We start from the raw sequence: 56886 nt of genomic DNA, 5'->3' as shown, positions 1-56886 counted from the left end.
TTGGAATCCTGTCGTGGCCTCGATGATGCCGGTCACCGAGCGGCGGCGGCGCTTGTCGGTGATTTTCAGTGTGTCCCAGTCGACGACGACTCCCTCGTCCAACAGGCTCCGTCCGACGCCGGCGGCGAAGGAGCTCTCCACGGCGGGTGCGGGTCTGGCCGTGGTCGGCATTGGCGGGCGCTGGGGGCCGGAGTGCCTTCGTCCCGCGTGCCGTGGTCATCTCGATACGGGTGCGGAGCACCGTGGGGCGCGATCCGGGATCCCGGTCGGCCGGGGGGTGCGGCCGTGCTGCTGTCGGGGCAGGTGCCGCCGTTCCGGAGTGGGGCGGCCCGGGCCGCGTCAGCTGTGGTTCAGGGACCACTCGACCTGGTCCTGGTACCAGCGGGCGGCAGTGACACCGTGCCACGACGCCGCGGCCTCGACCTGGTCCTCGTACCAACGGGCCGCGCTGACACCGTGCCACGAGGTCGCAGCCTCGACCTGGTCCTCGTACCAACGAGCGGCACTGACACCCTGACGGCCTGCCTGCTCGCTGCCGGTCACGGAGGTGGCGGACACGTACTGCGTGTGCTGCACGGGCACCGATGCCGTGGCTGCCGATGCCGAGCCGCCGGCCCCGAGAAGCGCTCCGCCGGCCAGTGCCGTGGAGGCGAGTGCGATCGAGAGGCGCTTCGTCATGCTGCTCATGGTCATTTCCCTTACAAAACTGCCGCGGCTTCGCCGATCCGGCGGGCGCCGCTTCCATGTGAACCGAGATCCGGAAATCCCGGGTCGGTCGGCTGGCTTCAAGGTCATCCGGAGGGGTGCCTCACGTTCGACTCCGCCACCGTACCCGAGGGATGCCTCATGTTTGCAGTGAGCATCATCACAGCACGTCACAGGCATGAAATTGCGATCGGAAACATGAGAGCTCTCCAATTGGAGGGGTGCCTCATGTTAGTGTCGAGCCATGAGCCACCACCACGCCCCGTCCCTGGGCGAGTCACCGGCGAAACCCCTGCGCCGTGACGCGCAGCGCAACAGGGACGCGATCGTGGCCGCCGCCCGCACCGCCTTCTCCGAACAGGGCCTCGGGGCGTCCCTGGAGGGCGTCGCCCGCGAGGCCGGCGTCGCGATCGGCACGCTCTACCGCCACTTCCCCACCCGGCTCGACCTGGTCGAGACACTCTTCAACGCGAAGTACACGGAACTGCTCATCGCCGCGGAGGAAGCCGCGGCCATGGACGACGCCTGGGAAGGGTTCTGCCGCTACCTGGAGAAACTCTGCCAGCTGCAGGCCTGCGACCGCGCCTTCAACGACCTGGTCTCGGCACGGCTGCCCCTTCACGTGGCCGGCCGCGAGATGTACGAACGCGCCAAGGAAATCTGCGTCCAGATCATGCGCAACGCCCAGGAACAGGGTGTCCTGCGCGGCGACGTCACCGCGCAGGACATCGCCTTCGTGATCTGGTCCCAGGCCGGGATCATCCGGGCCACCCGCACCGTCGCCCCCCGGGCCTGGCGCCGCCACCTCCACCTGATGCTCGACGCCTTCCGCACCCAGGGCGCCCACGAACTGCCCGAACCCCCTCTGACCAGCGAGCAGGCCGACCAGACCCTCGCCACGCTCGAGTGCAACGAAGAGGACTGCCGCGAGCAGCGGGCCTGACCCACCGACACGGCCGCCGGGCCGCCCGCTCTCAACGCGCCCCAAGCTGCCAGGCCTGGGGTGTCCGGCGGGAGGCGGCGCGGCCGCCTGTCGCTGCCCCGCAGTCGGTCCCGAGTTCCTGCCTGCGCCGATTCCGAACAGGTCCGTACGCACGGTTTTGAGCCAGGGTGCACAAGTCACCTCCAGCCGGCGCGTCCGAGGTCCGCCGCGCCGCTTCCTCGCTGTGGCGAGGAGCGGGCGCGGCGGGCCTCCGATCAACCGTCGAAGGCGCAGGAAGACGTAGTTGCTCAGTTGGCGGTGAAGGCGGGGTAGTCGGTGTAGCCCTCGGCCTGACCGGCGTAGTAGGTGTCCCGGTCGGCGTCGGCCAGCGGGTGGCCCTGCGCGAAGCGCTCGACCAGGTCGGGGTTGGCGATGAAGGGCTCGGCGAAGGAGACCGCGTTGACGATCCCGTGGTCGAGGATCTCGTTGCCGAGGGCCTGGGTGAAGCCGAGGTTGGCCACGATGTTGCCCTGGTAGTGGGCGCGGTAGCGGGAGAAGACGGCGATGCGCTCCTCGATGGTGCCGGGGGTGCCCAGGAGGTGCAGGTAGGCCAGGTTGCTGTCGTTGAGCTTCTTGAGCAGCTGGTCGTAGTCGGCGAGTGTCTCCTCGTCCGCGGTGAACGTGCCTCCGTTGTCCCAGGTCGGGGACATCTTCACGCTGACGCGGTCGCTGCCCCACACGTCACTGACGGCGTCGAGGATGTCGAGGAGGAACTGGGCCCGCTTCTCGCTGCTGCCTCCGTAGGCGTCGGTGCGCTGGTTGAGACGGGGGTTGAGGAACTGCGGGATCAAGTGGGACTGCTGGGCGTGGATTTCCACGCCGTCGAAGCCGGCGCGGCGGGCGTTCTCGGCCGCTTGGCGGTAGTCGGCGATGGTGGCGGCGATCTCGGCGGCGGTGTAGGCGCGCGGGGTGACGGTGTCCTTCGGGCCGGAGGGGGTGAAGGACTTCTCGCCGGGGTTGATGGCCGAGGGTCCGGCGGGCAGGCGGCCGCCGAGGTGGTCGGGGTGGGAGGCCGCGCCGAGGTGGCCGAACTGGGAGACGATCCGCCCGCCGGCCTCGTGGACGGCTTCGGTGACCTTCGCCCAGCCGGCGGTCTGCGTGTCGGTGTAGATGCCGGGCACGTGGATGAGACCGACCCCGTCGGCGTTGACCCAGGTTCCCTCGGTGACGATCAGGCCGGCGCCGGCGCGCTGCGCGTAGTAGGTCGCGTGCAGGTCGGTGGGGGCCAGCTCGGCGTTCTGAGCGCGGGCGCGGGTCATGGGGGCCATGACGACGCTGTTGGCGAGCTCCAGGGCGCCGAGGCGGACGGGCTGCAGCAGGGGCTGAGTGGTCATGAGTAACTTCCTTGTGCTGGGGGGTGGATGAGGAGGAGAGCGGGGAATGGGCGAGGGCCCGGCTCAGTCCTGTTTGAGGGCGTGGAGGCCGGAGAGTGGGCCGCCGAGCTGCATGAGGCGTCCGCCCTCGCGCAAGGAGCCGAGGTCGACGGGGGCGAAGCCGAAGGCGGCGGTGAGGTCCTTGACGGTGGTCTTGGCGTCGGCGTCGTCACCGGCGAGGAACAGCACCTGGCGTCCGGCCCGGTGGCGCGGGTCGGCGGCGATGTACTGGCCGTAGAGGGTGTTGAACGCCTTGACGACGCGGGCTCCGGGCAGCAGTGAGGCGACGTGTTCGCTGCCGGTCAGCTCGCCCAGGTCGGCGATCTTCATGGGCGGGGGCGGGGAGGCGAACTGGTTGGTGGCGTCGATGACGATGCGCCCGTCGAAGGGTGGCAGGCCGGTTACCGCGTCCGGGATCTGGGGCCAGCCGACTGCGAGCACGACGAGTTCCGCCGCGGCGGCTTCCTGCGGGGTGCCGGCGTGGGCGAGCGGTCCGAGTTCGTCGGCGAGGCCGGCCAGGGAGGCGGGGCCGCGGCTGTTGCTCAGTACGACCTGGTGGCCGTGGGCCACGGCGTGGCGGGCGATGGCCTGGGCGACGGTTCCGGCGCCGAGGGTTCCGATCTTCATGGCGGTGCCCTTCGTGGGGTTCAGGGTGCGGGGCTGGTGAGCAGGACGGTTCCGTTCTTGCCGGGGCGGCGGACATGGTCGATGGCCTTCGCGAAGTCGGCGAGGTCGTAGCCGGCGGCGACCTCGAAGAGTTCCGGGGCGGTCGTGGCCAGACGGGTGGCGAAGGCGACGTCCTCGGCCCGTTCCTCGGGCGTGCGGGCGGCCATCCAGTGGAAGATGGACGTGCCCCGCACGGTCAGGGCCCGCGGGGTCAGCGCGAGCGACTCCAGCGGCGTGCTGCCGGAACCGAGTCCTCCGTAGGTGATCAGCGTGCCGCCGTCGGTGAGCAGTCCGGCCAGCTCACCGGTCATGGATCCGCCCACCGCGTCCAGTACGACCTGGGCACCCCGGCCGCCGGTCGCGTCCTGGACCTGAGTGCGCCAGTCCGCGTCGGCCGTCGAGATGGTCGGCAGTCCGGGGAAGCGTTGCCGCAAGGTCTGCGCCCCCGTGGCGCTGCGTACCAGGTTGACCAGCGGGATGCCGTGCTTGAGTGCTGCGGCGCTGACCAGCTTTCCCACCGACGAACCGGCGGCCGTCTGCACCACCGGACCGGCCTGGCCGTGCTGGGCGTCCTCGACCGCCCCCAGCAAGGAGAGCAGGGTCAGCGGGTTGACCAGCATCAAAGCCGCGGTCTCGTCGCTGAGGTCCTCGGGTACCGGCACCACACGATCGGTCGGCGCCGTGACGAGTTCGCTCCACGCGCCCGGCACGGGGAAGAACGCCACCCGCTGACCGGGCCGCAGGTCCTGCACACCCTCGCCGACGGTCTCGATGACGCCCATTCCCTCCACGCCGGGAATCCGTGGCGTGGCGAACCGCTGCCGCGGCCCACCCGCAAGGCCCTCCACTCCCGCCAGGTCGCCGGGGTGGATCGGCCGGGACAGCACCCGCACCTGCACCTGCCCGGCCGCGGGCGCAGCAGGGGCCGGCTGCTCGCTCAGGCGTAGTACCTGCCCGGCTTCGCCGTGCTGGTCGTAGGCGATGGCGCGCATGGCGCTCTCCTTCCACGAACTATTAATGATGAGCATCATTGAAACTCCTGCTATGATGAGAGGCATCATTAAAAAATGTCAAATCGAGAGCGACGCGAGAGGACGGCCATGCCGCGGATCACCAAGGAGGACAAGGCCCGCAACCGGCAGAACATCCTCGAAGCGGCGAGCCGCATGTTCCGCTCGCAGGGCATCGACGCGGTCGGCATCGCCGAGTTGATGAAGGAAGCCGGACTCACCCACGGCGGCTTCTACAACCACTTCGCCTCCAAGAACGACCTGGCCGTGGAGGTGTGCGGCGCCTCCTACGCCGCCTCGCTCGGGGTCCTGGCCCGGACGATCGAGGACGGTCCGGGCCAGGCCGGCTCTCCGCTGGAGCAGGTCGTGGCCGGGTATCTGTCCACCACGCACCGTGACGCCCCGGACGGCGGCTGTCCCTCCGCCTCCCTGGTCACCGACGCCGGACGGCACAGCGAAGCCGTGCAGAGCGCGTACGCCGAAGGCATCGAGGGTTACCTCACCGGCTTCACCACCGAGTTCCTGCGCGAAGCCGAGGAGGAGGGCCACGAGCTCGACCCGGCCGAGGCCCGCCACAGAGCCGTCCGCCTGCTCAGCGAAATGGTCGGCGCGCTGATGCTCGCCCGCGCCGTACGCCGCATCGAGCCCGAGCTCTCCGACGAGATCCTGCAGACCGGCCGCAGCCACGCCCTCGACTGATGCGATTCAGGGCCGCTGCGGGACGTGAAGCTGAGGCGTTCGCGCGGGACGTGGAGCTGAGGCGTTCGCGCGGGACGTGGAGCTGAGGCGTTCGCGCGGGACGTGGAGCTGAGGCGTTCGCGATGGACGGCCCGGCCGCGACAGGCGCAGGACTGGACACACTCGCTGCAAGGCTGATCGGCCTGACCAGCCTCCTGCGAGACCTCCACTTCGCCGAGGAAATCGGCCAGGCCCAGTGGGCGTGGCGGGCCGTGCCGGGCCACCGCCGCACGCGACGGTGCCCGGCCCCCGGCATGTCCGCCGCGCTTGCCCACTTCGACCCCCTGCGCACCGAACGCCTGCCCGCAGCCCTCATCCAGGGCCGCCGCGACCACTTCGGCGCCCGCACCTATCAGCGCACCGAACACCGCGCCCGATAGACGCCCTGACCTGCGCTCGCCAAGCGCGGCACCGTTGGCCGCGACGAGCGCCGCCGACCCGTCAGCGGGCCGACGGCGCTCGTCGGCGACGACCCGCCGCAGACCCCGGGCAGATGCCCACCACGCGCAGCGGAGGGTCGTGTTCGGTTCGGCCGAGGCGGAGCCCGATGCGTTCGATGCGCTGCTGTCCCGCCCGATGCACGGCGAGACGCACGGCTCGTACGCGCGTGCGGTCGACCGCTTGCAGATCGGCCTGTCGCGTGGACACCACCGGCATCGACCTGACCCACCTGCGCCGCGAACCATCGGCGACCGGACTTACCCGCGGGTGCATTTGAAACGAACGCCGGTCCCCCACCGCGCCTGCTGATCAGTTATGCACCAGGTGCACAAGGGAGTCTCCGGGACCGTAGCGCCGGGTCTGCCGCCGGCATCCCGCACAGGCCGATCCGACTGCCGGCGCAGTGCATCGTGCTGGGATCCGGAAGGGACGGCTGCCGACGTACGAGCCGGGGACATGACGGGCAAACTGCCGATCAGGCAAGCGGCCGAATCCCGTTGGCGAGTCGAGGCTAGGCGACCGTGAGCACGAGCTTGCCCTGGATGTGTCCTCGGGCGGCGCGTTCGTGTGCGGCTCGGGCGTCCGCGAGTGCGAACGTGCTGTCGATCGCGACGCGGACCGTGCCCGTGTCGAGCAGGCGTCCCAGTTCGGCGAGCTGCGCACTGTTCGAGCGGACCGTGGTACCCGTGACGGTGACGCCCAGCGTCGTGTTCTCTTCTTCGTCGAATTCGCCGAAGAACACGGGGAACTGGGAGCCGCCGCGCTTGAGCGTGTGCAAGAAGCGCTTGCTGTCGGGGCCCCCGACGGCGTCGAGAACGAGGTCGACGTCGTGCACGAGTTCTTCGGGGCGGCTCTTGGTGTAGTCGATGAACTCGTCGGCGCCGAGCTCGCGCAGGAACGATTCATGCGCGCCCGACGCCACCGCGATGACACGTGCACCCTTCCATTTCGCCAGTTGGAGCGCGAAGTGCCCCACGCCGCCCGCGGCGCCGTTGATGAGCACCGTCGTACGGGCGTCGAGCGGCACCGGACGATGCTGCGCCGCCTGGAAGGGCGACGGGTGATCGTGTCCGAGCTCGATCAGGTACTGCCACGCGGTGAGTCCGGACATGGGTGCCCCGGCGGCGTGCACGTGGTCGATGCCGGCGGGCTTGAGTGTGAGGTCCGACGCGGGCGCGGCCACGTACTCGGCATAGGTGCTGCCCTCGAAGCCGGGGAAGCGGAGGAGGCCGAAGACTTCGTCGCCGACGGAGAAGCCGTCCACATCCTCGGCGACAGCCTCGATGACGCCCGACAGGTCCGTCCCCGGGATCGTGGGCAGACTGAACTTCGGCCTCGTCTCCGGAGGCAGGTTGGACATCCCGTCGCGCAGGTACCAGTCAGGGGGGTTGATGCCGACCGCGTGCACGCGAACGAGCACCTCACCCGGCCCCGGCTCGGGAATCGGCACCTCGTCGTAACGCAGAACTTCAGGGCCGCCGTGCCCATGGAGCCGGATCGCCTTCATCGTGTGTATCGGCATCGTTCTCTCCTGTCCGCGCTGCGGATAGACTCATTCGGATCAGTGGTCCATATATCCGGACCACTGATCCGAATATATGGACCACTGATCCGGATAGTCAAGGGGGACAGATGCGCGCCGACGCCAGGAAGAACCGTGAGCACCTGCTCGCAGTAGCGGGCACCGCCATCAGCGAGCAGGGCGTCGACGTGTCACTGCGGGACATCGCGCGCAGGGCCGACGTCGGACTCGCGACACTGCTGCGGCACTTCCCGACGCGCGAGGCGCTGCTCGACGCCCTGCTCCACACGAGCTTCGACGAGCTGACCGCCAAGGCAAGCGCCCTCGAGACATCCGGCTCTCCCGACGATGCTCTCGTTTCATGGCTGCGCGACTGCGTCGCGTGGACAACCGAGTACCGGGGCGCGGTCGTGTTGATGGCAGCCGCGATCGAGGACACCGAGTCCGCACTCCACGCTTCGTGCGTCACCCTGCGTGCGGCCGGTGCACGCCTCCTCACCCGCGCCCAGTCCGCGGGCAAGGCGCGGACCGACATCGACGGCACCGACTTGTTCGCGCTGGTAGAAGCGCTCGCCTGGCTCGGCGATCAACGCTCGCTCGCACCACGCGCCGATCACCTCTTCGACGTTGTCGCAAGCGCGATCCTGATGCGCCCGAGCTGAAACCGTCGCGCACCCGGAGCGGCGAACTCGGCCGCCCGCGCGCTGTGCAGGAGCGGATAGACGCCGAGTTCGCCAGGGCGGTCAAGGTCACCGGCATCGAGCCCCTGCGCTCCCCGGAAGCGGACCACGACCGTTGGGAAGCGGCTGACGAAGCGGAGGCGCGCCAACTGATCACGCCCTGGTCGGCTCCCGCCGGTCAGCCCTGCCCCCGTCGTCGTCCTCGGCCGACCCGTCGAGTGCCCGCTGCGGTACGAACGGACCCGGGACGCGGCGGTGCCGGCCAGGGCCGGCACTTCGCCCGCCGCGACGAGCCAGGCGGCGACACGGAGCGAATACTGCATTGCGGCCGGGCCACGTGAATCCTGCACGGCGGCCTGTGAGGGGCGTGCGGTAGACCGTCCGGCATCAACCCTTTTCCCGGCGATCTTGGAACAGACGGTCGGACGGTCGCTCGGGGTTGCCCACAGAACCTGTCCGTCCCGCGGCGTCCAGGTCACCGATCCGGCTGGCGAGTGTCCGCAAGGCTTCGGAGGACGGGGAGCCGGGTTGAGCTGTACTCACGAACAGCCACTGGTCCGGATCACCGGGAAAGACAAGGGACTCATAGTCCAGGGTGACTTCGCCAATCAGAGGGTGCCGGTAGTGCCTGGTGCCGTGGGAGTATTCCTCCACATCCTGTGCGGCCCACCATCGGCGAAAGTCTTCGTCCACGGCCGACAGCTGATCAATCAGCTCGGTCAGTCGCGGATCGTTCGGATGCCGACCCGCATACAGGTGCAACCCTGTGACGACCATCCGCGCGGCCATGTCCCAGTCGACAAATAGCTCACGCGCCGCGGGGTCGAGAAATATATAACGCGCCAGATTGCGCTCGCGGGCCGGCACGGCATCGAAATCAACATACATCGCGCACGCCATTCGGTTCACGGCAAGGACGTCCATACGGCCGTCCAGAATCATGGCGGGAATGTCCCGAAGAACCTCAAGCAGCGCGTACACACCCGGACGCACTCGCCACGGAGCGGCGGGCCGACTCACTCTGGCCACGGACTGCGGCCTGGCCAGGGCGAACAGATGCGCACGCTCGACATCATCCAGCCGCAGAGCGCGGGCTACGGCCTCCAGCACCGCTTCCGAGGCGTTGGCGACCCGCCCGCGTTCCAGGCGGATGTAGTAGTCCGCGCTCAATCCGGCCAGGAGCGCGACCTCCTCACGGCGGAGTCCCGGAACACGGCGGCTCGCCCCCGGTGTGACACCGACCTGCCCAGGAGTCACGCGGGCGCGCCGCGAGCGCAGAAAATCGCTCAGCTCTTTGTTGTCATCTGAACCGGACGACGTCGTGCCCATATGTTGAGGCTAGCCCTCAACGCGCCGCTCCGGCAAACCCACAGTGGATTAATTCCGCCGCATAAGCCAATCCTTGTCATTGTAAAAGGGAAATTCCTGAAACAGTCGCTCTAAAAAAGTGAAGTGGAACCTTCCCGCTTCCCGTCGGACCGCTACCTGCCTATACCCGATCCGCGCGGGATGTGATCACGCTACCGGGACATGCGGAAATGCGTCGGCCGAGGCTGCGTGTACCGTCACGGCCGAACAGGCGACCGGCAGCTGCTGGCGCGGACTGCCGTAACGGCCAAGCCTGTTGGGCCCACAGACCATCTGCGCGCAGGACCCGAGCAGCGGGCGCGCATGACCTCGCCGGCGGGTCGGCGGTGGATCCGAATTCCTTGCTGTCGTCCAGGCATCGGCCCGTGGCCGCGTCGACGACCTTTCGCCGTTTCCGCCTTGCCGAGGATCAAGCTGCGTTGTGCATGGGCGGTCGCTCAGCGACAGGGAAAGGGGGCCTGCCAGTACCTGGACCAGCAGACCATGACCGAGATAGGCCTGTTTGACCGCCCACAGACGCCTTTCCGGCTGGTTCTCTGGATTGCAGGTCAGCACAGAGCCCGCAGGCTTCACCGACCTCGCCGACCAAGGCACGAAACCCCGTTCGCCACTCTGGTGACGCATGGGGAATATTCCACCGAAGTCAAGAAACAAGGACATCCCCATGGAACTGAAGCTCGAAATGATCGTGATGCCCGTCTCCGACATCGACCGGGCCAAGGCCTTCTACGAGAAGGTCGGATTCCGCCTGGACGTCGACTACACGGCCAGCGAGGACTTCCGAGCTGTGCACTTCACGCCGCCCGGCTCCGAGTGCTCGATCATCTTCGGCGAGGGGATGACACCCATCGCACCCGGCTCGTTCCAGGGCCTGTATCTCATCGTCTCCGACATCGAGGAAGCCCACGCGGAACTCGTCGGCCGCGGCATCGAAGTCAGCGAGATCTTCCACGACGCCAACCTCTTTTTCCACGGCCACGAGGACGGGGACGTCACCCACCGATCCCCCGGCCAGGAGCGGCTGGCCGGCCTGCACCCCGAGCGCGCCTCCTACGGCTCCTTCCTCACCTTCAGCGACCCGGACGGCAACGGCTGGGTGCTCCAGGAGATCACGCAGCGCCAGCCCGGCCGCTGACAACCCCAGAAGTTATCGTCCGAGAGCTGCCGTCCCCCAGCGGCTGTCGCAGTCCGGCCGAGCGCCGGCACCGGACCACCGGGCGAGCGCAGGGGTGCTGTCCGCCGCCCGGCCGTCCCGCTGCCACTGCGGATCAGCGGCCGGCGTGGGCGCCGGGAGACGGCTTTGCCGCCGGGGCCGTCCCATCCCGTGACCCCGCCCGCTCGACCCCGTGCGGTGCCGCGGCCCCTCACCGAGTGGATCGGCCGGACCCGCGGCGCAGACCTTCTCCACCTGCACAGCTTCTGCAACGGCCTTAAAAGCGACCGTGCTGCAGTCAACGCCGGCCTGACCCTGCCCTGGAGCAACGGCCGCACCGAAGGGGTCAACACCCACACCAAGCGGATCATGCGGCAGATGCACGGCCATGCCGGATTCGAACCCCTCCGGATTTACAGTCCGGGCTGAAGGGCTGTCCCGCAATCCCCGGGCGGGCGCAGGGCGGCAGCTACGGCACCTCGCCGCATTGCCGGATCGCCCGAATACGCCGGTATGAGGACGACCCTCCGCCTTGCGATGCACCCAGCCGACGCCGCGCGCCGATCCATCGGGGATTACGGCACAACTCTTGGGTCAATGGTTGCCATAGGCGCCCACACCCTTTTTATTTCCGGAAAACGCAAAGGCCTTACCGAACGTTACGATGGCAAACTTTACTTGCGTCAAAGGTATCTGCCGGGTACGTTTCCTGTGTGGGTTGAGCCCGACTGGATCGGCTGCCCCATCCGCCCGATCTGTTTGTCCGTTGCGACAGCCGGGCCGCACTCGCCGCTCCACAGCCTTCACACCAGATGAACTGGTTACGCACTGCGGCATTCGCAACATTAGGAATTCAAAACACCAAGGACATCCCCATGGATCTGAAGTTCGAAATGATCGTGCTGCCCGTCTCCGACGTTGACCGGGCCAAGGCTTTCTACGAGAAGGTCGGTTTCCGCCTCGACGTCGACTACACGGCCAGTGACAAATTCCGGGCGGTGCACTTCACCCCGCCCGGCTCTGAGTGCGCGATCATCTTCGGCGAGGGGATGACCAACATCCCCCCGGGTTCGTTCCAGGGCCTGTATCTCATCGTTTCTGACATCGACGAGGCTCACGGGGAGCTCGCCAACCGCGGCATCCCGGTGAGCGAGGTCTTCCACGACGAGGGAGGCCTTCTCCACCACGGCCACGAGGGCGGACGGTGTGTCCACGACGACAAGGGACAGCGGCGCATTACTGGTCGACACCCCGAGCGGGCCTCCTACGGCTCATACCTCACCTTCAGCGACCCGGACGGCAACGGCTGGGTGCTCCAGGAAGTGAAGAAGCGCCTCGCCGGCCGCTGAGACCGCACACCTCATCCCGCCTAAAGGCTGGACCCGCCAACGTCGCTAGCCAGTCCAGCGGCCCGGATCCCGCGTGGGCAGGCCACTGGGGCTGCCGTCCGCCGCCCCCTTGTGCGCTCCCCTAATTACTCCGTTGCGACAACCGTCGGGGCGGAGTGCACGGCGCACGAACCTCAGTAGACGACAGCATTCGGGCCGCCCGAAATCCTGGCCCAATCGGCCCGCCTAATCCCCCCACACCCAGTACGGAGTATTGATGAGCGAGACCACTCGCACTTACGACGTGATCGTCATCGGCGCAGGGCCGGTCGGTGAGAACGTAGCCGAACGGGCTCGCGCCGCAGGGCTGAGCACTGTGATCGTGGAGCGTGAACTGCTCGGCGGTGAGTGCTCGTTCTGGGCCTGTGACCCCAGCAAGGCGCTGCTGCGCCCGGTGGTGGCGCGCGCCGACGCGCGCCGAGTGCCCGGCCTTGGTCAAGCGGTCGCCGGGCCACTGGACGTCGAGGCGGTTCTCGCGCACCGCGACAAGATGTCCTCCTATTGGAAGGACGAGGACCAGGTCGACTGGCTGGACTCGGTCTCCGTCGATCTGATCCGTGGCCACGGCCGCCTTGACGGGCCCCGTAAGGTACATGTGCAGACGTCCGACGGTGAGACCGTCGCCCTCACGGCGCGGCACGCCGTGGCTGTCTCCACCGGCACCAGTGCGGCTCTGCCCAGCATCCCCGGCCTGGACACCGTTCGCCCCTGGACCAGCCGTGAGGCAACCAGCTCCGACAAGGTCCCCGGACGTCTGGCCGTGGTCGGCGGGGGAGTGGTGGCCGTGGAGATGGCCACCGCCTGGCAGGCGCTCGGCTCTCAGGTGACCATGCTGGTTCTCGACGACGGACTGCTGCAGCGCATGGAGCCGTTCGCGGGAGAACTGGTGACCGACGGACTGCGGGAAGCCGGCGTCGACATCCGATTCGGCACCTCTGTGGCCTCCCTGGCACGCGAGGGCGGCGAGGTCCAGATCACCCTGGCCGACGGCGGACATCTGGCGGCGGACGAGATCCTGCTGGCCACCGGCCGCACTCCGAACACCTGGAACCTGGGACTGGAGACGATCGGTCTCACCCCGGGTGACTGGCTGAAGGTGGACGACAGCTTCCTCGTGACCGACATCGCCGACGGCTGGTTCTACGCCGTCGGCGATGTCAACCACCGCGCCCTGATGACTCACCAGGGCAAGTACCAGGCCCGGATCGCAGGCACCGTCATCGCCGCCCGCGCGGGCGGCGAGCGGGTCGACGACACCCGGTGGGGTGCGCACGCGGCCACCGCTGACCACGCCGCCGTCCCCCAGGTGGTCTTTACCCACCCGGAAGTCGCCGCTGTCGGCCTGACCACCCGCGAGGCAGAGCAGAGCGGGCGGCGGATCAAGGTGGTGGACTACGACCTCGCACACGTCGCGGGCGCCCACCAGTACGCCGAGGGATACCGCGGGCAGGCCCGCATGCTCATCGATCTGGACCGTGGCACCGTGGCCGGAGTGACCTTCGCCGGCCCCGGTGTAGGAGAACTGCTGCACTCGGCCACCATCGCCGTCGCGGGCGAAGTCCCGATTGACCGGCTCTGGCACGCCGTACCCGCCTTCCCCACGCTCAGCGAGATCTGGCTCAGGCTGCTGGAGACCCACCGAGGCTGAAGGCAGGAGGCGCCTGGCACCGGACCGGTGGCACAGCCTTCCGGCGGTTCGCCGAACGGCCGCTGTCTCCCTCGATGCCGGCGGACCCGGCGGGGAAGCACTCCGGACGATTGCGTCCGTCTGCGTCTGAGGCGCATCCGCCGCAACCGGCTCTGGTGGACGACCACTTGCCGTAGAGCGGACAGCGCGAGTCCGCGTCGTCTGCGGCGTTGGCCGGCGCACGGACCAGGAGTACTGGATGGTCCCTGCGCCCTGCCGACGACGCGGCGAAGCGGAAACGCCGCACGGGCATGTCTCCCACGTCGAACGGAGGTTGGCCTCCCGCACCGGCCTTGAGGACGGCGTCGAAGTGAATGGGGTTCGGCTCCGTCACTCTCGAGTACGCGAGTTCCTACAGGACGAAGCAGGTGTCGGAAGTGAGCAGGGCCCCTTGGCGATGCGCCAGGGTCGGTTCGGTTCGGCGTGACCCGAAGAACGGCATGACGGAAGGATCACCTCGGGCTGTCATGGTCTACCGCATACATTTCACAGTTCAGGACCTGGCCCGCACACGCGTAGCGTGCGAGGCGATGCCACTGCATGAGCTGGAACTTGCAGCCAGAGCCCTGCAGAGCCGAAGCCGGCCCGTCCAACTCGGGGTCTGGCGGGATCGGGCGCGCACCAGGCTGTCAGCCCAGGCTCGCATGGCACTCAGTCTCATGCCTGCTGTGGGGTCTTCACCAGGTTTTCTCAGCCCCGCCAAAGCCGGCACTGTCGGAGAACTCTTGGAGCACGTGCGCAACACGCCTCGTGAACACATCAAGAGGGATCTGCTCCAAATGGCACGTCATCACCCTTCCCTCCCCGAGTGGTCCGGTCGCCTGGTGGACGATGCGGCCCTGTTTGCTGAACTCTGCACAGGGCTACGCCATCTCCACTCCTGTTTGCTTGCCCCGTACTGGGATCAGTTCACGCAACTACTGACGGCTGATCGAACTCTGCGCATGCAGCAACTTGTCGCCGGCGGCTTCGAGGAGCTGCTGGAGCAGGCCAACCCTCGATGGATGAGATGGAAGCCACCCGTCCTGGAGATTCAGATGATGAGCGACGTCGATCGCGACCTGTATCTGGAAGGACAGGGCCTCGTACTTGTTCCCTCAATGTTCTCCACGCGCGCCGTCGTCACTCAGGGGCACCATCCTGCTGTGAGCTACCCCGTCTTCCAGGATCAGCGCATCACTCTTGGGCCCGTCGTCAGCGAATCCACGGATGACAAGGCCGACTACGACCGTGTGTCACCACTGCTGGGGCGCACGCGCGCCCTGGTACTGGTCACTATCGCCGAGCATGAAGACTGCACGACAAAGGAACTGGCCACGCTTGCTGGTATTGCACCTGCGAGCGCGAGTGAGCACGCGACTGTTCTTCGTGGCGCGGGGCTGGTCCGTTCGCTCCGGCATCGGAATTTCGTACTGCACGGCCTCACTCCTCTTGGCCTGGCACTGCTCAACAACTCGGAGCGGGGATGAGGTCCTCGCGCGCGTGGCCGTTTCGTGCCGACTGTGACGTGAGGCCGTGGCGTTCTGCCGATGGAGGTGCCCGGGGTTCGTCGTCCGTCGGCGGCTGACCGGCGCCGTCGACGTTGCGGAGCGGCACGCGTACCCAGCCGCGGCCGCGCTCTGATCGATCGCCGCCTGCATCTGCCGGCCTCATCGACGAGGTCTCGGTTCCTGGACCGAGATGTGTCCACCCGTAAAGGGTTACTGGCTTGCGGTGACGCTCTCTGTCAGGTGCTCCAGGAGGGATTTAACCTGTCCGACCTCCGACGGGGTGAGGCCCGCAGCCTGCCCGATAGCGGCGGGGATGACGCGAGCACGCTCGCGCAGTTCAGCACCTTGCTCGGTCAGGCTGATCAGCACCGAACGCTCGTCGCTGGCCTGTCGTTCGTGCCGGACCAGTCCGTGGGTCTGCAGGCGCTTCAACAGCGGCGTCAAGGTGCCGTAGTCGAGTTGCAGGAGCTTGCCCAGGGTTCTGATGGGCAGCGCACTGTGTTCCCACAGCACCAGCATCACCAGGTACTGAGGGTAGGTCAGGTTGAACTCTTCCAGCAGGGGGCGATAGCGATTGGTGAGTGCCCGTTGCGCTGCGTACAGGGCGAAGCACATCTGGTCGTCCAGGAGCAGACTGACTTCGTCCTCTCCCGGTGTCGGATCCTTCGCGCCGGTCTCATTCATCGCAACTCCTCTCTGCATGCTGATCGCGCACTAGACATTACCTCCAAAATCTCCACGGGTAACATTATATTGCGCACACTTGAAATGCGCGCTTGTGATCTTTCGTAGGTCCAACACGGATGATCATCAGTGAACTCCTGCGCGTCGCGGCGGACAACGGGATGCAGGGCACCGTAGGAGGGTGCGGCACCGGCCTTGGCGGCAGCGACGTAGCTCCTCGAGTGTTGGACGACTCTCTGTATGAGTACGAAGGCGGGGGTTGGCGACACTCACGGTGGACATGAGTGTCGATCTTGTTGGGCAGTCTGATCTTGCTTCGTGCACGACGACACGGTGTGCACGAGGTGGAGGTGCGGAGTGCTCATCGTCGACGCCGATGTCGTACGCGTGGAACGCCAGCTGCGGGCGGGTGAGTTGGCCTGTCCGTTCTGCGGGGCGGTCCTCGCGCCGTGGGGGCATGGCCGGCCGCGGGAAGTACGCGGTGATCTCGGGGCCCGTTTCTTCGTACGTCCTCGCCGGTCGCGGTGTTCGGGCTGCCAGGTCACGCATGTGCTGCTGCCGGAGGCGATCTGGCCGCGTCGGGCGGATGCGGCAGAGGTGATCGGGGCCGGGCTGGAGATAGCGGCCCTGGGGATGGGGCACCGCCAGGTGGCCGCGCATCTGGGCCTGGCCGAGGGCACGGTCCGCGGCTGGATCCGCCGCTTCAGGGGCCGGGCCGAGGATGTTCGCCGGTACTTCACCGTTGCCCTGGTCGCGCTCGCCGATGACCCCGTGATGCCCGATCCGTCCGGGACTGCGCTGGCGGACGCCGTCTCGGCGGTCGCGGCCGCGCATCGGGCGGCCGCGATGAAGTGGTCTGAGATGCACACGGTGTCGCGGTGGGAGTTCGCCGGCCGGGCGATAACGGGACGCGTTCTGACCTGTCCTCTTCCTGCTAGTTGATCAACACGGGCCGCCCCTGGGCGGCGATCGGAGGTGCCGGAAGTCTTGATCGTGTCCGTCCGCGAGGAGACGGAGACGGTTCGAGATACGAGGTGAGGCCGCGCATGGCATCGAGTGAGGACGAGGACCGCCGTCGGGCGGAGAAGGCCCGGCAGGTCGGTCTGTTCCGCTATGCCCTGATCCAGGACCTGCTCGACCCTGCCCTGACGACCCGTGAACGCGGCCGTCTGGCACGGGAGTTGGCGCAGGAGGAACATACGGATCCGTTCGGCCGGCAGGTGAAGGTGTCCCGGGGCACGATCGACCGGTGGACGCGGGACTACCGGGGCGGCGGGTTCGCCGCGCTGGTTCCCGAGCCGCGCAAGGCGGTTCCCCGGACGCCGCCGGAGGTGCTGGAGTTGGCGGCCGCGCTGAAGCGGGAGAACCCTGGTCGGACGGCCGCGCAGATCCAGCGGATCCTGCGGACCACGCAGGGCTGGTCGCCGACCGAGCGCACGCTGCAGCGGCACTTCGTCAACGCCGGGCTGACCGGCACCGGCGGAGGCGAGAGGAGCGTGTTCGGCCGGTTCGAGGCGACCCGCGGCAACGAGTTGTGGACGGGGGACGCCCTGCACGGGCCGAAGATCGGCGGTCGCAACACGTACTTGTTCGCGTTCATCGACGACCATTCCCGGGCGATCGTGGGGCACCGGTTCGGGTTCGCCGAGGACACCGTCCGCCTCGCGGCCGCGCTGCGGCCGGCGCTGTCGGCCCGCGGCGTCCCCGAGTCGATCTATGTCGACAATGGGTCCGCGTTCGTGGACACGTGGCTGCTGCGGGCCTGCGCGTCCTTGGCGATCCGGCTGACGCACTCCCGCCCGGGACGGCCACAGGGCCGGGGCAAAATCGAACGGTTCTTCCGCACCGTCCGTGACCAGTTCCTCGTCGAGCTGGACGACAGGAGAGTCGGTGAGATCACGCATCTCACCGAGCTGAACAGGCTGTTCACCGCGTGGGTGGAGACGGTCTATCACCGCGCGGTGCACTCGGAGACCGGGCAGCCGCCGATCGAACGCTGGCTTTCTTCGATTCCCAAGCCGCTGCCCCTGCCGTCCACGGCGGACCTGCGGGAGGCGTTCTTGTGGTCGGAGTTCCGCACCGTGACGAAGACCGCGACGGTCAGCCTGCACGGCAACTCCTACGAGGTCGACCCGATGCTGAGCGGGGCGAGGGTCGAGCTGGTCTTCGACCCGTTCGACTTGACCGACATCGAGGTGAGGGCCTCCGGCAAGGCCCTGGGCAAGGCGGTCCCGCACCACGTCGGCCGCCATGCCCACCCCAAGGCGAGCCCGGAGACACCGGCCGAGCCAGCGCCGTCGACCGGGATCGACTACCTCAAGATCCTCGACGAGGCGCACACCGCGAACACCGCCAAGGGCATCAACTACTCGTCTCTGATGGACGATTCACGGGGCCGGCAGTGAAGCCGACCAGGGCTGCAGAGCTGTACTTCGACCCCGAACCCGACCTGTTCATGCTCACGCCCCGCGAGCTGGCCGACCGGGCCTTGACCCTGGCGGAGGTCTGCTGCCGCCGGGCCGAACAGGATGCCGACCCGCTCGACACTCCCGCCGTCCGCACCGCTTTCCGCGCGGTCCGTCTCGCCGTCCGGCTCGCCCATCGGGTCGCGGCCGACGAATCAGCCGAACCGGCCACCGCTCAGGCGGAGTTCTGCCCCTGCCCCAGGAGGATTCCTTGATCGACCGCGTCCAGGGCTACTACGGATTCACCCGCGTCCCCTTCGGCAGGGACCTGGCCCCCTCGATGCTCCACCAGCACAACTCCCACCGGGAAGCCGCGGCCCGCATCGCCTGGTGCATCAACAACAAGGCGATCGGCGTGGTCACCGGCGAGGTCGGTGCGGGCAAGACCGTCGCCCTCAAGGGCGCCGTCGCCTCACTGGATCCGGCCCGCTTCACCGTGATCTACCAGCCCAACCCGGAGGTCGGCATGCGCGGCCTCTACGACCGCATCGTCACCAGCCTGGGCGGCACCCCGAAATACCAGTCCGCCGCTCTCGCAGCCCAGGCGTCCGCCGCGCTGGCCGCCGAGGTCGACGAGCGCGGCCGCACCCCCGCAGTCGTGATCGACGAGTCCCACCTCCTGGACCACCATGAGCTGGACGCGATCCGCATGCTCACGAACTACGAGATGGACTCCACGACGCCGTTCGCGGTGTTGCTGATCGGCCAGCCCACACTGCGGAAGCGGATGAAACACGGCGTCCTGGCAGCTCTGGACCAGCGGATCTCGATCAGCTACCAGATGCCCACCATGAACAAGGAGGAGACCTCCAGCTACATCAAGCACCATCTGACGATCGCCGGCCGCTCGGACCCGCTGTTCTCCGACGACGCCGTCGACCTGATCCACCTCACCAGCCGCGGCCTGCCCCGCTCGGTCAACAACATCGCCCTGCAGTCCCTCATCGCCGCGTTCGCCGACGAGAAGAGCATCGTCGACGAGTCCTCCACCCGCCTCGCCATCACTGAGACACACGCGACAGAGTGACGACCAAGGCCGGGCAGGGTCGCACAAGGCGGCCCCGCCTACCAGTTCACATGCCTCGCGACGTCATAGTTCGCGATCCGCTCCGCCAGCTGTCGCGGACTGACTCCATGCGCGTTCGCCCGATCCGGGTCGGCGACCGCTTCTCGCAGCACATCGAGCACGGCCGGATCACCCTGGTAGTTGAACACCGCCCGCCACAGCGGCGTGTTTCCCTGCACGTCCACGGCATCCACAACGGCATGGCCGGCGAGCAGCTCGATGGCAATGTCAGCCCTCTGAGCCTGCGCGGCGAAGTGCAGTGGAGTCCACCCAGCCGAGTCACCAGCACATACGTCCGCCCCCGAGCCGATCGCAGCCCGAACACCAGCCAGATCACCCGACGCCGCGGCATAGTGCAACGCTGACCGGCCCAGCCGGTCCACCCCACCGCCCTCACGCTCACTCATGACCAACATGATCCCCCACCACGGGAACACCTCATCGAGCGGCGCATTCCAGCAGAGGCGCCCTTCCCGAGAGGGTTTTCCAGCAGCCACGTGATCACCGAGACGCCCGCGACACCGCGTGGATGAAGCCGACACCGTGTTCACGACGACCCCGGCGGCCTGACGGCCGCCGGGGTCGTTTCCTCTCGTCCCGTCGACAATCCCAACGTCACCTTGGTGCACATCTTCAGCGTCGCTCAACACTCGAGGCGTCACCAGAAGAAAAGGGTGGCGAGGCCGTGGCATCGAGATCGGTGATTTCGGCGCCCAGGAGCGTAGCTCGGAAGCCGAGATCCACAGTCACATTACCGATGCGTCGACACTGCCACCGGAGTTGGATCAGATGCAGCTTTTGTATGAAGCAGCGGCCTTGGGATCAACGGCGGACGCGGTTTGACGGCGTTCAATGCCCGAGTTCTCCCACGAGCCATCCCCCCACCAAGGAGTGTGTGATGCCTGACCGTGTCGCTTCTGACGAACCGGTTCTCGAACCGGTGGTCCGGGACTTCGCTGCGGCGACCGCTGTCACGCCGTTCCTGGCGATGGGCCGTAAGGCTCTGGAGGAGGTGCAGGCCGGAGAGATCCACAAGCCCGAGGTGGATGACAAGTGGGTCGCGGTCTCTGGTGGGCCGAAGGGCAGTGTGGCGGTGCGCATCGTGCGCCCGAAGGGGGTCGCCGGGCCGATGCCCGCGATCTTGTACGTCCATGGCGGCGGCTGGGTCTTCGGCAGTACGCACACGCACGACCGGCTGGTACGTGAGCTGGCGGTGGGCGCGCACGCCGCCGTGGTCTTCCCCGAATACACGCTGTCCCCGGAGGCGCGCTACCCCCTCGCACTGGAGGAGTGTCATGCCGTGGCCCGATGGGTGACGAACAGGGGCGCCGACCACGGCATCGACCAGACGCGGCTGGCCGTCGCCGGTGACTCGGTGGGCGGCAACATCAGTGCTGCCCTGACCTTGCTGGCCAAGGAGCGCGGGGACACCTCGTTCATCCAGCAGGTGCTGTTCTATCCCGTCACCGATGCGAGCTTCGACACCCGTTCCTACCATCAGTTCGCCGAAAGCGGCGCTCTGCGCCGCGATGTCATGCAGTGGTTCTGGGACCAGTACACGACCAGCGAAGGGCAACGCGCGGAGATTACGGCCAGTCCCCTGCGAGCCACCGCGCGGCAGCTTGCCGGCCTGCCTCCGGCGCTGGTCATCACCGCGGAGGCTGACGTTGTGAGGGACGAAGGTGAGGCCTACGCGGACAGGCTGCGCGCTGCCGGAGTGGTGGTGACCGTGACTCGCTATGGCGGGGCCACACACGACTTCGTCATGCTCGACGCGCTCTCGTCGACGCAGGCGGCCCGCGGGGCGATCGCCCAGGCCGTCGCCGCACTGCGGCAGGTGTTCGGCACCGACCCCGTCTGACCCTGCTGGTCCATGGCGTCCGCCACAGGCAGTCGCAACGTGCGGTGAAACAGGGATTGCCGCGGCCACTTCTGCGGATCAGCCCGCTTCGGGGCACCTGCTCGACTCGCGTGCACGAGGCCGGCGGAGGCGCGCTCGCGATGTCGCAAGAAGTGGCCTCGCAACCTGTACCGCGTGGCGGAGTACCGCTGGTCTGGCAGGTCCGCGTGTGATCGACATGCAGCCGGAGTCGCGCCAACCCGGGACCGGCCCGTCTGACTACGGCTCGAACTTCACGAGGCGGAGCCCCCAGGGGCCGGCCGGCTGAGAGCGGCCCGCTCAGCCGAAGCGTCCGGCCCGGCCGGGGGGCCTGCGGCGATGGTGCCGGCCGGACGGGCACGCCGCGTGCCGCGACGAGATGCCGCCGGAGACACGCGCGGCACACGGATTCGACCGTCAGCAGCGCGTGGACCTTGCCTCGAGCCTGCGGTGCTGCGCGTACGGCTCGTCTTGTCGGTGCGGGGGCTTGAAGCTCCCCTCCCTGTGTTCTGTTCGGCCGCGTGAAGCGTTCGCCAATTGTTGATCAAGGATAGATCCAGCCGAGTGCCATCAAGAGCTGATCCGGTCGCAAGGCATAATTCTCTTCGAAATTGCGTCAGCGTACCGTCCTTGACGGCTTATTCGGCGCTCGCCGAATTACCTGTCTCGCCGCGTCGCTGACCATGTACTGTTCTGGCGTAAACAAGATTATTTACCAGTACAAAGATTGGCCGTTCCCGCCATGCCCCCAGTTTCCGACGCGTAGGCAGTCGTCGACCGTGACGTCGCTGAGCGGGCGATCGGCCTGGACGTCCTGGCAGACCAGAGCGATCGCGGTCGTGATCCCTGCCCCGTGAGCCGCCAGGGAGCCTGCGATCACCGCTGTCATCGACCTCGACCTGGACGGGTCTCGGCCGGGATGTGCGCCGGCGGCCCGGTGACGACGCCGATGACCGCGCTCTTCCTCACGGACGGGCGTGCTCGCCGTGACACGTTTCCACGGAGCTCGTAGCCGCCGACAGCCCAACCCGTCGACCACGGTCCCGGCTGCCTCACGGGTCACCGTGGGGGCTCGCACATGCTCGTGCATCCGTGGGAGCCCGCGCGCGGAGGCGCCGGACGGCAGGACTGGCACCCACTCCGGCCGTTCGCCGTCGACAGCCTGGACCTCGAGCCGCCCTGCGCTCAGCGGCTGCACTCAGCCCGCGACACCGCATGGGATGAGGTCGGCGCCCCCACCTCCTCCGGCCTGTACACAGAAAAGGAAGTAAGTAGTGATCGGTAGTGACTCCTCCTGCGGTGCGGCCGGCGCTCTCATCGGCCGGGACCGCGACCTGCAGCGGATCCGTGGCCTTGTGGGCGTCGGAGCCGGCGGTGGAGCCCTGCTGGTGTCGGGAGAGGCGGGGGTAGGAAAGACGGCCGTGCTGGATGCCCTGGCTGAGGTGGCTCACGCGGAGGGAATTCGAGTTCTGCGCGCTGCCGGTGTGGAGTTCGAGGCGAACTGCAGCTACTCGGGACTCAACCAGGTCCTTTTTCCCTTCCAGCGTGAGCTGGGCGAGCTGGAAGCGCCCTTCCGGGACGCCCTGCGCGTCGCGCTCGGCTTCGAAAGCGGATCACCGCCGGAAAGGCTGATGGTCTCCAACGCAGTGCTGCTCCTGCTTCGGACGGTTGCGGCCGGTGCCCCGCTCCTGCTGGTCGTCGACGACCTTCCCTGGCTCGATCAGTCGAGCGCGGCGGTACTGGGCTTCGTCGCACGCCGGGCGGCCGGCATCGGCGTGAGCTTTCTCGCCGCATCGCGTTCTGGATCTCGAAGTCTGGACGAATGCGGTGCCCTTCCCGAGTTCCGGCTGCAGCCCCTGGACGAGGAGTCGGCGGCACACCTGGTCACCACCAGGTCCCCGGACCTCGTGCCCAGCGCTCGCCGGCGCCTGCTGACCGTGGCGTGCGGCAACCCCCTGGCTCTGCTGGAACTGCCGTCCGCACTGCCCACGGCACCGGGGCTGGCCCCGAATGAAGTACCCGGCGTACTGCCGCTCGGCCAGCGCCTGGAAACCGTCTTCGGCTCCCGGGTCACCGATTTGCCACACCCCTCACAGCGTCTCCTGCTGCTTGCCGCACTGGAAGGTGTCGGCGATCTCGGAGTGCTGCAGGCGGCCGCGCGGCAGGCCAACGACGGATACGACCTCGAGGACCTGGCGCCTGCCGAGCGTGACGAGCTGGTGTACATGGACGAAGGCACTCGGCGGCTGAGGTTCCGTCACCCCCTCATTCGCTCGGCGCTGGTGGAGAACTCCACCAGCGGCGAACGGCGTGCGGTGCACTCGGCCCTCGCCCAGGTTCTGGTGGATCAACCCGAACGCAGGGCGTGGCACCTGGGCGAGGCGACCCTGGAACCGGACGAGAACGTGGCCGTCCTGATGGAACACGCTGCGCGGATCACGCTGCGTCGCGGTGACGCCGTAGGAGGAATGCGGACGCTGATCCGGGCTGCCGACCTCACGCCGCCCGGCCCCGATCGCAGCCGCCGGCTCGCCAAGGCGGCCTACATCGGCGCCGAGTCCACCGGAGCGCTGCCCAGTGCCCGAAGACTCCTGGACGACGCCAGGCATACGGCCACGGAACCGATGAGCTCCCTGCATTCGGCAGCGGCCGCTGCCGTTCTCATCCTGAACGGCGACAGCGAGGTCGACACGGCCCACACTCTCCTGGTCGACGCGATCGAAGCCGGAACACACGGATACGATGCCGAGAACAAGGAGCTCGTCGACATTCTGCACACGCTTGCCCTCGTGTGTTTCTTCGGCGCCCGGCACGACCTGTGGCAGGCCTACTACCAGGCGCTGGAGAAGCTGACGCCCAAGGTGCCGTCAATCCTGTCTGTGCTGGGCAAGACGTTCTCCGATCCGGCCCGCACCGGGGTTGCAGCCTCGGAGGAACTCGACGGGCTCGTCGCGGAGCTGGCCGATATGGCCGATCCCGTCCAGATCCAGCGGACCGGTTCTGCGGTCCTCTACGTCGACCGGATAGGAGACGTCCGCGAAGCGCAGTGGCGGATGGTGCGTATGGGACGCGAGGGCGGCCCCGCCCGCCGATACCTCGCAGGGCTGATCCACCTCTGTCTGGACGACTACCTCACCGGGATGTGGGACGAAGCGTCCCAACTGGCCGCTGAGGGAATCGAGTTGTGCGAGACCCACGGCTACACCGCCTTCGCCTGGTACTTCCTGTACGCCCAGGCGCTCCTTGCCGCCGCACGTGGGGAAGCCGACCAAGCGGATGCGACGGCCGAGGAGATCATCCACTGGGCGACGCGCCGGAAGGCGTTCTGTGCTGTGCACTACGCCCATCATGCGGCGGCTGTGGCAGCCCTGGGCCGCGGTGACTTCGCAGACGCATACGAGCACGCCAACGCGATCAGCCCCGCCGGGAAGCTCGCCTCGCACGCTCCCCATGCCCTCTGGGTGACGATGGACATGGTCGAGGCTGCCGTCCGGACCAACCGGCATACGGAGGCCACCGCCCATGTACGCGCGATGCGGGAGGCGGGCGTGGACAGGATCTCCTCACGGCACGCCCTGCTGACGGAGGCCTCGGCTGCCCTCAGCGCTACCGACGACGACGAGGCTCTCGAACTGTTCGCGAGAGCCCTGGCAGTTCCAGGCGCTGAACGGTGGACCTTCGACTTTGCGCGCGTCCAGTTGGCCTATGGCGCACGGCTGAGGCGTGTCAGGGCAACTACGGAATCGAGGGGACCGCTTGGCGCCGCACTGTCCGCCTTCAAGCATCTCGGGGCCCGGCCATGGACGGAACGTGCCGAGACGGAACTGCGAGCCGCCGGCGGGAGCAAGCGACGTCCGGGCACACCGAAGGCGCACACGCTCACTCCCCAGGAACTGGAAATAGCCCGGCTGGCAGCCTCTGGCCTGACCAACAAACAGATAGCGGAGCGCCTGTTCCTCTCCCATCGAACCGTCGGCGCCCACCTCTACCAGATCTACCCGAAACTGGGCATAACCTCGCGCGCCATGCTGCGGGACTCCCTTGGAACCTGACCCCGGCAGAGAACCGACCGTAGGCGCGCGCTCGGGCCCGCCGTCCCGCGCAGGGCGTCGGACATGAGGTGCTGCATGGATCCGCGATGGTCACACACAAGCGCGTCCCCGCTCGGTGGGAGAGCTAGCGTGTCCCCGCGGGCCTTGGCCGGGCCGAAGGGCGCCACTGGCAGGCGTTCACTCGCGCTGTTTCTGTAGAGCCGCGCCGGCGCCTGCCGCCGGTGGAGCGGCCGTGCCGGCCGGGTCGAAACCGACTCCGAGCTACCGCGGCCACCTCCAGGAGCTGCAGCTCCTCAGCCTCCCCGGGCTATGAGTGCCGGGCCATCTGCCCGTACCGGTCGCCCCCTGTCATTTCCCCCATGCCGCCCGTCGTTCCCCTCCCTACGTAGGGCACGGTTTTGGTCAGGTTACTGATGCCCCGGAGGTGACTGAGAGACAAGATCGAAGAGTTCCCACAGTTCGAAAGGGCTCTCCATGCCTCACCAACAACCAGGTTTCTCAGCTCGTAGGCAACCTGCGTACCGCATGCGCTCGTTGCGCTTGCCTGTCGCCAGGATTCTTTGGCCATCGATCCGTGTTCCGCTCGAGGCCGAGTTCCACTACACCGAGGTGGATCCCCTCGTCGTGTCGGTGGAACTGCACATACCGGAGGGCCCCGTTGTCCGTTGGGCGGTCTCGCGCGACCTGCTCTTCGACGGCACCGAGGAACCAAGCGGTATGGGGGACGTGCGGCTGTGGCCTTCGGTCGTCCGCGGGCGCCGGGTGGTATTCATGAGGCTCGAGGTGCAGGGAACGGCATGTCTCTTCGAGATGGATCCGGGGCAACTGCAGGAATGGTTGGTGGAGACTTTCCAGCTGGTCCATCCAGGAACGGAGTTCGAACAGGTTGACTGGGACGCCACCGTGGCGGCCCTTATGGAAGAGGGCGAGCAACCCCGCAGCATCTGAGGGCTCGGGCCGGCCGCTTCCGGGCGAAGACCAGCCCCAGGGGACAGGCCATGCCCACACCGGGGGCACGCGGCCAGCTTCTTTCGTAGCGCACCCCGGGCCACGGCCGACGAGGCACCTCCCCGGGTGAAGGATGCGCTCACACGTGCGTTGTAAGGCGGGCACGGCCCCGCCTCCATGGCGAGGCGTCAGAAGACCGTCGGCCGGGTCGACGGGACCGCCGGCCGGAACCCGAGTTTGCCTCTCGGGTTCCGCCGCGCCTGCGGACACCCCCCGCCGCTGCTGGTCGACGAGCGTGACCGAGCGCACGCCGTGAGGGCGGAAGCGCTCCTGGTCGACTGGAGGGCCGCAAGGCCACGCGCCGCGATGCGACCGCCCTTGCCCACGCTATTACCCGTTGAAGTCAGTTATGAGGTTGAGCTTCATGTCGTATGAAATCGAAAAGACGGACGAGCAGTGGCGCGCCGAGCTGCTTCCCGCCGAGTACCAGGTCCTGCGCCGCGCTGCCACGGAGATGCCCTTCACAGGCGAGTACACCGACAGCAAGACGGGAGGCGTCTACTCCTGCCGTGCCTGTGGTGCTGAACTCTTCACCTCGGAAGAAAAGTTCGACTCCGGCTGTGGCTGGCCCTCCTTCTTTGACCCGAAGGACACCGCCGCAGTCGAACTGGTTGAAGACCGGTCGTATGGCGAGGCGCAGACCGAGGTCCGCTGTGCCCGCTGCGGATCGCATCTAGGACACGTATTTGAGGGTGAGGGATTTCCCACCCCGACCGATCAGCGATACTGCATCAACAGCATCTCACTGCATCTGAGGCCCGACGAGAACTGACATTGGACGGGCGCCTTCTCGCCGACCGGTCCGGATCACAGGGGCAGGCTTCTCACCCGCACACGCCGCGGCTCCGGCCTGTCTGCGAGCGGGCCGCGCGTCGCAATCCCGGTCGATCCAACTCGTGCTTCGGACGCGCCATCCCAGTGCGAGGCGCAGGCCCTGGCTTCGGGCCCTCAGACGGAAGACGACCGCCGGTCGCGTATCGAGAAGGCGAGTTCATCCCTGAGGACACGGGCCAGCTCCGCCGGCTGCGACAGGAAGGGAGAGTGTCCGGAGCGCAGTCTCACGGTCCGCTCGGCGCGCGCGGCCATGGCCTCCTGGAGCGGAAGCGGGATGGCCATGTCCTCCTCGCACAGGATGTAGGTGCTGGGCACCGTACGCCAAGCGGCCTGGGTGAGGGGCTGGGTGACGGAGGCCAGCGACTGGCGGCCGAGCCTGGCGACGGACTCCTGCGCCAGGTGCGGCTCCACATCGCCGTACAGGGCCTTCAAGGGCTCGGCCGCCTCGAAGTAGCCGCGGTCCGTACCCTCCTGGGGCTGCTCGTGCACGTCCCAGTAGGGCGGATGAACGCCACCCACCAAGGAGAGGACCGAATCACCGACGTCCTGCATCAGGGCACTGAGGTAGATGACACGGTGCACGGTGGCGACTGTTGCGGCGGCTTCGGTCACAGGGCATCCGCCATAGGAATGCCCGACCACCACGGTCGGTCTGCCGATGGCGGCAACGCGCTCGGCCACCGCGGCCGCATCGTCGTAGAGGTCACCCAGAACCGCCGGGTCCTGCCCGCTGCTGGGGAGGGCAACCGTCCGTACATCGAGATCGGGGAGATGGTCGATGAGAGGCTGCCAACACCAGGTGCCGTGCCAGGCACCGTGCACCAGTACAAGCGTCGGAAATGTGCTCACGTGATTCGTCTTTCTGGGGCTGAGCGGTGGTTTGGCGTGGGGTATCAGCGGTCCCTCGCCCCCTTGCGATCCGGAGATCGGCGTGCCAAGCCGCACGGCACACCATACGTCGCTCCTCGAGCCGTCATCGCATCGCATTCTGTCGCCCATTCGACGGCGGTTGATTGTCGGAGACGGTTGCTGCTGCTTCCACAGCACTGGCCTCGGCGTCGGCGAGGGAATGACTGCTGCTGGAATGAGATCCTTTCAGGTACGGAAGGGGCATCTGCGGGGCAGCGAGGCTTTGCTGAGCGGGACACCCCGGTTCCCCGCGTGGCCACAGGAACCGCCGATCATTACTGACGGTGAGATGTGGGCCGCGGTAACCGGGTCGAATTACTGAGGAGAATCCGCGTTTCTCTTTCGGGATCCAAGTCATCTGGCAGATGTCGGACGGTGCTGTGACCACATGGGTTCGATGGGCGGAAGACCGTCCCCGCCCGCTCAGGCCCTCACGCCGACGAGGTCGTCGTTCAGACGGCCGTCACCCGCCCGGCCAAGCCCGGCCAGTCCTTCACCCGCCGGTCGATCCGCAAACTCGCCACCCACCTGCGCCGCAGACATCGACGCCCCATCCGCAACAGCCATGACGCGTCACAACGGGCGTTGAGGAGTGATCACGCCTCGTGGGGTCGAGCCCCAAGCGGGAGACCGGAACGGGCCGTTGACGATCACGGACCCCACCCGTCTGTGATGTGGATCACGGGAACCCGGGGCGGGCGGTTCGACAGATAGAGAAGGTGAGCACCAACATGCGTACCCGGGCACGGGCCGGCGATCCGAGCGCGTTCGCCGAGCTGTACGACAGCCATGCCCGCGCGGTCTACAACCACGCCTTCCGCCTCGCGCCCGACTGGTCCGCCGCGGAGGACGTGATGGCCGAGACCTTCATGGAGGCCTGGCGGCTGCGCGACCGGATCGAGGCCGAGGGCGGCTCCCTGCGCCCGTGGCTACTGGGCGTGGCGACCAATGTCGCCCGCGGCCACTACCGCAGCAACCGGCGTTACCGGGCCGCGGCGAACGCCGCCGCGGAGGCCGAGACGGCCCTGCCCGACCACGCCGACGAAGTCACGGGCCGGCTCGACGACCGACGGCGCCTCGCCGCGGCGCTGCACGCGCTTGCCGCACTGCGCCGACCCGAACGTGAGGTCCTGACGCTGTGCCTGTGGGAGGGGCTGGAGTACACGGCCGCGGCCGAGGCACTTCGCATCCCCGTCGGAACGGTCCGCTCGCGCCTCTCCCGTGCCCGCACGAAGCTGCGCAAACTCACCGAGGCCGAACTCGCCGGCAGGCCCGCCACGACTCCGGTCCCGTACGCCGAAAGACACTCGGAAAAACTCGTGCGGCGAAACCGGGAACCCGGTCGGCCGGATCGACAGACAAGAGGAACACACACCACCTTGATCCGGTCCGTATCGGAGGGAAACCAGTGAAAGCGACCCGGTCCCGGCAAACCCCGGCCGAGTGGGAAGAGAGCGCCCCTCTCCTTCCCCAGACTGCGCGCGATCTCCCGACAGGCCGTCACCAATTCCACAAGGAACGCCTGATGGCCCACATTCAGCGGGCCGAAAGCACCACGACCACCGCCCCCGCCCGGCCGAAGACCCGCGGGTTGCGACTGCCGCGCCCGGCATTCGTACTGCCCGTGCTAGCGCTGGCCGTAGCCGGCACAGTCGTCGCCGGGACCGTACTCAACGGTGGCGGGTCGCGCTCCGGCGGCGTCGCCACCGGACCCGCCCTGACCACCCTCGTCGGCGCCACCACCACCAAGGGCCTGCCGCAACTGCTCGACCAGGCCTCGACGGCGGCCGGCAGGGAAACCCACCCCACGGTCAAGCCGGGCCAGTACGTCTACATCGAGTCCAAGACGGCCAACACCTTCGTGAGGACCGTCGACAACAAGAGCAGCCTGGCCAGCTACGCCCTGCACCAGCGCCAGATCTGGCAGTCCCCCGACGGCACCAAGGGCTGGCTGATCGACCCCACCGTCAACAGGGACTCGAAGGGCGAGACGCTGAGCTTGCCCGACGAGCAGGGCAACACTCCGAAGGCCGGCGTGGGTCACCCGTCATACGACTTCCTGGCCCGCCTGACCACCGACCCCGACAAACTGCTGAAGCTGATCTACAAGGAGACCAAGGGGCAGGGCAACACCCCCGACCAGCAGGCATTCACCACGATCGGCGACCTGCTCACCGAGAGTTACCCGCCCGCGGAGCTCTATTCGGCTCTGTTCAAGGCCGCCGCGAAGATCCCCGGCGTGGTCCTGGTGAACGACGCTCAGGACGCGGTCGGCCGTTCGGGAGTCGCGGTGGCGAGACTGGACGAGACCAGCGGTGCACGCGCGGAATGGATCTTCGACAAGAAGACCCACGTCTTCCTCGGTGACCGCACCGTGCAGGTGAAGAAGGTCTTCGAGTACGGGGTCGCGGTGAAGCCCGGCACCGTCCGCTACACCAGCGCAATCACCAAGCGCACGATTGTCGACGGCATGAAGCAGGCCCCCTCGCACAACAGCTGACCCCTGGCGCCGGGGGACCGGCTGCCCGACGCCGCCATGCCCGCCGAGACTGAGCGCTCACCCGAACACCGCTCAAAGCCCATAGGGACCTTGAACGCGAAGGTCCGGCCGCGGCCCGGCCCGGGCACCCTCACCCGCCGGTCACCGGCCCGCCCCCGGCGGGTGCAGCTCCCTGCTGCGCGGGGAGCCGGAGGCGTGGACGACGCGCGCCCGCGAGGCGGCCAGGACATGGTCGCGACGGTCCTGGAGGAGCGATGGCCGCCGGCACAACGAAAGTCCAGAAACGAGGAACCAGTGAGTGACGCTACCAATGCCATGCACGGCGGAGACCCGGTGCGGGAGCCGGCGATAGAAGCGAACGGGGTGGGCCGGAAATATCGCCGGGGCTGGGCCCTGCGGGACTGCTCGTTCCGACTGCCGGCCGGCCGAATCTGCGGCCTGGTGGGGCCCAACGGGGCGGGAAAGACAACGCTGATGGCGATCGCCGCCAATCTGCTGCAGCCGACGGACGGCGCCCTCAAGGTGTTCGGCGCAATGCCGGAATCCGTGGAGGCCGGACGGCGTACCGCGTTCCTCGCCCAGGAGAAGCCACTGTTCCGCCGCTTCACCGTGGCCGAGACACTGCGCATGGGCCGCGAGCTGAACCCCGGCTGGGACCAGCGCGCCGCCGAGAACATCGTCCGCGCGGGCAATGTGCCCATGGAAGCGAAGATCGGCACCCTCTCCGGCGGGCAGCGCACCCGGGTCGCCTTCGCCCTCGCCTTCGGCAAGAGCCCCGACCTGCTGATGCTCGACGAACCGATGTCCGACCTCGACCCGCTGGTACGCCACGAGCTCATGACCACGCTGATGGCCGAGGCTGCCCAACACGGCACCACCGTGCTGATGTCCTCCCACATGCTCAGCGAGCTGGAGAACGTCTGCGACTTCCTCCTCGTCATGTCCACGGGCGGACTGCGCCTGGCCGGTGACGTCGACGAACTCCGCAACGCCCACCTGCTGTTGCACGGCACCCGGAGCGACGAGGACAACAGCCAGGACCACGCCCACGGCCTCCCGGCGGAGCTCACCGCGCACACCCTCGTCGAATACCGCACCAGCGGACATCAGGCCACCGCCCTCATCCGCCCCAACGGCCCGGTCACCGGCCACTGGCAGGCCGACACCCCGAACCTGGAGGAACTCCTGCTCTCCTACCTGCGCCGCCCCGACGCGCCACCGCTGATCACCCCCCAAGCCCAGGCCCCAGGCCGGACCTACGGCCCCAACGGCTCGCGGACGGTGGCGGCATGAGCAACCTGACCAAAACCTCCACCACCAACAGGTCCGCCAGACCCAACGGGCCCACTACGTCCCCCGCGGCCACCCGCAGCCCCCGGCTCAGCGGCATGAACTGGCTCATCTGGCGCCAGCACCGGGCCGGCTTCTGGACCCTCCTCGCCCTCACGGCCCTCTCCGCGGCAGGGCTCATCTATCAGCGCACCGACCTGATGAACCAGCTCACCACCCACGGCTGGCCCGACTCGTCACCCGACAAGTGGCTCCCAGCCGTACACCCCCAGCGGTTCCAACTCGTGAGCTACGGCCTCGGCTTCGTCCCCATCGTGCTCGGCGTCTTCCTCGGCGCCCCGCTGCTCGCCGGCGACCTGGAGAACGGCACCGCAAAACTCGTCGCGTCGCAGTCCGTCACCCCAAGCCGCTGGCTGGCCACCAAACTCGGAATCAGCGCCCTGGTGGTCATCCTCTGCACGGCGGCGCTCTCCATCGCGTTCGGCCGGTGGTGGGGGCCGGTCAAGTACGAGCCCACAGTCCTGGGGTGGAGCGATGGCACCGCGTTCGACAACACCGGCCCCGTTCCCGTCGCGCTCGCACTCTTCACCGTCGTGGGCGGTGTGGCGATCGGCATGCTCCTGCGCCGAACCCTGATCTCGATGGTCGTCACCTTCGCCTTCGCCGTCGTCGTCCAGGTGGTCTGGCACTTTCAGCGCTTGAACCTCGGCCACGTCGTCACGATCACCACCCACAAGGGAATCGGCCCCACCACATCCCCGCAGCTACCGGAAGCCGCCCTGGAGATCGACACGTCGATGATCTCGGGCTCCGGGCAGACCTACGGCTGGGGCACCTGTGCACACGAGGCGTCGGAGAAGGTCTGTGCTGAGAAGTTCGACCTCGTGGGCTGGTCGGTGGACTACCTGCCGATCTCGCAGATGAGCGGCATGCAGTGGTTCGGCGCCTCGATCCTCTTCATCCTGACCGCAGCCATCACGGTGTTCATATTCATCCGGGGCCGCAAGCGCATCGTCTGACGCCCACGAGCCGCCCCCCCCGCTCGGGCCACTCCTTCTCCTGCGCGTACTCCCCGCCCTGGGAACCGAGCCCGGATCGCGACCAGGCACTGCCCTCTGACGGCCCTACGGATGCCACTCGCGTCGGTACGTCGGGGTGGTCGGCGTAGGACTGTGCGAGCACGTTCAACTTGTATGCCGCGAGGACGAAAGCGGGTGGGCGACCGCCGGCGCGACCTTGCCGCAGCCGGCGGCGGACCCGGTCGAAGGCATGTGGGATGACGGCCGGGATCCCGCGTCCACGGAGATGCCTGCGGATCCGCGCAGGACGAATACGCGCGGTCAGCCAGGACGGCATCTGGTCGGCTCCTCGGTCTTCCCGGTCCGCTTCGCGGAACACGAGGGCCTGACCACCACAATCGACCTCGCCCGCGACGGCCACGCACGGCCCCGGCCATCTTGCTGACACCCGGCCGACGCCACGACAGCATCTGCCGCTCGCCCCTCCTCGAACGCATCCGCGTCCCGCGCACCGGCCCCGGCGGTCCCCGCCGGGGCCCGACCGCGTCGTCGCCGACAAGACCCCCGACCGAGCGCGGTGTCAGGCCCGCGGCGGAGTGCAGGGTGCGCAACGCCCCGCGGGGTCCCGGCCGTGTGCGCGGGGAGTCATTCCAGGGCGCGCCAGAGGTTGTCGAAGGCGGCTTGCTCGATGGTGCGTCGCTGCCGTTCCGCCTGGAGTTCTCCGAGTGCGGTGGTGACGGCGGCCAGGACGGTCTGCACGGCGTAGTCGGTGATGGGGGACGGTTCTTCGGTCTGTTCGCCGCTGATGCCCAGGCTTACGGCGAGAGCACGCAGGACGGGCTCGGCCTGGCTCCAGCGCATGCCCGCCCGGAGACGGGCCGGCGAGTCGGTGAGGACTTTTTGGCCGTCGCGCAGGAGACGGCCCTTCTTTCGTGCGAGGACTCCCTGTGCTTCCAGCGCGGTCATATACGTGTTCGTCAGGCGGTCACCTCTGCGCCACAGCCAGTCGCTGACCGGCTCGTAGGGCTCCTCCATGACGAACGAGGCGGCGGCCTGCGTCAGGAGGGGGTCTGCCGGTCCCGGCAGGTGGCCGGGCACGATGCGGCCGCCGTCCAGCCGGATGGTGGGGGCCTTGAGGAGGTCGATCAGTTCGGCTCCCGCGAGCGCGAGCGACAGATCGCCCGGGGTGACAGTGCGGTGGGCCGCTGTGTCCAGGACGACGATCAGCAAGTCCTGCGGCGTGGTCATGGATGGTGCACGTTCCGTGTGTCGGCACTCACGTGTCAGTGCCACCGGCGGTGTGCTGTCGTGGTGAGTGGGCTGGCCGGGGCGGGCACTGCGGGCGAGGGGGTGCGTTGGAGGGCGCTTCATGCAACGTCGTCGTCCGAGGCGAGGGTGAGCAGGTTGAGGGTTTCTACGTAGATCCATACGAGGGTGACGGTGAGGCCGAAGGCGGCCAGCCAGGATTCCTGGCGGGGTGCGCCGGCGGCTATGCCGTCCTCGATCTGCCTGAAGTGCAGGGCGAGAAAACACGCTCCGAGGACGATGCCGATGACGCCGAAGAGGATGCCGAGTGCTCCGGTGCGCAGGCCGAATCCGTCTCCGCCCGCGAGGGCGGAGAAAACGAGGTTGGCGGCGCTCAGGATCAGAAAGCCCAGGGCGGCGGCCGTCACGAACCCGGAGAAGCGGCGGGTGACACGGATCCAGCGTTTCTTGTAGGCGACCAGAACAGCGGCGAAGACGGCCATGGTTCCGGCGACCGCCTGGATGACAACGCCGGGGGAGAGCTGACTGGATGTGGCGCTGGAGACGACGCCGAGGAAGACGCCCTCGAGTGCGGCATAGCCGACGATCAGAGCCGGCAGCGGCCGGCCTTTGAAGGACTGTATGAACGCGAGGGCCACGGCTGCCAGGCCGGCTGCGGCGGCGATGCCGTAGGAGGTGGAGAGGTGTGCGGGGTCGACGGGAAGAAGCAGCCATGACAGGACGGCGGCAAGGACGACCACGCCGAGGGTGAGGGCGGTGCGGGCCACGACGTCGTCGATCGTCATCACGCCGGTGTCCGCCTGGGACGCGGCGGCGTCTCGGCGGTGCGGCTCCGGTACAGGGTGGCCGGCTCTGGCCGGGTCCCGCGCGGCCCGGGTCTCGCCGGGTGCGGAGGCGGCCCGGTTTCGCTCCCACTGCCTGAGGACGGGATTGGTGCTTTTCGGAGAGCGTTTTTCGAAGTACGTCATGGCAGTTGCCTCTCGTGTGCGGTGATACCCGGGACGGCCGTGCCGCCTGTCAGGTGCTGCCCGGGGCACACCTGTGCGGTGGCCGTCAGGCTGGAGGCGGTGCTTTCGTCGGGCGGCCCTTTCCGGCGGTGGATACACGCGAGCCGGCCGGGTGCGCGGCGCTCGGCGTCCCTGGAATGCAGCGTGGATCGCCACATTGCCGGCCGCGGATGACTGGCCCGGTGCGGATGCCCGGCTACCAGGAACGGGGGCATGCCGTGCCGTGGTCTCCGGGGCCGCGTTGCGGTGACAAGGCCGGTCCGGCGGGAGGCGCAGCGGCGGCGGGTGTCTCAGGCCGTGAAAAATCTAGCGGGTCCGTATCCCCCCGTCACTGCTGTTCCGGCCCAGGACCAGATGGTCGAGGAGCTCGGCCATGGGCCGACAGCGACCGCGGCGTGGAGTGTCTGGCAGGAGCTGCCGGGCGCCGGGTGGATGCTGAACGGGTTGTCCTGGTCGGCCGGTTCGTGGGCAGCCGTCGTGCAGCGCATGCCTGTGGTCCCTTACGGCGTGGCGTCGTCCCGTACGAGGGGAGAGGCCTTGTCAGGAGGAAAGGCCGACCCGGAGGAGGCAGGCGAATCGCGTGCGTGCGACGCGGATCCCCTGGGTACAGCCAGGTCCGCGCCGCCTGCCCGGCTGGTGGCCTGGCCGGTGCGGGGGTCCCGCCGGGCGACGGATGAGGGTGGTGGACAGCCGGCCGGTCGGCGGTACCACCGCGCGTTCGGGCAGGTACCCGGTCGGGGTACGGCTGTCGGGTTGGTGGTCCGCGGGTCGGCCGTCGTGGATGCGGTGTGGCTCGGGGCGGCCGGGTGGCTGGGGGTTCAGTCACCCGGCCGGCCCCGTCAGGCCGGCCGGTGCTTCAGTTGTGCAGGCCGGGCCGGTGAGCGCAGCGAGCGCAGGCGGGTGTGGTCCTGGCTGCTGTGCGGGCCGCGTCTAGCGCAGGGAGCGCAGACCGGTGCGGACCTCGTTCACGAGAGTCTCGGGCTGCTCCCAGGCGGCGAAGTGGCCGCCCTTGGGCAGGCGGTTGTAGTGGACGAGGTTGGGGTAGGCCTGCTCGGCCCAGCTCTTGGGGGCCTGGTAGAGCTCGTCGGGGAAGACGCTGACGGCGACGGGGAGCTTGACATTGTTGACGCCGAAGAACGGGGTGGTGTTCTCGGCGTAGAGGCGGGCCGCGGAGACGCCCGTGTTCGTCAGCCAGAACAGGGTGATGTTGTCCAGGACGTCGTCGCGGGACAGGCCCTCGCTGACGCCGTCGAAGGCGCGGGTGATGAGGGCGAGGCTGGCGGCGTCGTGGTCGAGCATGAAGGCGGCCAGGCCGACCGGCGAGTCCGCGAGCGCGGTCAGGGACTGCGGGCGCGAGCCCATTATGTACGCGTAGTAGACGTGCCGGTAGACGAAGTCGAGCTGCTCGACCGCAGCCTGCTCCTCGTCGGACAGCGACAGACCCTCGGGCAGCGGGTCGCCCTTGGCGAGCGCGCCGTCGATGTTGGCCGGGATCACGCCGGGCATGTTGGTGTGGATGCCGACCAGGCCATCGGGCTCCTGCGCGCCCATGAGGTCGGTGACGATGGCGCCCCAGTCCCCGCCCTGCGCGGCGTACTTGGTGTAACCCAGGCGGCTCATGAGCTCGCCCCAGGCGCGGGCGATCCGCTTCGGGTCCCATCCCTTGGCGTCCGGCTTGCCGGAGAAGCCGTAGCCGGGCATCGACGGGATGATCACGTGGAAGGCGTCGGCGGCGTCACCGCCGTGGGCGGTGGGGTTGGTGAGCGGCTCGATGATCTTGAGCTGCTCGACGACCGAGCCCGGCCAGCCGTGCGTGACGATCAGCGGCAGCGCGTCCTCGTGCTTGGATCGGACGTGGAGGAAGTGGATGTCCAGCCCGTCGATCTCGGTGATGAACTGCGGGTAGGAGTTCAGCTTCGCCTCGACCTTGCGCCAGTCGTACTCCTCGGCCCAGTAGCGGGCGAGCTCCTGGATGGTGGCGAGCTGGGTGCCCTGCGACTGGTCGGTGACGGTCTCCTTCTCCGGGAAGCGCGTCGCCTCGATACGTGCACGCAGGTCGCTGAGATCCGCCTCAGAGAACTCGACGGTAAACGGGCGGATTTCGGGCGCGCTGGACACAGTGGTCTCCTAGTTGGTTGTCGAGAATGCAGGCAGGCCGGGAAAGGTGTTCTCGCTGCCAGGGAAAAATTTCCGCGAACGGGAAGAGGAACCGTTTCCGTTGCCGGACCTGGTTTTCCGGAGTTCCTGCTTCCCGGTGCCTTCTCATCATGGGATTACGAACGCATGCGGAGTATCAGGTGGATGACTCAGCTTCTGGAGAGGGCATGCACCGTGCCGTAGGTAACCTGACACGGCCGTCTGCGGAGCAGGTGTCCCGCAACCCCTGCCATGTGACGCCCGGCCGTTCCTGCAGCGGGTGACAGGGGTTACGGGTCGTCGGAAACCGTGACCAGTCTTCGACGCCCGGCAGCCCGTCGAACGCGGCACGGATGCCGGCGAAGCTGCTCCAGGACGTCCGCCGCGCGCGGGTCGGACGGGCCGGACGATGAACTGCTGACCTCCGCCCGCGACCGCCGCACCAACGGTGTCCTGGAGCCGTTCAAGGCATACCTCAAAGCCCGCCTCACCGAGACACAAGACCAGGTCAGCGGCACCCGCTTGTGCCAGGAGATCCACGAACGCGGCTACCGCGACAGCCGTCAGGCGGTCCACAAGCACCTCGCCGCTCTGCGGGCGGGCACCGCCGAACCTTCGGCCGTGACCACCGCGAACCGCTGCTGGACGCGATCGGCAACCCCCGCCGGGACACTGCCCTCGCTCGTCGGCGCCGAGCCGCCAGGGAAGAGCAAGGACGCCGCGAGGAGCGGGAAGCCGCGGCACGGGGAGGCGCAGCGTCCCGTGTGCAGGGACTGCGGGCAGAAGTTCACCGACGACCGATGGGCGGCGGTCGACTCGTGGAACTGGAGCCGGTCACGTGAGTCGCACCCGCACCTGTGCGAGCACTGTCAGCACCGGGTCGGTCGCAGCCGAGCGGCAGGCCGACGCCGACGAACGCGAGCACCAGGAGCAGCGTCTTCAGGAGCAGGAAGTCGAGCAGGCCGCGCAGAAAGCCGGCGGGCCCGTTTCCGCGCCTGACCTGCCCCGCCACGCCCGGTTCTGGGGGCGACAGGCCGTCAGGACCGGAAGATGGAGCGCCTGAGCCCGGGAGACGCCGTCCTGTTCACCGGCCTGAACCATGTACGGGGCATCGGCGAGATCGGCGCGCTCTTTCGCAACGCGGCCTTCGCGGACAGCATGCGGGGCGCCGACGAGGACGACGGCAGCCGGCACGACGTCTACAGCCTTCCGTCGTTCACCCCCGTCGAGATCCCCTACACGGAGATCTGGGCCCTTCCCGGATTCAACGCCGGCGTGGCTTCGTTCACGAGAATGGGCAGGAGATGTTCACCACTTCGGGAGGCACCACAGCACGCCGAGAAGTCGAACACCGAGTGAGTCGCTTGCCGTAGTCAGAGGCGGCGGCTGGCACTTGCCCGCGCTGCTTTGGTACTCCACGACGGTGGCAGGTGCCGTCCCCGCAACGGATGAGAAAACATGTTGGCTGGCTTTCGGCGAGCTGCGACAATGCTTCTCTTTCCCAGGCGGAGGACATTTGTTTGTTTTCGTGTGTGCGGGATGCGGCGCCGAGTTGACCACCCCTCTGTCCCAGGTCTCATTGCCAGTCCACGCTCGTCAGAAGTACGGGAACGGCGCCCAGCTTCCGGTGCTCATGGAGTCCGGGACATTTGCCGTGGACCCGGACCCCTGGGGAGGGCCGTGGCGGATGTGGGACGAGATCGATCCGGGCGAGGCGGAAGCGCGCGGCATCTACGCCCTGTCCGACAGCACGCCTGAGGCGAGTGTCATCGCGCCCGGCGATATCCGTGGAACCCGGCTGATTCCTGAGAAACGTGGCGGTGCCTGCTGCGGCCTCGACGGAGCCGACGGGCCCAACATGGCCTGCGAGACGTGCGACCTCCCCGTGGCGACCAGGGTCGACGACTGCTCGCTCTGGCAGGCAGTGCGGCTCAGCCCGGACGCCGTGCACCGCGTCCCCGTTGACGGTATCCACGCTGCGCCCCTCTCCTGGTCGGAGCTGGCAGAGAAGGGGGAAAAGACGCCCCCGTTCGAGCCGATTACCACGTGGGGAGGACGGTTGAGGTCGAACCACTACTGGTCGTGGAGCCCGCAGTGGGAGGCGGCAGCCGGCCAGGCGCTCGCCCACCTGCTGCTTGCCTCTCAAGGGCAGCCGGTGAAGGTCCCCGGCGGTCTGACCGAGGACGTGTTCCAACGCGCGCTCGACGCCCTGCTGCCCGCAGGCGCCCCGAAGCGGCGCGCCGTCCTGGCTGGACCGGGACAGCCCTCCGCGGACGCGGGCGTCGACATCCTCCTCGTACCGGTCCATCCCCAGACAGGTCAGACCTGGACCCCCGCCAGCCCCACTGCGTCGGCATACCTGGTGCCCCTGCCGCTGGGGGTGTGGCTGTGGCTGGCCTCTCCCCAGCCCTACTTGCCGGTTCCCGCGTCAGGCCGCATACCCCAAGACGTACTCCGCGACGACCCTCTCCCGCTGCTCCCCAACTACCTGTTCCGAGCCGACCGGGAAACGTTCCTGCACACCTTGGTCCGGCTGCCAGCCGTGCGCAGCCCGTGGCTGCGCACGATCGTCGAGAACCTTACGCATAGCACCTCGGCCGACTTTTTCTAGCCGTCTGGCAATCGAACAGCGCCAGACTCTCGTGCCTCCCAAAGTGGTCGACATCTGCTGTCCAATCTCGTGAACAAAGCCACCGGCGACAACTTCATGGGGCTTCGCATCCTCGACCCCGAGAAAGCCGCCACCATCCTGGACGGCCTGGGCATCGAGGCACAGACCGAGGTCCGCGACGACGACAGCCCGCAGGAACCCGTCGCCCGCATCCTGCGCACCCACACCCACACCGACATCGTCGACGGCGAGGCTCTGCGCACACCGAGCACCCGCAACCGGCTCGAGGAGCGCGAGCTGGTCGTCCACCGCACTGAGGCGTTCCTGGTCCAGGAGTACGTCGGCTTCCTGGGCGTCGACCGGCCCAAGCGACTGCGCACCCCCGCCGGGATCACCGCCCACGGCCACCCCGTCTGGACGGGCGGGCCATTACCCCAGGGCGCACGGATCAGGGAACCGTTGGAGAACTTTCCACGTGGTACCGCCTCGACCAAGAGAATGAGGGTGTTGCGCGATACAGGAATGGTGACCATGGACACGGTTCAGAACGAGGCCCCGGCAATCAGTCTCTCCAAGATGCAGACGCAGGCTCCGGATCTGGTGAGCCTCTACAAGGCGGCCGGGTCCAGCGTGCGCGCGCACGGTCTCGAGGGGTGCGTGCTGCTGTGTATCTCGTGCTGGACCGCTCTGGTTCGATGAGGCCCTACTACAAGGACGGCACCATGCAGCATCTCGGTGAGCAGGTCCTCTCCTTGTCCGCGCACCTCGATGACGACGGCACGGTGCCGGTGGTGTTCTTCTCCACCGACGTCGACGGATCCACCGATCTCAGGCTCGGAGGTCACCGTGGCCGTATCAACAAGCTGCACGAGAACCTCGGCCACATGGGGCGGACGAACTACCACTGGGCCATGGACGAGGTCATCGACCACTACCTGGCTTCCGACAGCGACGCCCCAGCCCTGGTGATCTTCCAGACCGATGGCGGACCCACCAGCAAGTCCGCCGCCGAGCGGTACCTGTGCAAAGCCGCCCGTCTGCCACTGTTCTGGCAATTCATCGGGTTCGGCGACCCCGACGACAACGAGTTCGCCTTTCTCCACCGTCTCGACGACCTGGCCGTACCCAGACACCGCATCGTCGACAATGCAGGCTTCTTCCACGCCGGCCGTGACCCGCGCACCGTACGCGACGATCTCCTCTACGACCGGCTCCTGCAGGAGTTCCCCAGCTGGCTCTCGTCGGCTCGTACCGCTCAGGTCCTGCACTGAACGCTCGAACCGAACCAGAGAACCGATCTCGCGGCAGGCGCCGCGAGCGGTGAACGTCCTCCCGATCCGCGATCCGGGCTCAGCCCGGATCACGCCGCACGGCCGCCGTGTTCCGTGGCATGTCCTGTGCTCCAGGGCGCGGGAGCCACCGGTGCGAAGGCCACCGCCTCCTCGGAAGAGGCCGTGGCCGAGGGATTTGAGCGGTGAGGCGAGACAAGGGATGCTGACCGGCATGAGCGGGGTGCCGGTTTCCGAAGATGTGTTCAACGCCGTGTCCGGTACCGGGTGGGCGGTCGTGGACGTGGAGACATCGGGCCTGAGGCCCTACGAGCACCGCGTTCTGTCGGTGGCTGTACTGACGCTGGACACGGCGGGGGAACTGGTGGAGGAGTTCTCCACGCTCCTGGACCCGGGCTGTGATCCCGGCCCGGTGCACATCCACGGCCTCACGACGGAGCGACTGCGTGGCGCGCCGGTGTTCGAGGAGGTCGCCGAGCACATCGGGACACTGCTGGCCGGTCGGGTGATGGTGGCGCACAACGCCCAGTTCGACTACGAGTTCCTCGCGCACGAGTTCGCCCGGGCCCGTTCCTGGCTGCCGGTCTCACAAAGGATGTGCACGCTCGCGCTGAACCGGCGGGTCGCTCCGCCCACCGACGATCTGAAACTGGCCTCACTGGCCGCCCACTACAAAGTTCCGCAGCAGCGGGCCCACGACGCCCTGGACGACGCCCGGGTCCTCGCCGGCATCCTCAAAGGCTCCCTGTCCGCAGCGGGGGAGCTGGGCCTTTCCCTGCCCCTGGTGGCGTGCCCGCCCAAGCAGGGGGCCGGGTATCCGCCCCGGGTGCCGAAGACCCCCTGTGCGCACCGCAACCCCGGCCGGCTCGCCCCCGGAGCCCCGCTCGTGCAGGGCATGAAGGTCGCCTTCACCGGTGACACGCGCACCGCACGGGAAGAACTCATTGCGCGCTCCGTCGCGGCAGGCCTGAACGTGATGGGCTCGGTCAGCCGTCACACCAGCGTGCTGGTCACCGACGAGACCGACTCCGACAGTGCCAAGTTCCGTGCCGCACGCAGTGCGAACGTGCCCGTGATCACTGAGGAGGCCTTCCTCGGCCTGCTCGCCGGGGTTCAGCCCGGTACCACCCACGCGAACACGGCACCGCCAGCACCGGTCCTGCCCGCCCAGCGACGCACCGGCCACCCGGCTTCCACCGCACCGCTGTCCGGGCGCCGGATCCTGGTCCTGGGTGGCCCCCACGACCACGCGTCGACGCTGCGCACCCGCATCGCAGAGCTGGGCGCGGCCGCCGCCGTCAACCTCTCCGCCGGCGTCACGGACGTGGTCCTGCTGGCCGACGGGGCCGGGGACCGCCGCATGCCCCACATCACGGCACGCGGCCTGCCGGTCCACGACGCCGACTGGCTCACCACACTCACGTCGCCATCGGGCACCGCCCAAGAGGCGGGAACGACCGACCCCGCCGGTGTCCCTGTCCTTCCCCGCGGCGGAGTTCTCGACCTTCCGACCGCACACGGCGGCGCCGGAACGTGGACGGTAACTGCCGCCTGGGGCCATCAGACCGGCTGCGAGATCGACGTGGTCGCCTTCATTCTCGACGGAGACGAACAAGTCTCCTGTGACGAGGACTTCGTTTTCTACGGGGCACCCGAAAGCCCCGACACCACGGTGCGCCTGACCACCGACGGCCCCAGTGAACAAGCCGTCACGATGGACCTGACCTCGCTTCCCGACGCCGTCAGTAAAATCGTCGTCGCCGCCGCCATCGATGGACCCGCGACGTTCGCCCGCGCCGGAGCCATCGAGATCACCGTCGCCCAGGGAACCGGCGCGCGAGCCGTGGCCCAGGCCACCCTGGACGCCGCGACCACCGAACGAACGCTGCTGCTCGCCGAGATCTATCGGCGTGGCCCGGGATGGCGCGTCCGTGCGGTCGGCCAGGGATACGACCACCAACTGGCCGCCTTGGCACGCGGCTTCGGCGTCGACGTCAGCGGCTGACCTCGCATCCACGCTCTGAGGCCGAACCTTTCTGCGCTCGTGACGCCGACTGCTTCCCACGGACCCCGGGCCGTCAACCTCAAGCAGTCACACCACTGCGTCGACGTGGTCACAGCGGCCCCCCACTCGTGGCACACGTCGCGGCTGGAGGGCGAAAGCCATCGACGAGGTGATGTCATGGCCCGGAGGTCGGACGACCTCCGGGCCATGACATCACCTCGCCAAGAAGGCTGGCCGGGTGTTGCGCAGATGGAGCCGGCCGACATCGCCCGCGTCCTGGGCATCTACGCGATGCGGGTCCTCACCCCTCGCGGCAGCACCGCCGTCTTCGGGCTGGAGGTGATGACCGCTCTGCGGATGCCACACCCACGCCCGCATCCCCGCCCCACCCGAGGAAACGAACTGACGGAGATGAACTGCGCACCGCATCGGGCGTAGTCGTCGAACACGACGTCCTGCTCGGTCATGATCGCTCTACTCGCCCCGAAGCACCTCGCAGGCCCCTCCCTCTCCACCTGTCGCTTCGGGGGCCGACTCTCGGAAACGGCTGGATCCGCAGGTGCGTCCGACATGATGCCCCACACCGTCACGGCGGAGCCCTGGCCGCACTTTGCAGGCCTGCGCCGCAGGTGAATCAGTCCTCCGAGGCGGACCGCAGCCGCTCGCCGGCCGGCACCGCATGCTTCTCCTGTCCTGGGAAGAACACAGCGAAGAACACATCAGCGAATGCCTCATGTCCTGAACTGACCCTCAAAATTCGATAGTTGTACCTCATCAGGTGATCCACTGTCAGTGCCTCCCGCCAGCATGACCGTGACGCAGCAGAGCCACGATCACCTGGGGGACCCCATGCCTTTCGTCCGTCCGTACGTGCGCTCCGACGGAACGCCGGTACGCGGACACTCCCGCTGGGCACCGGGCGCTCGCCGGGAGATGACTGTCTTCGCCGCCTTCGGCCTGGCCGTGCTCGGCCTCGGCCACACCTCGACCGCGGACGGAACCGACGGTGTGTCGCCTACACCGTCGGTGACCTACCCGATCCGCTTCGACGACGTCCTCCCCCGCAACGCCCGGCGGGTGGCCGTCCCACGCCCGACGGTCTCGTATCCGATCACGTTCGACACCCCCGCACCGCGCAAGGCGCCGCCCGCACCCAGCGCGTCGTACCCGATCGACCTCGCAGCCCTGGGAGGCGGGCGATGACCCGGCGGCCACCCGCCAGGCGTCGGACCAACGGTCGGCGCCCCAGCCGTCGGCGCAGCCGACACGACACATCCGTCACCGTGCCGGCCGTGGCCGCCGTCGCAGCGGCCGCTCTCATTGTCATGGTGGTCAACTGGCTGCTCGCGCACTGGTGGTTCCTGCTCATCGCGGCCGTCCTCGCCGCCCTGGGCGGCTTCGGATGGCGGCAGCAGCGGACACAACGCATGCAATGGGAGCAGGCCCGCTCACGCGCTCTACGCTACGGACTGGTCCAACTGGACGCTCTCTCTCACCAGCAGTTCGAGCACGCGGTGCGCGACCTGATGTACCGGGACGGCTGCACCGACGCCGTCCAGGTCGGCGGGCAGGGCGATCTGGGAGCGGACGTGAAGGCCACCGATCCGCTGGGACGCCGCTGGGTGATCCAGTGCAAGCACCGTCGGCACGGTGAACGAGGCGCCGCGGTGGGTACCCCGGAACTTCAGGTTCTCAACGGGACCGGCTGCCCGGTCCACAGGGGGGATGTCGTGGTGATGGTGACCAACGGCAGGATCACCCAGCCGGGCCGCGTCTTCGCCCGCCAGCAGCGATTGCACCTCGTCGACCGCGACCTGCTCGGCTCCTGGGCCGCCGGATCCCGGCCCCTGTGGGAACTCCTGCCCGCGCTCCCCACACCCCGCAGGCCCGCACCGCTCTCCCGGGACACAGGCGCGCCCGGCCGGCCCGAGCGCGCCTGACGAGATCGTGAGAAAGCGAGGGTGCAGCAGGAGCGCACGTTCCATGATCGCCAGTAGGTCCTGGGATCTGCCGACCTCGTAACACTCCGGTGGCTGTTTTCGTCATCGAGGGGGAGTGGGCCTGCTGTGGTGGGGGCTGTGGTCGGGGGTCGGGAGCCTGTGGTCGGGGGAGGCCGGAAGGCGATGTGCCTGGTGAGGGACGTTGTGGTCGGTCCCGTGGTTGGGGTGGCCGTGTCTGCAGTGCAAAGCCGATCGGGACGTCCTCGTCAGCCGCATTGGGAGGGTGTCTGAGCATTCGGTAGCCGCGGCGGATCTGGTGCCGCTGTTGGCAAGCACCTGCTGGTCTCGGGCCCGGCGTCGTGCGGTCGGGGGAGTGTCTGCGTGGGGGAGTCGTTCTCCGCGGTGCGCAGGTGACGTTGTGCCGTGAACAGGACCAGACACCGCACTGCGCAGACTATTTGCGCAGCTCCTTCCCTGCTGTGCAGCACTGCGCAGTCTCCCTGCGCAGTGCGCAGCAGACCTGTGTCGATTTGAACAGGAAATCGAATGTGGTCCCGCTGCAAGCGGCCTAGAAACGCACCTATGACGCCCTCGCCGCGTCCTACCCCACCGTGGGGAACACGGTGCGGCGTCGTCGTTTGGTCGGGTTCTGGTCGGGGGTTGGCTGTGCGGGCGGAGTTGCGCAGTCGGGCCGGCGCTGGCGTGGATGCGCAGCGGTGAACTGGCGCGGCCTGCACAGTTGATCGTGCGGGAGGAACAGATCCTGCGCATCATCGGCTTGTCCATCGAGGGGCTGTCGCGGAGCGCTGCGGTGAGACTGCGCAGCAATCCGGACCCGGATCCCAGCCCGGGGGAGGAGGGACGGGATGACGTCCGCCAGGCGTTCTCGTGCCTCTCCCATGCATCCAGCGGTTCGGTCGACCCCGGCACCTGCTGGAAGGGCGTCCGCAGATCTGGGCGGGCCTGACCGGGTTCGTTCCTGAACGCCGATCAGAGTCGTACGAGGATGCCATGGCCCGGCGGAAGTGGTGTTCGAACCGCATCTCGGGTATGCCTCGAGACGACATCTCTTGCTGCGTCTCTTGCTGCATCTCCTGCGAGATCTCTTGCGACTTCTCTTGCGTGAGGATCGCCCACACCGCGGAATCCGTGCAGGTCACCTCCCCTGTGTGGGCGTGGTCGGGGTTCTGACATCCCCGTTGTGACTGCTGAGTGAAGGAGAGGGAAGGGCGGGAGGGCGGCGCGGACGCGGGCCGGGCGTGCTGGTGCGTGCTGGTTCGGTCGACAGACTTTGCCGCGTGTGAGGGGTGCTGCCGGTCCGCGGGTCAGGGTCGGGGGTCAGTGCAGGGCGTCGATGGCCCTCACGATCAGGGTGCGGGCCTCCGCTCCGTACACGGCCATGGCGCGCAGCTGCTCGAATGCCTTCAGGTACAGGGCGATCTCGGACGGCTGGGTGACCTGGACGCGCGCGGCGAGCAACTCCACCGACACAAGGTTCTCGTCGTACACGTGGAACACCTCCTGCGGCCACATGGGGCGCGATCGTCTCGCGCGGGGGATGATGCCCAGCGACACCGAGGGTAGGGCGCCGGCGGTGAGCAGGTAGCCGAGCTGGGCGGCCATCGCTTCCTCAGCTGCGTCGACTTGAACAGCGGAACGTAACTGTTCTGCAGCTGCTTCAGACCTGTGCGGACCTGGCGCCGCCAGTCCATGTACATGGACTCGGCCGAGCGGGACTGGGCGATGATGTCGTCGGCCTGCCCGCCGGCGTTGCAGGCGTCGCACCAGCGGCGGATGTCGTCGGCCGAGGGAGGCGTGCGCGCGCCCTCGAATTGGTGGTGAAGGGGCGGGTGCCGGTCAGCTCGTCATAGACCGACAACGGACGCCGGCTGACCTCGATGCGGCTTGCGGCCGACCGGTTCAGCAGGGCCTTGAGCGGTCCAGCCTCCTCGTCCAAGGCATCCCGGTGGCGGGGCTGGGGCATCACATCGCCGGTGGTGACGCGCCGGTTGTCGCCCTTGGGCAGGCCGTCCCAGTGCCTGTCGTCGACGATGCGGGCGCCGCGGCCAACAGCCCGCGGGTGGACGGCCAAGAGGGTCTTGCCGTTGGCGTCGGCGATGGTGGAGTGCAGGCTGATCTGCGACTTTGTGGCCCGGATCTCGACCAGCTGCCGGGCGCGGACCTTGCGGGCCGGCACCGAGTAGAGGTTCGCGTCGAAGGCGACCAGGCAGTCCTTGCCGACGTGCCGCAGATGCCGCTGGGCAACCGCATACGGTGTCCTCGGCAGCGGCCGCAATGCCATGTGGTCACGGACGGCGCGATGCCCAATGACCTCGCCATGGGTGCCGTGGACCTTCGCCCGCCGCATCGGCACCCAGGAGGTGAACGCGGCGTCCATCTCCTCGACGGAGGAGAACGCCCGGCCCGCCAGAACATGATCGCGGACGATCAGGACTTGGCGCTCGACCCGTCCTTTCCCGGTCGGGCGGTAGGCGGCCAGGACGTCGATGTCGAAGTCGTAGTGCCCGGCGAAGGCCACCGCTTCAGGATGCAGGGGAACCGCCTCACCAGGAGCGACGTGGCGACGGACAACCGTCTTGGTCCGGTCGTAGACGATCGTCATGGGCACCCCGCCGAAGTGTTCGAACCCGCGGCGATGGCAGTCGAAGAACGTCGCCAGGTCCTGGCTGGTGGTGAAGCAGCAGAACGGATCGCGCGAGTAGGACAAGGTCATGTGGAACGAATAGACCTTCGGGATCCCCACATGGGCGAGGACCTTGCCCTCGTCGCCCCAGTCGACCTGCGCCTGAGCACTGGGGATGACCTCGAACCGGCGGTGCAGACCCGCGAGTTCGCCGGGGCTGATGCCCAGTTCGTCCGCGATCCGGGGCCGGCCTTCCTGCAGGTAGATCTTCACTCGCTGGTAGTTGCCGGTGAAGCCGTACTCCTTGACCAGGCGCTCGTGGACCACAGCCCCTTTGATGAGGATTTCGGCCCGCAGCATCGCGTCGATCAGCGGCGCGACCTCATCCACCACCCGAGCCTTCGGCTTCCCGTTCGGCGCCCGCTTCGGCGGCGCGATCGGCGCCTGCCCCGACAGGTACTTGCTGACCGTTCGACGGTTCAGCCCGGTCGCCTTGGCGATCTCCGACAGGCTCATCGCCCCGGACTCGTAAAGGCCACGGAAACGCCTCAACTCCAGCCAGCGATGCGGGTCCAGAACCACCGTCAGCCGCCTCTCTGCCACCCCGAAGACACAGGAGCAGACTGCCGACGCGCCGGCCTCACCGCATCAAGAACTGAGCACGTTCATCCGTACGCGGCTGTGTACGTTCACGTGTACGCCGACAAAGGGGACAACAGCATGTCAGAAAACCAGTGACCGGGCTCAGTTGTCAGAGACGGTGTGCTGGGCGGCCCGCGCGATATGGCGAAGACTGGATTGTCTGAAGCCCAATCTCCAGAAGATGCAAGTTCCCATCCGCCGGAAATGACAGCTGAAACCGGCGCCGCACTCTGCACGGGGATTCATTGTTGCCCGGTGCACCTCCTGGTCTTTCTCGGACTGGCAGCCGCCCTGTGCTGCTACAAACGCCTCGGCAAACTGACCATGTAGGACACGGTGTTAGCGTCCAGCCCGGCATCCCGGGTCGTCGACGACGACGGCGTTCGACGGGATGACCACCGTTTCGTCGTCCTCCTGGTGCACGGACTTGGTGGTGACGTAGCCGCGCCGACCGGGGCCGATGCACTTGGTTGCGAGGTTGCCGAACCCGTCCGGGAAGTTGTAGACCTCCGCCGGAGTGTCCTCGCCCGCTCGCCCGGTCACGGGCGCGTCCGCCTTGCCCCGCTTGTCCTGGTACTCCCGTGAGCATCCGGCAACCATGGCAAGGAGCAGTACCGCGAGCAGAGCGGCCATCGCCCCCCGTCTCAACTCGCGCATGCCTTGTCCGGCACGATCTCGACATTGGACGGCCCGCTGGCGTTGGTCGTCACGTAAGCGCGGAACCCGTGGCCCACGCACTTCGTGGCCAAGTTGCCGAATCCGTCAGGCATGTTGAAAACCTCGGCGGCTGTGTTGTCCCCCATGCGCCCCCGCACGGGTGCGTCGCCCTTGCCCCGCTTGTCGTTGTACTCCTTGGAGCACCCGCCCATGAGCCCCCCGACTATCAGCACGACGACCAGTGACGCGACCGCGCGTCCCTTTCTTCCTGCCATTGAGACCCCCTTTTCACGGCAACAGATGGACGTCAGGGAGGACTGCAGGACTGCCGTCGCCGGTTCCACGCTCTGCGCCCCAGCAGCGGACGTTCTCGAACAGGTCCGCCTGCCCGGCCTGCATCGGCAGCAGGGCTGGCATTTCCGACACCGAACTGCCCAACACTGTGGTCTGCAACGGACGTTGATCCCGCGCAGCACCTCCCGGGCCGGATGGCCTGTGGCCTCGGTCTCTCTCTGCGCGAGCGGAGGTGTCGCGGTCACCACGTTGGCCCCGGATCTCCTGGTGGCGGGATCGCGTCGGACGATATGCGTGTCGATGCCGAGAGTGGCGGCATGTTCGACGGGGTGCTGGCGGTAGCCGCCGTCGAGCCATGTCTTGCGGATGGTGGGATGCTCGGCCGCGACCTTTTCGATGAGTACTTGGCCGGCGATGGAGTCCTGCAGGCCTGCGGCGGTGACCGTCACGGCCAGGAGCAGCCCGACGGTGTCGATGACGATGCTGCGTTTGCGGCCCACGATTTTCTTGCCGGCGTTGATGCCCTGCCCGTGGGCGGGGCGGGGACATTGCTGGAGGTCTTGATGCTCTGCGAGTCGATGGCACAGGCGCTTGGTTGCGCGAAGCCGGATCCGCGGGCCGATAGGCCGGCCGCAGGTCCCGGACCCGGTCCTTGAGCACCGTCAGACCCCGGTCCCAGCCGATCCGCTCCGCGATCACCGTCGCCGGCATCTCAGGCCACTGCTCGAGCAGTTCACGAATCTGCGGCTCGACCGCGTCCACGATCGAGCCTTTCGGCGCCCGCTGATACTTCGGCGGCGCGTCGTCCGCGATCGCCCTGCGGACCGTGTTCCTCGCGATCCCCAGCTTCCTCGCGATCGCCCGCACCGGCATCTGCTCGGCCCGATGAAGCCGGCGGATCTCCGCCCAGTCCTCCACGCTGATCACCACTCCTCCCGGCCTGACTCAACGAGCCAGACCCCTGGAGGGGGTCAACTTTCAAGCGCCGTCCCTGGTCCACTTTTCAGCCGTCGCCGACAATCGACGGTCTTTTCTTCACTTGGCATGTCTGAATTCGCACCGCTGTCCCTATTGCAGACACCTTCCGCACCCCAGCGCCTGCCTTTTAACTCAGGCCGCCCGAGTCGCGTGCGGATGGCAGGACACGCCCGGCCCCGGTGCTGTCGCAATGCCGGGACCGCGATCTAGGATCGCGGTCGAGAGAGGGCGCCGCGCCTCTCCGCAAAGGAAGGACATATCCCATGCCGCTCGCGCGAATCGACCTCGTAGAGGGGAAGTCAGTAGAGTACCGCCAAACCATTGCGAACGTCGTATACGACAAGATGATCGAGCATCTGGGTGTGCCGGAAGACCGCTTCCAGGTCATCACCGAACACAAAATTGAGAACTTCCTCTATGACCCCGACTACCTCGGCATCTACCGGTCCGAGAACTGCATCTTCATCCAACTGGATTTCCTGGACGTCGCGAGTCCTGAGCAAAAGGCCGGGTTCTACAAGGCTGTCGTCGACGAACTGCATGAGAAGCTGCACCTACGGCGGGAGGACGTCTTCTTCAACCTCTTCACCGTTACCCCAGCGGATTGGTCTATGGGTAACGGTGTAGCTACGTATAACAACGGGGTGCCGGCTGATCGTCTCGACCCCAAATCGGTCTGAGGGTGTCCCTTAAGCGATCACGGGTTGGGGGCCTTTGGGTGGCGCACCAATCCCGCGAGGGTGCGGCGGGGCTGCGGACACTCTGGGTGACCAATGGCCTCCGTGAGCCCGGCATCATGTTGCCGCGAATTGTGGAGGCCATTGCGGTAGTACAAGGGACAGCGGTCTAGCCGGGCTAAGGGCAATGCCGTGACTCTGTTGGCGATCTTGCGAGGGGTGCTGACAGGTCGTCTGTTCGGCGGTTTGCTGGAGTGCGGCGGGGTGGTTCCGGGGAGAGGGCCGGAGATGTCCTTGCGGGCCAGGAGTTACCAACGGATTCCGACACGAACGGTGTTGACGGCGTGGGCGGCGTGCCCGAAGGGCACGCCGGCGATGGTGATGCGAGACCTGCTGGATGTGGTGTTCGAGGACGATGAGTTCGCGGACCTGTTCCCCAAGGACGGGCGGCCGGGCTTGTCACCGGGGCAGTTGGCGCTGGTGTCGGTGCTGCAATTCACGGAGAACCTGTCCGGCCGTGCGGCCGCGAACGCGGTCCGCACCAGGATCGACTGGAAATACGCGTTGGGCCTGGAGCTGGACGATTCCGGTTTCGACCACTCAGAGGACGTTAAGTCCCGTTTCTGATGATGTGGTGTCGCCCGTTCGTGGGTGATGGGACAGTTCCGCCCTCGGGTCATGTCGTGTGCATGATGAGGTCGTGGGCATGGAACGGATGCCGTACGCAACCGACTTGTCCGACGAGCAGTGGGCGTTGATCGAGCCGCTGGTCACCGCGTGGAAGCAGGAGCGGGTGGCGCGGTCGGCGACCGGGGACCCGGGCTCCTGCGACCTGCGCGAGGTAGTGAACGCGCTGCTCTACCAGAACCGGACGGGCTGTCAGTGGCGGCTCCTGCCACACGACCTCCCGGCCTGGTCGGCGGTGTTCTACTACTTCACTCTGTGGCGCCAGGATGGTCTTGACCAGCGGATTCAGGAGATCCTGCGCTGCCAGGTGCGGGAGCGGTCCAGACGATTAGAGGACCCGTCCCTGGTGATCATCGACACCCAGTCCGTCCGCGTGGCGGCCGGGGTGCCGAAGGAGACGACGGGACTGGACGCGAACAAGAAGACGCCTGGCAGGAAGCGGGGACTCGCAGTCGACGTGCTGGGCCTGATCATCGGTGTGGTGGTCCTGGCCGCGAGCGCCCACGACAACGAGGCCGGCATCGCCCTGCTGGACCAGGCGGCCGAACGATGTGGGATGCGCCTGGAAAAGGTCCTGGTCGACCAGGGTTTCAAGGACGCTGTGATCATCCACGGGGCGGTAAAGGACATCACCGTCGAGGTGGTTCGGCGCAACCCCGACGACGAAGGCAAGGGCTTCGTCCCGCAACCGAAGCGGTGGGTGGTCGAGCAGGCCAACGGCACCCTCATGCTGCACCGGCGCCTCGCCCGCGACTACGATCACCGGCCCGACAACGCGGCTTCCCGCGTCTACTGGGCCTCCACCGCCGGCATGCTCCGCCGCCTCACCACCCCTGCCCCCGCCTGGCGGGACGACGTGGAGCTGGCCGCGTGAACGTCAGCGAACTCCTGCGGCTGCTGCAGGCCGAGCACGATGAGACCGCCGCACGAGCCGACCACCTGCGCGAGCAGATCGTGCGGCTCACCACCGGCCTCGCCGAGACCGAAGCCCGCCTGGCCGAGCTCACCGCGACTCGCAAGGTCATCGACGGCCTCACCCCGCCCGATCACGCAACGGCCTTCGTGGAGACCGCCACCGTCTACCAGCGCATCGTGACCACGTTCAACGAGCACCCTGGGAAGGTGTTCCGTGTCCGCGACCTGCACGAGCACCTCGGCCTGCCCACCGACGAGCCCTCGATCAACGTCACCCGCTCCCGCCTGGGACGACTCGTCCGTCAAGGACTCCTCGAACAACCCGGACGCGGCCGCTACCAGAAACGGACTTAACGCCCTCTCAGTGCTGTGCGAGTTCCGGGCCCGGCTGGCTGAGGCCGACGCCGCGGACCGGCTGCTGCAGGTGATGCTGCACCGGTTGACCGAGGCGGGACTGCTCAAATCCGGCGGACGGCAGCGCACCGACGCGACCCACGTGCTCGCGGCGGTGCGCACGCTCAGTCGGCTGGAGCTGGTCGGCGAGAGCCTGCGGGCCGCCCTGGAAGAGCTCGCACAGGCGGACCCGGACTGGCTGCTGCCGCTGGTGGAGCCGGAGTGGGACAAGCGCTACGGGCGCAAGGTGGAGATCGGCAAGGTCCCCGGCGGGAAGGCCGGGGTCACCGCCCTGGCCGAGGCCTTCGGCCGGGACGGACAGAAGGTCCTGGCCGCCGTGTGGGCGGCCGACGCCCCGCCCAGGCTCCGGACGCTGATGCAGGTGGAGATCCTGCGCCGGGTCTGGGTGCACCACTATGACTGGGACGCCCGCGGGCGTCTGCGCTGGCGCGACGGCCACGCGCTGCCACCCGCGTCGTTGCGGTTCGATTCTCCGTACGACACCGATGCGCACTACTGCGTCAAACGAGACACCGCCTGGTCCGGCTACCGCACCCATTTCACCGAAACGTGCACGTCAGAACTGCCAGAGGTGGTCGTGCACGTGGCCACCACGATCGCCCCGGTCCAGGACGGCGAGCTCACCGCCCAGATCCACGACGACCTCGCGGCGATGGACCTGACCCCGGCCGAGCACGCGGTCGACGCCGCCTACGTCAGCCCCACGCAGATCGAACGCGCCCAGCGGGTGCACGGCATCACCCTGCTCGGCCCGGTCGTGCCCGACCACAGTCACCAGGCCAAAAGCGGAGCCGGGTTCGACAAGGCCGCCTTCACGATCGACTGGGACCACCGCCGGGCCACCTGCCCCCAGGGCAACCTCAGCCGCGAGTGGCGGCCTCTGCGTATCAGTGGACACGACTACATCCAGATCAAGTTCGACAAGGCCACCTGCCTGGCCTGCCCCGTCCGCCCGCAGTGCACCGACGCGGTCAGCGGGCCGCGCTCGCTCGCGCTGCTGCCCACCCGCGAACTACACGAGATTCAGCAGCACAACCGTCTCGACCAGCGCACTGAGCAGTGGCAGCGCCGGTACGCGATCCGCGCCGGCATCGAAGCCACCCTCTCTCAGAACGTCCGCGCCTGCGGCCTGCGCCGAACCCGCTACCGAGGCCTGCCCAAGACGCACGTCCAGCACGTACTGACCGCGCTGGCCTGCAACGTCACCCGCATCGCCGACTGGATCGCCGACCCGACCCACCCCCGGCGGGCACCCAGCCACTTCCGCGCCCTCTGCACCGCCCCCAACTGACCCCGGCAAGATCGCCAACAGAGTCACGGCATTGCACCTAAGGCGTGTCCCGTAACTGCTGGTCACGGGTGAGATGATCTTGTGGTGTCTGCTGTGATCACGGCGTCGGAGCCGTCTTGGATAGCCCCGTTTACCGGGCTGAGTCCGCGTTCCTTCGGCAAGTTGGTGACGGCACTATGCCGCGAAGGGGCCGATCCGGTCCGCAAGGGCCGGCCGTGGGGCCTTCTGCTGGAGGACCGGGTTCTGCTGGTGGCGGCCTACTGGCGCACGAACTTGACGATGCGCCAACTCGCCCCGCTCTTCGGTATCCCGAAGTCCGCGGCCGACAGGATCATCGACCATCTCGGCCCCTCGCTCGCGCTCCAGCTCCGCAAGCGGTTCCGCAAGGACACCGTGCTCATCGTGGACGGCACCCTGGTGCCGACCCGCGATCACACCATCGCCGCGCAGTCCAAGAATTACAGGTACTCCACGAACCACCAGGTCGTCATCGACGCCGACACCCGCCTGGTCGTGGTGGTGGGCCGGCCCCTGCCCGGCAACCGCAACGACTGCAAGGCGTGGGAGGAGTCCGGCGCGAAGGCCGCCGTCGGCAGGACCATGACGATCGCCGACGGCGGCTACCCGGGCACCGGGCTCGTGATGCCCCACCGCCGCCGCAAAGGCGAAGAACTGCCCGACTGGAAAGCCGCCCACAACACGTCCCACAAACAAGTCCGCGCCCGCGTCGAGCACGTCTTCGCCCGCATGAAGACCTACAAGATCCTCCGCGACTGCCGACCCAAGGGCGACGGAGTCCACCACGCCATCCTCGGCATCGCCCGCCTGCACAACCTCAACCTCGCCGGATAAACGAACAGCCAGACCAGCTACCCACCACGCCCGCAACCAGCCGAAGATCATTTACGGGACAACCCTTAGGTTCGATGGCAAACGATCGCTCTCGGTGGGTGCCTCTCATGCTCCGTCTCAAGTGATCTGGTCCGAAGCCGCCGCTGTGACCTGGGGCGACCAGAACGGTTGAGACACCTGGGTGGCCGAAAAAAACTCAGTTGATCTGGAACCTGGCGTCTGAATACTGGCTGTCGTCTCAGTTGATCTGGACTGCTTCCGTCGTTTCGAACTGGATTAGTGGAAGGGCCTGCGAGATTGACCATGCACGATGACCAAGTGGACGTGACCGCCGACATCGTTGCGACCTTGATCCAAGAACAGTTCCCTCACTGGAGCGGCAAGGCGATCCAACTCCTGTCGTCGACCGGGACGGTCCACGCCATCTTCCGCGTCGGGGACGACCTCTCCGCGCGTTTCCCGCTGCGTCTGACCGATGCCGCGGAGGCGCTGGCGGTTCTGGAACGGGAAGCCCAGGCGAGCGCGGAGCTGGCACAGGTGTCTCGGTTCCCCGTTCCGGAACCCGTCGCCCTGGGAAAGCCTGGAGCGGGTTACCCCATGCCGTGGTCGATCCAGACATGGCTGCCGGGAACGGTCGCCTTCGATGCCGACCCGAGTGGGTCGGACGCTTTCGCCGAGGACCTTGCGGCCTTCATCGCAGCCCTGCGGGACGCCGAGACGCGGGGGCGGCGTTTCAGCGGCGAGAACCGTGGCGGCGTTCTCGCTCACCACGACGACTGGATGGCGAAGTGCTTCGAGGAGAGCAAGGGGCTGCTCGACGTGCCCCGGTTGCGCCAAGTGTGGGGCCACCTCCGGGAGTTGCCACGCACGGCCGCCGACGTGATGAGCCATGGTGACCTGATTCCCGGCAACGTACTGGTCGCGGGAGACCGGCTCAGCGGCGTACTCGACACCGGCGGCTTTGGCCCGGCCGACCCCGCGCTGGATCTGGTCAGTGCCTGGCACCTGTTGCAGCCAGGCCCGCGGGAAGTGCTCCGGCAGACACTGGCCTGTGACGATCTGGAGTGGGAGCGCGGCAAGGCATGGGCGTTCGAACAGGCCATGGGTGTTGTCTGGTACTACGTCGAGAGCAATCCGACGATGAGCAGAATGGGGCGCCGGACACTCGACCGCATTTTGGAGTCCGACTAGGTTCGCTGGCAAGGAAGCCGAAACGACTGGGTTCGCTGTCAAACGCCTCGATTGGATGACAGCGGACACTGGATGACCCGGCGCTCGCGTACGACAGCTGTCCTGTGTCATCGAAGTTTGATCGGCACGGGGTACTGATCGTCAGGGCAAGAACCCCAGCCAGCCGAGTCCCGGGAAACTCAGTAGCTCTTCGGGCCCGGCTCTGCATACGTTCGGCCGCATGGCTGATGACTGCTTCGGGCATCCACGACTCGCCGCGATCTACGATCCGCTCGACCCCGACCGCAGCGACCTCGATGCCTACCTCCGCATGGCGGAAGAGTTCAAGGCACACCAAGTTCTGGACATCGGCTGCGGCACAGGGGTGTTCGCTCTCCTCCTGGCCGAACGCGGCATCGACGTCGTCGGCATCGATCCCGCCCAGGCATCCATCGACGTCGCCCGGGTCAAACCGGGCAGTGAGCGAGTGCGCTGGACCTAC

General features: G+C 67.9%; 49 protein-coding genes and 6 pseudogenes. 37 read left to right on the top strand and 18 right to left on the bottom strand.

From position 1 onward, the window contains the following. Positions 1-339: 339 nt before the first annotated feature. Positions 340-687: a hypothetical protein gene (locus HEP85_RS00275; protein WP_168525040.1), complete on the bottom strand. Its 348-nt coding sequence runs from the start codon at positions 685-687 to the stop codon at positions 340-342. A 262-nt stretch (positions 688-949) separates the two neighbouring features. Between HEP85_RS00275 and HEP85_RS00270 the strand changes: the two genes are divergently transcribed. After that, positions 950-1648 carry a TetR/AcrR family transcriptional regulator gene (locus HEP85_RS00270; RefSeq protein ID WP_168525039.1) on the top strand — a complete coding sequence of 233 codons (699 nt, stop codon included), beginning with the start codon at positions 950-952 and terminating at the stop codon, positions 1646-1648. Positions 1649-1935: 287 nt separating this feature from the next. Here the strand turns inward: HEP85_RS00270 and HEP85_RS00265 are convergent, their stop codons facing one another. The 3 genes from HEP85_RS00265 to HEP85_RS00255 all read right to left on the bottom strand — a co-directional run bounded on the left by HEP85_RS00265 (position 1936) and on the right by HEP85_RS00255 (position 4757). Next, complete coding sequence (locus HEP85_RS00265; RefSeq protein WP_329284071.1) at positions 1936-3021, bottom strand: alkene reductase; 1086 nt, start codon at positions 3019-3021, stop codon at positions 1936-1938. A 63-nt stretch (positions 3022-3084) separates the two neighbouring features. Beyond that, the gene (locus HEP85_RS00260) at positions 3085-3711 is read right to left on the bottom strand and encodes an NADPH-dependent F420 reductase (RefSeq protein WP_282189894.1); all 627 of its coding nucleotides are present in this window, start codon (positions 3709-3711) and stop codon (positions 3085-3087) included. After that, positions 3708-4757 carry a zinc-binding dehydrogenase gene (locus tag HEP85_RS00255; RefSeq protein WP_248001730.1) on the bottom strand — a complete coding sequence of 350 codons (1050 nt, stop codon included), beginning with the start codon at positions 4755-4757 and terminating at the stop codon, positions 3708-3710. The genes HEP85_RS00260 and HEP85_RS00255 overlap by 4 nt, the downstream gene beginning before the upstream one ends. 36 nt (positions 4758-4793) lie before the next feature. On the opposite strand from HEP85_RS00255, the gene HEP85_RS00250 reads away from it, so the two are divergent. Together HEP85_RS00250 and HEP85_RS00245 are read left to right on the top strand one after the other, a co-directional pair. Next, positions 4794-5435: a TetR/AcrR family transcriptional regulator gene (locus HEP85_RS00250; protein WP_348772357.1), complete on the top strand. Its 642-nt coding sequence runs from the start codon at positions 4794-4796 to the stop codon at positions 5433-5435. Between the two features lie 122 nt (positions 5436-5557). After that, entirely contained in the window at positions 5558-5854 is a 297-nt protein-coding gene (locus HEP85_RS00245) for a hypothetical protein (protein WP_168525037.1), read from the top strand. Between the two features lie 572 nt (positions 5855-6426). On the opposite strand, the gene HEP85_RS00240 is transcribed toward HEP85_RS00245, so the two are convergent. After that, positions 6427-7437 (bottom strand): NADP-dependent oxidoreductase, encoded by a 1011-nt coding sequence (locus HEP85_RS00240; protein ID WP_211117750.1) that lies wholly within the window; start codon positions 7435-7437, stop codon positions 6427-6429. A gap of 110 nt (positions 7438-7547) precedes the next feature. Here HEP85_RS00240 and HEP85_RS00235 point away from each other — a divergent pair, with 110 nt between their 5' ends. Next, positions 7548-8099, top strand: a complete 552-nt coding sequence (locus tag HEP85_RS00235) for a TetR/AcrR family transcriptional regulator (RefSeq protein WP_168525036.1) — start codon at positions 7548-7550, stop codon at positions 8097-8099. A 405-nt stretch (positions 8100-8504) separates the two neighbouring features. Here the strand turns inward: HEP85_RS00235 and HEP85_RS00230 are convergent, their stop codons facing one another. After that, positions 8505-9446, bottom strand: coding sequence for a helix-turn-helix transcriptional regulator (locus HEP85_RS00230; protein ID WP_168525035.1), 942 nt, complete (start codon positions 9444-9446; stop codon positions 8505-8507). Between the two features lie 703 nt (positions 9447-10149). On the opposite strand from HEP85_RS00230, the gene HEP85_RS00225 reads away from it, so the two are divergent. The 5 genes and pseudogenes from HEP85_RS00225 (at position 10150) to HEP85_RS00205 (ending at position 15182) form a co-directional block, all read left to right on the top strand. Next, a complete protein-coding gene (locus HEP85_RS00225; protein ID WP_168525034.1) occupies positions 10150-10620 on the top strand; it encodes a VOC family protein in 471 nt (156 codons plus the stop codon). A 228-nt stretch (positions 10621-10848) separates the two neighbouring features. After that, positions 10849-11067: pseudogene (locus HEP85_RS00220) on the top strand (transposase); the annotation flags it as partial. A 446-nt stretch (positions 11068-11513) separates the two neighbouring features. Then, positions 11514-11987, top strand: a complete 474-nt coding sequence (locus HEP85_RS00215) for a VOC family protein (protein ID WP_168525033.1) — start codon at positions 11514-11516, stop codon at positions 11985-11987. Between the two features lie 256 nt (positions 11988-12243). Next, on the top strand, positions 12244-13674 hold the full coding sequence (locus HEP85_RS00210) for an NAD(P)/FAD-dependent oxidoreductase (RefSeq protein WP_168525032.1): 1431 nt from the start codon (positions 12244-12246) through the stop codon (positions 13672-13674). Between the two features lie 683 nt (positions 13675-14357). Further along, a complete protein-coding gene (locus HEP85_RS00205) occupies positions 14358-15182 on the top strand; it encodes a helix-turn-helix transcriptional regulator (protein ID WP_248001729.1) in 825 nt (274 codons plus the stop codon). 231 nt (positions 15183-15413) lie between these two features. Here HEP85_RS00205 and HEP85_RS00200 read toward each other — a convergent pair whose 3' ends face one another. Continuing rightward, entirely contained in the window at positions 15414-15887 is a 474-nt protein-coding gene (locus tag HEP85_RS00200; RefSeq protein ID WP_211117748.1) for a MarR family winged helix-turn-helix transcriptional regulator, read from the bottom strand. A gap of 318 nt (positions 15888-16205) precedes the next feature. Between HEP85_RS00200 and HEP85_RS00195 the strand changes: the two genes are divergently transcribed. From HEP85_RS00195 to HEP85_RS00180, 4 genes are all read left to right on the top strand, one after another. Further along, complete coding sequence (locus HEP85_RS00195) at positions 16206-16829, top strand: DUF6431 domain-containing protein (RefSeq protein WP_329528532.1); 624 nt, start codon at positions 16206-16208, stop codon at positions 16827-16829. 104 nt (positions 16830-16933) lie between these two features. Continuing rightward, positions 16934-18292 carry a DDE-type integrase/transposase/recombinase gene (locus HEP85_RS00190; protein WP_168525027.1) on the top strand — a complete coding sequence of 453 codons (1359 nt, stop codon included), beginning with the start codon at positions 16934-16936 and terminating at the stop codon, positions 18290-18292. Continuing rightward, positions 18289-18567 (top strand): hypothetical protein, encoded by a 279-nt coding sequence (locus tag HEP85_RS00185; protein ID WP_168525025.1) that lies wholly within the window; start codon positions 18289-18291, stop codon positions 18565-18567. Before HEP85_RS00190 ends, HEP85_RS00185 begins: the two co-directional genes overlap by 4 nt. Then, a complete protein-coding gene (locus HEP85_RS00180; protein ID WP_168525023.1) occupies positions 18564-19379 on the top strand; it encodes an ExeA family protein in 816 nt (271 codons plus the stop codon). Before HEP85_RS00185 ends, HEP85_RS00180 begins: the two co-directional genes overlap by 4 nt. Positions 19380-19417: 38 nt before the next feature. Here the strand turns inward: HEP85_RS00180 and HEP85_RS00175 are convergent, their stop codons facing one another. Then, positions 19418-19825 carry an ankyrin repeat domain-containing protein gene (locus HEP85_RS00175; protein ID WP_211117744.1) on the bottom strand — a complete coding sequence of 136 codons (408 nt, stop codon included), beginning with the start codon at positions 19823-19825 and terminating at the stop codon, positions 19418-19420. A 491-nt stretch (positions 19826-20316) separates the two neighbouring features. Between HEP85_RS00175 and HEP85_RS00170 the strand changes: the two genes are divergently transcribed. From HEP85_RS00170 to msrB, 4 genes are all read left to right on the top strand, one after another. Beyond that, positions 20317-21279 carry an alpha/beta hydrolase gene (locus HEP85_RS00170; protein WP_168525021.1) on the top strand — a complete coding sequence of 321 codons (963 nt, stop codon included), beginning with the start codon at positions 20317-20319 and terminating at the stop codon, positions 21277-21279. A 1292-nt stretch (positions 21280-22571) separates the two neighbouring features. Continuing rightward, positions 22572-25349 (top strand): LuxR family transcriptional regulator, encoded by a 2778-nt coding sequence (locus HEP85_RS00165; protein WP_168525019.1) that lies wholly within the window; start codon positions 22572-22574, stop codon positions 25347-25349. Positions 25350-25874: 525 nt separating this feature from the next. Next, a complete protein-coding gene (locus HEP85_RS00160) occupies positions 25875-26297 on the top strand; it encodes an SsgA family sporulation/cell division regulator (protein ID WP_168525017.1) in 423 nt (140 codons plus the stop codon). Between the two features lie 424 nt (positions 26298-26721). Beyond that, positions 26722-27129, top strand: a complete 408-nt coding sequence (msrB, locus tag HEP85_RS00155; protein ID WP_168525015.1) for a peptide-methionine (R)-S-oxide reductase MsrB — start codon at positions 26722-26724, stop codon at positions 27127-27129. 176 nt (positions 27130-27305) lie between these two features. On the opposite strand, the gene HEP85_RS00150 is transcribed toward msrB, so the two are convergent. Beyond that, positions 27306-28040, bottom strand: a complete 735-nt coding sequence (locus tag HEP85_RS00150) for an alpha/beta hydrolase (protein WP_248001728.1) — start codon at positions 28038-28040, stop codon at positions 27306-27308. Positions 28041-28831: 791 nt separating this feature from the next. Between HEP85_RS00150 and HEP85_RS00145 the strand changes: the two genes are divergently transcribed. The 4 genes from HEP85_RS00145 to HEP85_RS00130 all read left to right on the top strand — a co-directional run bounded on the left by HEP85_RS00145 (position 28832) and on the right by HEP85_RS00130 (position 32909). Next, positions 28832-29512, top strand: coding sequence for an RNA polymerase sigma factor (locus HEP85_RS00145; protein ID WP_248001727.1), 681 nt, complete (start codon positions 28832-28834; stop codon positions 29510-29512). Continuing rightward, positions 29509-30600, top strand: coding sequence for a CU044_5270 family protein (locus tag HEP85_RS00140; protein WP_168525011.1), 1092 nt, complete (start codon positions 29509-29511; stop codon positions 30598-30600). Before HEP85_RS00145 ends, HEP85_RS00140 begins: the two co-directional genes overlap by 4 nt. 315 nt (positions 30601-30915) lie before the next feature. Further along, entirely contained in the window at positions 30916-31893 is a 978-nt protein-coding gene (locus HEP85_RS00135; protein WP_369658094.1) for an ABC transporter ATP-binding protein, read from the top strand. Further along, positions 31890-32909 (top strand): ABC transporter, encoded by a 1020-nt coding sequence (locus HEP85_RS00130; RefSeq protein WP_168525010.1) that lies wholly within the window; start codon positions 31890-31892, stop codon positions 32907-32909. Before HEP85_RS00135 ends, HEP85_RS00130 begins: the two co-directional genes overlap by 4 nt. A gap of 187 nt (positions 32910-33096) precedes the next feature. Here the strand turns inward: HEP85_RS00130 and HEP85_RS00125 are convergent. From HEP85_RS00125 to HEP85_RS00110, 4 genes and pseudogenes are all read right to left on the bottom strand, one after another. Then, positions 33097-33289, bottom strand: a pseudogene (locus HEP85_RS00125) (IS5/IS1182 family transposase); the annotation flags it as partial. A 265-nt stretch (positions 33290-33554) separates the two neighbouring features. Further along, complete coding sequence (locus HEP85_RS00120) at positions 33555-34157, bottom strand: GPP34 family phosphoprotein (protein ID WP_168525008.1); 603 nt, start codon at positions 34155-34157, stop codon at positions 33555-33557. Positions 34158-34276: 119 nt separating this feature from the next. Next, a complete protein-coding gene (locus HEP85_RS00115; RefSeq protein WP_369657510.1) occupies positions 34277-35143 on the bottom strand; it encodes a Bax inhibitor-1/YccA family protein in 867 nt (288 codons plus the stop codon). Between the two features lie 969 nt (positions 35144-36112). Then, positions 36113-37300, bottom strand: a complete 1188-nt coding sequence (locus tag HEP85_RS00110) for an epoxide hydrolase family protein (protein WP_168525006.1) — start codon at positions 37298-37300, stop codon at positions 36113-36115. 1068 nt (positions 37301-38368) lie between these two features. Here HEP85_RS00110 and HEP85_RS00105 point away from each other — a divergent pair. The 8 genes and pseudogenes from HEP85_RS00105 to HEP85_RS00070 all read left to right on the top strand — a co-directional run bounded on the left by HEP85_RS00105 (position 38369) and on the right by HEP85_RS00070 (position 46130). Continuing rightward, positions 38369-38677 (top strand): hypothetical protein, encoded by a 309-nt coding sequence (locus HEP85_RS00105; protein ID WP_211117742.1) that lies wholly within the window; start codon positions 38369-38371, stop codon positions 38675-38677. 157 nt (positions 38678-38834) lie between these two features. Then, positions 38835-39929 carry a hypothetical protein gene (locus HEP85_RS00100; protein WP_168533138.1) on the top strand — a complete coding sequence of 365 codons (1095 nt, stop codon included), beginning with the start codon at positions 38835-38837 and terminating at the stop codon, positions 39927-39929. Positions 39930-40451: 522 nt separating this feature from the next. Continuing rightward, a pseudogene (locus tag HEP85_RS00095) lies at positions 40452-41200 on the top strand (VWA domain-containing protein). A gap of 232 nt (positions 41201-41432) precedes the next feature. Further along, complete coding sequence (locus tag HEP85_RS00090) at positions 41433-43223, top strand: DEDDh family exonuclease (RefSeq protein ID WP_168525004.1); 1791 nt, start codon at positions 41433-41435, stop codon at positions 43221-43223. 249 nt (positions 43224-43472) lie between these two features. After that, complete coding sequence (locus HEP85_RS00085) at positions 43473-43661, top strand: hypothetical protein (protein ID WP_168524935.1); 189 nt, start codon at positions 43473-43475, stop codon at positions 43659-43661. A 495-nt stretch (positions 43662-44156) separates the two neighbouring features. Continuing rightward, the gene (locus HEP85_RS00080; RefSeq protein ID WP_369657509.1) at positions 44157-44426 is read left to right on the top strand and encodes a hypothetical protein; all 270 of its coding nucleotides are present in this window, start codon (positions 44157-44159) and stop codon (positions 44424-44426) included. Further along, positions 44423-45163 (top strand): restriction endonuclease, encoded by a 741-nt coding sequence (locus tag HEP85_RS00075; RefSeq protein WP_168525002.1) that lies wholly within the window; start codon positions 44423-44425, stop codon positions 45161-45163. Before HEP85_RS00080 ends, HEP85_RS00075 begins: the two co-directional genes overlap by 4 nt. Before the next feature lie 706 nt (positions 45164-45869). Next, positions 45870-46130: a hypothetical protein gene (locus tag HEP85_RS00070; RefSeq protein ID WP_168525000.1), complete on the top strand. Its 261-nt coding sequence runs from the start codon at positions 45870-45872 to the stop codon at positions 46128-46130. A gap of 371 nt (positions 46131-46501) precedes the next feature. On the opposite strand, the gene HEP85_RS00065 is transcribed toward HEP85_RS00070, so the two are convergent. The 5 genes and pseudogenes from HEP85_RS00065 to HEP85_RS00045 all read right to left on the bottom strand — a co-directional run. After that, complete coding sequence (locus HEP85_RS00065) at positions 46502-46786, bottom strand: Scr1 family TA system antitoxin-like transcriptional regulator (RefSeq protein ID WP_248001726.1); 285 nt, start codon at positions 46784-46786, stop codon at positions 46502-46504. Positions 46787-46841: 55 nt separating this feature from the next. Further along, the gene (istA, locus tag HEP85_RS00060; protein ID WP_248001725.1) at positions 46842-48389 is read right to left on the bottom strand and encodes an IS21 family transposase; all 1548 of its coding nucleotides are present in this window, start codon (positions 48387-48389) and stop codon (positions 46842-46844) included. Between the two features lie 399 nt (positions 48390-48788). Further along, complete coding sequence (locus tag HEP85_RS00055; protein ID WP_211117740.1) at positions 48789-49106, bottom strand: hypothetical protein; 318 nt, start codon at positions 49104-49106, stop codon at positions 48789-48791. 563 nt (positions 49107-49669) lie between these two features. Then, positions 49670-49998: pseudogene (locus HEP85_RS00050) on the bottom strand (transposase); the annotation flags it as partial. Then, a pseudogene (locus tag HEP85_RS00045) lies at positions 49998-50327 on the bottom strand (helix-turn-helix domain-containing protein); the annotation flags it as partial. The pseudogenes HEP85_RS00045 and HEP85_RS00050, both read right to left, overlap by 1 nt. A gap of 314 nt (positions 50328-50641) precedes the next feature. Between HEP85_RS00045 and HEP85_RS00040 the strand changes: the two are divergent. The 8 genes and pseudogenes from HEP85_RS00040 to HEP85_RS00005 form a co-directional block, all read left to right on the top strand. Further along, positions 50642-51058 (top strand): tautomerase family protein, encoded by a 417-nt coding sequence (locus tag HEP85_RS00040; RefSeq protein ID WP_168524996.1) that lies wholly within the window; start codon positions 50642-50644, stop codon positions 51056-51058. A 285-nt stretch (positions 51059-51343) separates the two neighbouring features. Next, positions 51344-51658, top strand: a pseudogene (locus tag HEP85_RS00035) (transposase); the annotation flags it as partial. Positions 51659-51761: 103 nt separating this feature from the next. Then, positions 51762-52616, top strand: a complete 855-nt coding sequence (locus HEP85_RS00030; protein WP_168533134.1) for an IS5 family transposase — start codon at positions 51762-51764, stop codon at positions 52614-52616. After that, positions 52613-53011, top strand: coding sequence for a type IV toxin-antitoxin system AbiEi family antitoxin domain-containing protein (locus HEP85_RS00025; protein ID WP_211117739.1), 399 nt, complete (start codon positions 52613-52615; stop codon positions 53009-53011). The genes HEP85_RS00030 and HEP85_RS00025 overlap by 4 nt, the downstream gene beginning before the upstream one ends. Before the next feature lie 10 nt (positions 53012-53021). Next, entirely contained in the window at positions 53022-54362 is a 1341-nt protein-coding gene (locus HEP85_RS00020) for a transposase (RefSeq protein ID WP_168524993.1), read from the top strand. 84 nt (positions 54363-54446) lie between these two features. Beyond that, a complete protein-coding gene (locus HEP85_RS00015; protein ID WP_168524991.1) occupies positions 54447-55214 on the top strand; it encodes a transposase in 768 nt (255 codons plus the stop codon). Positions 55215-55517: 303 nt separating this feature from the next. Continuing rightward, positions 55518-56405, top strand: a complete 888-nt coding sequence (locus tag HEP85_RS00010; protein ID WP_168524983.1) for an aminoglycoside phosphotransferase family protein — start codon at positions 55518-55520, stop codon at positions 56403-56405. 220 nt (positions 56406-56625) lie between these two features. Beyond that, the coding region (locus tag HEP85_RS00005) for a class I SAM-dependent methyltransferase (RefSeq protein WP_168524981.1) at positions 56626-56886 on the top strand (261 nt) is incomplete at its 3' end.

Source organism: Streptomyces sp. RPA4-2, assembly GCF_012273515.2.
In the GTDB taxonomy this organism is placed as follows: Bacteria; Actinomycetota; Actinomycetes; order Streptomycetales; family Streptomycetaceae; genus Streptomyces; species Streptomyces kaempferi.
Note: the sequence above shows the minus strand (reverse complement) of the source record. Positions and strands in the feature narration are given on the sequence as shown.

Excerpts from the sequence above, each read along its gene's own strand:
- HEP85_RS00275 (WP_168525040.1), bottom strand. The coding sequence starts at position 687 with ATGAGCAGCATGACGAAGCGCCTCTCGATCGCACTCGCCTCCACGGCA.
- HEP85_RS00270 (WP_168525039.1), top strand. The coding sequence starts at position 950 with ATGAGCCACCACCACGCCCCGTCCCTGGGCGAGTCACCGGCGAAACCC.
- HEP85_RS00265 (WP_329284071.1), bottom strand. The coding sequence starts at position 3,021 with ATGACCACTCAGCCCCTGCTGCAGCCCGTCCGCCTCGGCGCCCTGGAG.
- HEP85_RS00255 (WP_248001730.1), bottom strand. The coding sequence starts at position 4,757 with ATGATGCTCATCATTAATAGTTCGTGGAAGGAGAGCGCCATGCGCGCC.
- HEP85_RS00250 (WP_348772357.1), top strand. The coding sequence starts at position 4,794 with ATGTCAAATCGAGAGCGACGCGAGAGGACGGCCATGCCGCGGATCACC.
- HEP85_RS00245 (WP_168525037.1), top strand. The coding sequence starts at position 5,558 with ATGGACGGCCCGGCCGCGACAGGCGCAGGACTGGACACACTCGCTGCA.
- HEP85_RS00240 (WP_211117750.1), bottom strand. The coding sequence starts at position 7,437 with ATGCCGATACACACGATGAAGGCGATCCGGCTCCATGGGCACGGCGGC.
- HEP85_RS00235 (WP_168525036.1), top strand. The coding sequence starts at position 7,548 with ATGCGCGCCGACGCCAGGAAGAACCGTGAGCACCTGCTCGCAGTAGCG.
- HEP85_RS00230 (WP_168525035.1), bottom strand. The coding sequence starts at position 9,446 with ATGGGCACGACGTCGTCCGGTTCAGATGACAACAAAGAGCTGAGCGAT.
- HEP85_RS00225 (WP_168525034.1), top strand. The coding sequence starts at position 10,150 with ATGGAACTGAAGCTCGAAATGATCGTGATGCCCGTCTCCGACATCGAC.
- HEP85_RS00215 (WP_168525033.1), top strand. The coding sequence starts at position 11,514 with ATGGATCTGAAGTTCGAAATGATCGTGCTGCCCGTCTCCGACGTTGAC.
- HEP85_RS00210 (WP_168525032.1), top strand. The coding sequence starts at position 12,244 with ATGAGCGAGACCACTCGCACTTACGACGTGATCGTCATCGGCGCAGGG.
- HEP85_RS00205 (WP_248001729.1), top strand. The coding sequence starts at position 14,358 with ATGGCACTCAGTCTCATGCCTGCTGTGGGGTCTTCACCAGGTTTTCTC.
- HEP85_RS00200 (WP_211117748.1), bottom strand. The coding sequence starts at position 15,887 with ATGAATGAGACCGGCGCGAAGGATCCGACACCGGGAGAGGACGAAGTC.
- HEP85_RS00190 (WP_168525027.1), top strand. The coding sequence starts at position 16,934 with ATGGCATCGAGTGAGGACGAGGACCGCCGTCGGGCGGAGAAGGCCCGG.
- HEP85_RS00175 (WP_211117744.1), bottom strand. The coding sequence starts at position 19,825 with ATGAGTGAGCGTGAGGGCGGTGGGGTGGACCGGCTGGGCCGGTCAGCG.
- HEP85_RS00170 (WP_168525021.1), top strand. The coding sequence starts at position 20,317 with ATGCCTGACCGTGTCGCTTCTGACGAACCGGTTCTCGAACCGGTGGTC.
- HEP85_RS00160 (WP_168525017.1), top strand. The coding sequence starts at position 25,875 with ATGCGCTCGTTGCGCTTGCCTGTCGCCAGGATTCTTTGGCCATCGATC.
- msrB (WP_168525015.1), top strand. The coding sequence starts at position 26,722 with ATGTCGTATGAAATCGAAAAGACGGACGAGCAGTGGCGCGCCGAGCTG.
- HEP85_RS00145 (WP_248001727.1), top strand. The coding sequence starts at position 28,832 with ATGCGTACCCGGGCACGGGCCGGCGATCCGAGCGCGTTCGCCGAGCTG.
- HEP85_RS00135 (WP_369658094.1), top strand. The coding sequence starts at position 30,916 with ATGCACGGCGGAGACCCGGTGCGGGAGCCGGCGATAGAAGCGAACGGG.
- HEP85_RS00130 (WP_168525010.1), top strand. The coding sequence starts at position 31,890 with ATGAGCAACCTGACCAAAACCTCCACCACCAACAGGTCCGCCAGACCC.
- HEP85_RS00120 (WP_168525008.1), bottom strand. The coding sequence starts at position 34,157 with ATGACCACGCCGCAGGACTTGCTGATCGTCGTCCTGGACACAGCGGCC.
- HEP85_RS00115 (WP_369657510.1), bottom strand. The coding sequence starts at position 35,143 with ATGACGTACTTCGAAAAACGCTCTCCGAAAAGCACCAATCCCGTCCTC.
- HEP85_RS00105 (WP_211117742.1), top strand. The coding sequence starts at position 38,369 with ATGGAGCGCCTGAGCCCGGGAGACGCCGTCCTGTTCACCGGCCTGAAC.
- HEP85_RS00090 (WP_168525004.1), top strand. The coding sequence starts at position 41,433 with ATGAGCGGGGTGCCGGTTTCCGAAGATGTGTTCAACGCCGTGTCCGGT.
- HEP85_RS00085 (WP_168524935.1), top strand. The coding sequence starts at position 43,473 with ATGGAGCCGGCCGACATCGCCCGCGTCCTGGGCATCTACGCGATGCGG.
- HEP85_RS00080 (WP_369657509.1), top strand. The coding sequence starts at position 44,157 with ATGACTGTCTTCGCCGCCTTCGGCCTGGCCGTGCTCGGCCTCGGCCAC.
- HEP85_RS00075 (WP_168525002.1), top strand. The coding sequence starts at position 44,423 with ATGACCCGGCGGCCACCCGCCAGGCGTCGGACCAACGGTCGGCGCCCC.
- HEP85_RS00070 (WP_168525000.1), top strand. The coding sequence starts at position 45,870 with ATGCGCAGCGGTGAACTGGCGCGGCCTGCACAGTTGATCGTGCGGGAG.
- HEP85_RS00065 (WP_248001726.1), bottom strand. The coding sequence starts at position 46,786 with ATGGCCGCCCAGCTCGGCTACCTGCTCACCGCCGGCGCCCTACCCTCG.
- HEP85_RS00055 (WP_211117740.1), bottom strand. The coding sequence starts at position 49,106 with ATGCGCGAGTTGAGACGGGGGGCGATGGCCGCTCTGCTCGCGGTACTG.
- HEP85_RS00040 (WP_168524996.1), top strand. The coding sequence starts at position 50,642 with ATGCCGCTCGCGCGAATCGACCTCGTAGAGGGGAAGTCAGTAGAGTAC.
- HEP85_RS00030 (WP_168533134.1), top strand. The coding sequence starts at position 51,762 with ATGGAACGGATGCCGTACGCAACCGACTTGTCCGACGAGCAGTGGGCG.
- HEP85_RS00010 (WP_168524983.1), top strand. The coding sequence starts at position 55,518 with ATGCACGATGACCAAGTGGACGTGACCGCCGACATCGTTGCGACCTTG.